Source organism: Methylobacterium symbioticum (genome assembly GCF_902141845.1).
Classification (GTDB): Bacteria; Pseudomonadota; Alphaproteobacteria; order Rhizobiales; family Beijerinckiaceae; genus Methylobacterium; species Methylobacterium symbioticum.
This window is the reverse complement of sequence record NZ_CABFPH010000006.1, coordinates 1-57,671: the sequence shown is the minus strand read 5'-3', so window position 1 is coordinate 57,671 and position 57,671 is coordinate 1. Positions and strand designations below refer to the sequence as shown.

Below are 57,671 nucleotides of genomic sequence, written 5' to 3'. Positions count from 1 at the left end.
CGGCAGGCAGCGCGGGCTCGCCACAGCCTGCATCTGCCATGGCACACTTTGTCATGATCGCGACGACCGGGAGACAAACAAGCCACCTATATCACTCATCGTGCGCCTGAACGAAATGAAGACGCATCGATGGGGAGCATGCCAAAGCCCGTCGGAGTGCATCGCGGCCGAGGCATGCCTATTAGACGCGGCTTAAATCATCCGGGCCATTTTGCAGATGTCGTCGACCTCCGATTTCTCGAAGACGGTTGACTGCGAACGCGGACGGATATTTCAGGAGCATCTGCAGCCAATGGAGAAGGATTCCGCGATGAGGAAGACTGTCAAGCAACTGACGGTCGTGATGGTCTTCGGCTCGGCGGCCTTGGTCGCGACGGGCGCCTCCGCCTTCGAGCGTGGCGGCCATGCCGGCGGCCCAGGGTGGGCGCGCGGTGGTCACGGCTTGGGTCCAGGCGGCCATCGCGCGTTCCGGGGAGGCGGCCATGGAGGGGTCGCTCCCGGATTCTATCGGGGTCGCCGCCACGGCGGGGTGGGGGCGTTTGCGGGACGTGGCTACTATCGCCCGCAACGTCACTAGGACGACTTCGAAGCCGCCGCCTGCCAGACTTGCTCTCGGCTTGCTTCGGCGCTCTGAAGCTCGCGCTTCGGCCCTGCGCCCGGGGCCTGCGCGGGCGGTGCTGGAGGCAGTCGGACCGATTAGTCGGTAGGCTGCCGCTTCGGGTGGAGGCGTTGCCGCGACCAACTGCGGACGGCTGCCGATCGAGACGACCGCCACCTTGAACGCCAAGCCCCGGCGTCGGCGGCACACCTTCGCGCCCGCGAGATCGAAGGCATCTGCGTTCTTTAACGCGACCGACGAAAGCGAGGTTGCGCTTTCAAGCGGTTGCAGGTGCGTGGCGCTCCCGAGTGGTGCCGTATTCCAATTGTTTCGAGATTCGGAGAACCGATGCAGCGGACGGATGCTGTCCTGATCGAGGCAACGCGGTTGATGCATTGGTTTCCGGGCTGGGCACAGAGTATCGCCCTGGTTCTCGGCTGCTTTGCCGTCGTGCTGCCCCTTCATCAGATCGCGTATCGTTTTCTGACACGGGCGTTTCAGGGTCGCAGCCTGTTCTGGCGCTCCCTCGTCGGACGGACGCAAGGTCCCACACGGCTCGGCCTCATCATCGTCGCGGTCGGTGCCGCGTCGGCGATCGCGCCGGTGTCGCGGGAAGTCCGGGTTCTGGTGAACCACACCCTGCTCGTAGGTCTCGTCGCACTCGCCGGTTGGTGCTGCTCGATCGCGATCCATATCTCGACGGTGATCTACCTGCGCCGATTCAAACTCGACGCGGAAGACAATCTGCTCGCGCGGAAGCACTTCACTCAGATGCGCATTCTGGAACGCGCAGCCGTGACGCTCGTGGCTCTGGTGACGCTGGCGATATGTCTGATGACGTTCGAGCCTGTACGGCAATACGGCGTCAGTCTCCTCGCCTCGGCCGGAGCCGCCGGGTTGATCCTCGGCCTCGCGATGCAGCCAGTCCTCTCGAACCTCGTCGCCGGCATCCAGATCGCGATCACGCAGCCGATCAAGATAGAGGATGCGGTCATCGTGGAGAACGAATGGGGCTGGGTCGAGGAGATCAACTCGACATATGTCGTCGTACGACTCTGGGACTGGCGGCGGCTCGTTGTTCCGTTGACCTATTTCATTCAGAAGCCGTTTCAAAATTGGACGCGCGAAGGCTCGTCGCTCATCGGCAGCGTCTTCCTCTATGTTGATCATACGACGCCGATCGCGGCCATGCGGACGAAGCTTGCGGAGATCGCCGCGCAGTCGAGTCTGTGGGACCGCAAAGTCGTCAATCTTCAGGTTTCGGACATGCGGGAGAACGTGATCGAGGTCCGAATGCTGGTGAGCGCCCGCAATGCTTCGCAGGCTTGGGATCTGCGATGCGAAGTCCGCGAGAAGATGGTCGGCTTCCTGCAAACCGAGCTTCCCGGCGCACTGCCGCGACTTCGGACGGAATGGCTCCGGACCGAACGTGACCCCGCGCCGCGGTCCGACGTGCGCGCCCTTGCATCGTGACGGCACGCCGGAAATGCATGTCGGCTTCAGCACAGCAATTGGCCGAACCCGCCGCCGTTACTCGTTCCAAGAGGGTGAAGATCGGAAGCAGGACTATCCGGATCACCCACCGTGACTCGGGCTGTCCGAATTTCGGTGTGGGATCTCGCTGCTGGGTGCCGCGGCTAGGGCGGGATTTGACAGGTGGACGGAGCGCAGACGCGCTCGCAACGTGTAGACGATATCCGTCCACTACAATTGTCTGGATGAGGAGTTCTTTGCGATCGACGAGCCTCATCTTGTCCAATCAGCGGTGCGCACTGCCAACGCCAATGCACCGCGGACCGACGGAAAGGACCTATGGCAGGCTGAGCTGCATGATGCCGTCGAGTGGCGCTTCGCACATCCTCGGAGACCCGACGCCTGCTCCCGCCTGCCGTGACCTAGCCGGCCTCGCCGCTTCATCAACGACGCGGCCCGAACGGTTGCTGTTCCAGGTGCGTTGCGTGCCTGCAGCCACGCCTCTGCAGGTGCCGCTCGCGAGGAGGTTGCGCTGATCGACTGGATCGTGACCGCGATCGAGCGGACCGGCTATCTCGGCGTCTTCCTGCTGATGCTGATCGACAACGTCTTTCCGCCGATCCCATCCGAGGTGATCATGCCGCTGGCAGGCTTTGCCGCGGCGCGCGGCCAACTCTGCCTCGTCGGCGTGTTCCTCGCCGGCACGGCCGGATCGCTCTCCGGCGCGCTGGTCTGGTACGGCGTGGGGCGCTGGCTCGGACACGAGCGCTTGCGACACTTCGCGGCCCGGCACGGGCGCTGGCTCACCCTGAGCCCGGCGGAGGTCGATCGGGCCGGCGCTTGGTTCGCCCGGCGCGGCGGCGTCACCGTCCTGCTCGGGCGCGTCGTACCGGGCGTGCGCAGCCTGATCTCGGTGCCGGCTGGGGTGGCCGGTATGCCACTCACGCCCTTTCTGGCCTACTCGGCTCTCGGCACGATCGTCTGGACCGGGCTGCTGACGGCGGCCGGCTACGGGCTTGGCGAGAATTACCGCAGCGTGAGTCGCCTCATCGAGCCGTTCGGCAACGGCGTGCTGGTCCTGGCGCTCGTGCTCTACCTCTACCGTGTCGCCACCTACGGACGCCGGAGCGGCGTTCGGGGCTGAGACGCGGCAGAAACAGTCCTTTGCCGGCGTCATCGCGCGACGCTCCCTTCAGCGGAACGCGAACAGGCTGGCCGTGACATGCCGTAGAGGAGTTCGCGTGAAACGCTTTCTGATCCTGGTTGCCGTCGCGGTCATGGCAACCCTCCCGGCCCTCCTGCTGCGCACGACGGGCTGGCGGCCCAGCCCGCTCCTCGATGCCGCCGCCTTCGGCAGCGCCATCCTGGCGGCGGGCTTCCTGCTGTCTTGGGGAGCGGAGACGGCCGAGCAGCATATCGCGCAAGGCCTGATCCTGGCCGTGGTCGCCTTGGTGACCGTGCTGCCGGAATACGCGGTCGATCTCTACTACGCCTACAAGGCCGGGATCGAGGGTCCGGGGTCGCAATACGTTCATTATGCCGCCGCCAACATGACCGGCGCCAACCGATTGCTCGTCGGCCTAGCCTGGCCCCTGATGGTTTTCCTGCATTGGACGAAGGACCGGCACCGCGCGGTCGATCTCGCCCCTGTCAATGCGGTCGAGATCGGCTTCCTGCTGCTTGCCAGCCTCTACGCCTTCGTCATCCTGTTCAAGCGCAGCATCTCCGTCGTGGATTTCGTCGTGCTCGCCGGCATCTTTGCGGCCTACGTCTGGCGCGTGCGCAACCTGCCAAAAAGCGACAACCCGGACGAGACGGAGGAGCCGGGGCCGGCTGCTGCTCTGAACACCTTGTCTCCCGGCCGGCAATGGGCCGCGATCGGAACTCTCGTGGCTGTGGCTTGCGGCGTCATCCTCGCCTCGGCCGAACCCTTCGCTGAGGCCATGGTGGGCGCCGGCCGGGCGATCGGACTCAACGAATTCCTGCTGATCCAGTGGCTGGCGCCCCTGGCCAGCGAGGCGCCAGCGATTTCGGTGGCGGTGCTGTTCGTGCTGGCCAACCGTGCCGGCGACGGGCTGATCGCCATGATCAGCGACAAGATCAATCAGTGGACGCTGCTCGTCGGCATGCTGCCGCTGGGCCTGAGCGTCGGCGCGGGCGCGATGAGCCCCCTGCCGCTCGACGCGCGCCAGGGCGAGGAGTTCTTCCTGACGGCAGCCCAGTCTCTGCTCGGCATCGCGCTCCTGCTGCGCCTGCGCCTCGGCCTCTGGTCCGCGCTGGCGCTGGCGGGGCTGTTTGCCGTGCAGGTCGGGCTGGCCTTCGTCTACCGCAACGACGAGGCGCGCACGATCGCGACGCTGACTTGGCTCGCCTGGGTCTATCTCGGCCTTGCCGGCGTACTGTTCCTGATCAACGGACGCCGCCTTGTGGCCTTGGCGCGCACCGTTCTCACCGGTCAGCCGTCCGAGGATCTCTCGGATGGAACACGAACCGACCCGGAGCCACCGGCAGACGAGAGCAGAGTCCCGTCTACGGCTCGCTGATCGGCACGGTTTGGACAGAGCCGAGAACTCCGCCCAGTGCCGCCGACCTACTTGCTCGGCATGATCTTTCCGTCCGCCCCGACCCTAATCTCCTGCGACTGGCTGCCGGTCATGACCGTAATCTTGTACTGCACGCTGCTGGTCTCACGCTCGATCTCCGCTTCGGCCGCCTTGCCGCCCACCTTCTGCTCGGCGGTCGCGACCGCCTGCTTCAGGCTCGTGGGGGCGTTCTGCACGTCGGAGGGCTTCAAGCGGATGAAGTAGCTCTCGATCGGATGGTTGTCGCTCTTGGTCACCTGCCCCGTGGTCGCGTCGATGTGGTAGTCGGTGAGCTTACCATCGCTGCCGAGCACCTTGATTTCAAAGTACGGCTTGCCGTTCCTGCTCTCGAAGTCGGCCTCGATCGCGCGACCAAGTCCCTTGCTCTCGGCCGTGTCGAGAGCCTGTGCGAGCGAGACCTTGGCGGTCTGCAGACCTTCGTGCTCACGCTCCTTGTGACCGGTCGTGCCGTGGGAGGGTTGCGCAGCACCCGAAGGAGCGGCCGCAAGGGCTGGCGCCTGTGTGGACGGGCTCGTCTGGGCAACAGCAAAGCTGGTCAGGAGGAAGGGTGCGAGGGGAGGGGCGATCCGGGACATGGCGTCTCCTGCAAGATGATGGACAGCCGCGAAGCTGTGCGGCCTCAACGCTGGAGACGCCTTGCGTGAAGCGCCCGCCAGCCGCTCGGCGCGGTGCTCGCGCCGGAATAGCCGATGTCCTGGGTCTGAATCGGTACCGCAGAGCCGAGCCCCGTGCGGTCAAGCGTGGCATCGTGGCCGCCGCAGGTCGGATCGGGAACGCACAAAGCGGAGGAGGGTTCATACGCGGACACCATAAAGCGCAGCCCGCGCTCCGTTGCAGCGCCACGATGCAACGGGCTGCCATCCGAGGACCAAACGCGCCGATGCATCATCCGTCCCATACGGCATCGGTCGCGCTCACGGGCGGGGCGAAGCTGCTGCAGCCAAGCCTGACCTGCTGGCGCGTCGAGCGCGCAGCCCGCTTTGCCCCGATCGTCGATGCCGCCGCCTACTTCGCGCATCTGCGCTGCGCCCTTCTGCGCGCCCGCCACGCAGTTTTGTTCATCGGCTGGGAGTTCGACACCCGCATCAAGCTTGACCCCGACCACCCGTTGCCGGGTCTGCCAGAGGAACTCGGCCCATTCCTGTCGGAACTCGGCCGGCGCAGGCCGGAGCTGAGTATCCGCGTGCTGCAGTGGAATTTAGGAGTCCTCGGCACGCTGGCGCGCGGCACGACGCCGCTCTACCTCCTGAACTGGATGCGGGCCCGCGGCTTCAAGTTCAGGCTCGACAATGCTCACCCGCCCGGAGCCTCGCATCACCAGAAGATCGTGGTAATCGACGACGCGCTAGCTTTCTGCGGCGGCATCGACATGACAGACGACCGCTGGGACACTCGCGACCATGCCGACCAGGACATGCGCCGGGTGCGCCCGTCAGGACGCGCATACGCGCCGTTCCACGACGCCGCGGTCGCGGTCGACGGCGCTGCCGCCGCCGCTCTCGGTGTCCTGGCCCGTGAGCGCTGGCATCGCGCCACTGGCGAACGCGTCGCGCCGCCGAGGCCCCCTACACATGATCCCTGGCCCGACGGGCTGAGGCCACTTCTGCGCGACATGCAGGTGGGGATCGCCCGGACCGCGCCGTCCTTTCGCGGTCGCCCCAACGTGCAAGAGATCGAGCAACTCTACCTCGCCGCCATCGCGGCCGCGCGACACACGATCTATATTGAGAGCCAGTACTTCGCCGCACGCTGCATTGCCGAGGCCATGGCATCCCGTCTCAGGGAGCCGGACGGGCCGGAGATCGTCGTGATCAATCCCGAGCGTGCCATGGGCTGGCTCGAGGAAGCGGCCATGGGACGGGGACGCGGCCGTGTTCTAGCGCATATCCGCGGCGCGGATCGCTTCGGACGATTTCGCATCTATCGTCCGGTGACCGCAGCCGGGCAGCCGATCTATGTACATGCCAAGGTGCTGATCGTCGACGACTGCCTGCTGAAGATCGGCTCATCCAACCTGAACAACCGCTCGATGGGCCTCGACACCGAGTGCGATCTGGCCGTCGAAGCCATGCCTGGCCATGCGACCGATCGATCCGTAGCGGCAGAGATTCTCGGCTTGCGCGACGCGCTTCTCGGCGAGCACCTCGGCATTCCACCGGACGATATCGCCCGCACCCTGGCACGCACGGGTTCGCTGATTGCGGCGATCGAGTCTCTCCGCAGCGACACTGGGCGTACATTGATTCCCCTGGACGCATCAGCCGCAGGAGTCGTGCTGCCGTTGAGCGAGAGCGAACTTCTCGACCCCGAGCAGCCCGAGCCGGTATGGAGAGCCGTGCTGCACGCGCTCGCCGATCGGCGTCGCCGTCGCGCGCATCCGCTGCGCCGCGGAGCCGAACGAACGGGCGTCTCAAGCGAATGACTCTCCTCGGATCTTCAGCAGGTCGACTGTGCGCCTGTTGAGGTCGTCGAGCGCCGCGATCACCTTCAGGTTGGATTGGTAGGCACCCATCGCCACGCGCGACCCGGCCAATTCCGTCACAGGATTGACGCTGGGCGGCTTGAGATTGCCCTGCTCGATGTGCCTGCTTCCCGGGAGCTGGATTTCCGTTGACGATCTGCTGAACGGTCTGCCGATCGTCTCCGCCAACGATGCAGCCGTGCCCCTCGCGGTCGCACTCGCCGGTACCGAGGAGGCCTTCGTCGCTCGCTTGAATGCCGCGGCGTGGCGGCTCGGAATGAGTATGACGCATGACGAGAACGTATGGGACGATCCAGGGCCGTCCCACCATGCGACAGCGAGCGACCTCCTGTGACTGGCCCCCGCTTTGAAGCGGGGATGGGACCGAGACCGGAAAAGGCTCTGCCACGGCTCGGTCACGAAGCAGTGATATGGCCCTTCCGACGATCTGCGGATGGAGCAAGGAAGGGCGGCGTGGTGTGGGTCAGACGACTGGCCGCCATGGGGATCGGTCTTCTTCCGGCTTGGCAGGATGCGACTGCACAGGATTTCGCCGAGGCCTCGTCCGAGTCTCTCCGCATTGCGACCGAAGTACCTTTCGTCCGCAACCTGCGTGGTGCTGGCGGGGACCCTCAGACGTCCGTGGCTCAGCCCGATACGTCCGCCAAGCCGTCAGCGAACCTGACGACCTCGGTCCAGGAACTGCTCGGTCCCTATGGGGACCCCGGCGGATACCGAAGCTTCCTTCAGCGGAACGGCATCAGCTACAGCCTGACCTACATCGGCGAGAGCTTCGCCAACGTCGCCGGCGGCTCTCGCCGGGGCGGCGTCGCCGAGGGACGCCTCGACCTGCAGTTCGACGCCGATCTCGAAGAGCTGCTGGATTGGCAGGGTGCACGCATCCATGCCAATCTCTACCAGATCCATGGTACCGGCCTGTCGCGCTACTTCGTCAACAACTTCATCACGGTCAGCGCCATCGAGGCGCTGCCTTCGTCGCGTCTCTACGAACTCTGGTTCGAGCAGCGTTGGTTCGACGACCGGTTCAGCCTCCGAATCGGTCAACTCGCCAGCGATACGGAGTTCGCCGTCAGCCAGACCGGCACGCTCTTCGTCAACTCGACATTCGGATGGCCCAACATCATGGCCGTCGTCCTGCCGAGCGGTGGCCCCATCTATCCGCTCGCCACACCGGCCGTGCGGGCCAAGTACGTGCCCGACAAGAGCTTCTCGCTGCAGATCGGCGTGTTCGACGGCGATCCGGCCGGTGGCGCTCGGGTTGGGAACGACCTCGATCCCCAGCGGCGCAACCGGACGGGCACGAGCTTCCGCACGAACGATCCGGCCCTGGTCGTCGCGGAGGCGGCCTACGCCTACGGTCTCGAAGCGCACGACGACATCGAGCCCGGCACGTTCACGCTGGGTGGCTGGTACCACTTCGGCCGTTTCAACGACCTTCGATCCGACGAGCAGCGCCGCCCGCTCGTCGATCCATCCGGCACTGGGGTCGGCCGCTTCTATCGTGGGGACAGCGGCATCTATGCAATGATCGACCAGACCGTGTACCGCGAACCGGACGATCCGAATGATGGCGCGTCCGTGTTCGTGCGGGTGTCGTCCTCGCCGACCGACCGCAATCTGCTCGACTTCTACGTCGATGCTGGTATCGGCTACAAGGGCCTGCTGCCGGGCCGGTCAGACGACACGATGGGCGTGGCATTCGCGCTTTCGCAGGTCTCGCGCAGCACGCGTGGCTTCGATACGGACTCGATCCTCCTGGCAGGCTTGCCGGGTCCGCGCCGCAGCAGCGAGGCGGTGCTGGAGTTGACGTATCAAGCGGTGCTCGCCCCAGGCGTCACGCTGCAGCCCGACTTCCAATACGTCTTCCGACCGGGTGGCGGCATCGCCGACCCCCGCGACACAGACGGCGACAGAATCCACAACGCGGCCGTGTTCGGACTGCGCGCAACGATCCGCTACTAGAGCGCTCTCCGCCGAAGTGGATACCGGTTCGGCGAAAAGAGCGCGTCAAAACAAGGGCCTGGAGCCGTTGCCGATCGCAACGTGATCGGCAACGGCTCTAAACGTGCGCACGCGGCCTCCTGATGCCGGAAACGCGGATCGTTTCAGCTACGCTCGGAGCGGTCGGGAGGTCGTCGCAGACGGAATGGTATCGAAACGCTCAATCGGGTGAGGTCTTCGCCCGGCCCGATGACTGGCATGCGCCGCCGACGTACCGCCACCGGTGTGATCGCACTGTCGGTCGCCGATCCAGCCTCGACCCTGTCTCCGGACGAGAATGGTCAAACATCTAGGGCGCGGATCCGGGCTTCCACCAAATCATATTGGTGCCTCGACCCTTTCCGGCCCGAACAAGGTGCGTGTGATTGGCTTGCACTCCTGAGTCGCTATCAAGCTCAAGTATTAAGTCTCATTTCCATAAATGATATATTCCTTATGATGGCCGTGCTCTGCACGTGGAGCATAGATGCTGGTGCGATCTCGATGGAGATATATTTTGAGCCGCCGCCGGGCATGATGCCGAATTTTGATGTTAGCTCAGGCCGAGTCCGCGGATGAGCAGGACGCTGATGGCGAGCAGGACGAGGAGCGATCCGGTCACCGCGAGCGTGACGCGGGCGCCGACCCGGGCGAGCACGCGCACGTCGACGCCGAGGCCGAGCGCGGCCATCGACACCACGGTGAGGAAGCCCGCCAGCTTCGAGATCGGCGCCACCGACGCGTCCGGCACCAGGGCACCAAGATTATGGATTAGGAGCCTCTCAGAGAGGCGATTGCGCGAATCGCATACAACGTTGACCCAATTGTCTGATTTTAGACCAAGGCGATCCAGAGAATCGGTCGGGGACAAAGGAAGTTAGGATGAAGCGTTGTTAGAAGGCGAGTACGAAGCAAGTAGTTCTGAAGTTGTCGCGCATCGAGGCGCCGACGTCATCGTCCGACTGTTGGTATCGATGCAGCGGTCATCGCGCAATCCGCTTGCGGCGTGCCCGGTTGACGTCACCGGACGGCCCCAGATCGTCCTGGGTCCCGGGGGGGCGCTTGGGCGCACCGCACCGCTACGTCAAACCTCAGAGATTCTCGCTATCAAGGTCGACCAGACCGCACGTTGACCTGAACAAGGCCGCGCTTCGCGCGATTGTCGAGATACAGGTCTGGCCCGGCGGCATCCTCAGTGGTCATGGGTGCGACCGCAGCGCACGAGATCCACGACCGCATATAGGCTGCGCTGCGTCGGAACCTGCACGGTGTCGTGCAGCATCCCGTCGATGCGGCGCACAAGGTCAAGAACCCCAGGGTCCGTATGATTTGGGGTGCCCGTTGCCCTTGCTGATCGGTCGTTCGGAGCAAGGGTCGTGAATAGCGTGACGGTGGACAGGACCGGTATGGCACCGCACTTGGAGTGCAGCCGATCGGAAACGTGGAATCAATCATGTATTTCGAGTGTCAGGACGGTCCAGAGCGCCTTCCGGATGGTTCTACCAACACTATTGGTCGGTAAGATTTCGACGCTGCGAATCTCGGCAGGCTAATTGGCTCAGAGCGAATGTGTGGGAAGGCAGCCTCTGCAAGGGTTTCAGAGTCAGTGGGTGGCTGCGTTGAGAGGATTGGACTGCGGACATCGATCCTGCAACTGCCGGACCGATGCGGCCCCGCGGAATCTTGCGGCCGAAGCCACGCCTGACAACGGATCCGAAGAAGCCTGGGAGCGGTAACCCGTCTTCTCTCGATCTCGGTCGACCGTGTCCATCGACGTCGCGCCTCGGTTCCGCTCGAAACAGGCCGTGGATGCGACCGACTCGGCACCATCGATCTATGTCGTCAAGTGAAGTGTTCGAACTTTGACACGATCGAGCCACGCGCGAGGCAAGACACGACGCTAGCTAGATTTCGGCGCACGGCTCGCCATGCATCTGCAGGAAGTCTGGGATCGTGCAAGTCGCTTGAAGATGAAGATCCGAGCGGGACTGTGCGAGCGAGGGTCGGGCGCGACATTAATAGACAAACGCATATGGCAAAGATTTGCTTGGAGGCCTGTGAGGTTGGATAAGTCCTTTCCTGAAAATTCGGCAAGCCGGGTATCACTTGCCGTGGCGCTTTCTGCATTGGCCGGAGCGTCGGACTCGATCGGATTTCTGGAGCATTCCCAGCTTTTTATGTCGTTCATGAGCGGCAACACGACGCGTTTCGGCGTGTCGGCTAGTTTGTTCGACTGGGTAGGCGTGACAAGGTTTGGCAGCACCATTGCCTTGTTTTGTTTCGGGGCGTTCTCCGGCACATTGCTGGCGGCATGGTCGGGACAATGGCGCCTCTCGGTGCTTCTGAGCGTACAGGCCTTCCTCTTCGCGATCGGCAACCTGCTTCCGGAGGGGCCCGAGGCGTTCCCGCTGCATGCCTACCCGGTGGTCTTCGCTCTGGGCATACTGAATGCGACGCTTCAGGACGAGGGTGGACGAAGCATCGCTCTCACCTACGTCACGGGCACCGTGGTGCGGTTTGGAACCGGCCTCGCAAACATGGTCTTGCACAAGCCCGCCCCGTCGTTCTGGATCCAGGCGCCTCTCTGGGTCGGTCTGACCTCCGGTGCGGTCGCCGGAGGCTTCCTCCAGTCTTCCCTAGGCCCCCAGGCGTTTCTCGTTCCCGCCGCCTTTTCCGGAGCGCTGGCGGTGATCGCCTTCGGCCTGACGGTCGCACTTCCGGGAAGCTCCTACGTTTCGAGCGAATGGTCGGCTCAGCCCGATGCCCATCCGGACGCGCCGGCTACGGTCAGACCTTGAAGGTGCGCGGCGGTCGTTCCGTGGTTGCGGCGCCGTGCGCGCGGATCGAGGGCATGTCCGCTGGGAATCGCTACCAGCCGCGACCGCGCCGATCAGGCGGATCTCGCAATTCGGCGAACGTCCAGCACGTCGACGATCCTAGGGTCGACGCTGACGGCCCGATGACCGCTCAGGCACCACGCGGTCGTATCGATATCGGGGCGATCGTCCGTCGTCGTTTCGTGTGCGCTATTGCCGGCCGACCGCGGCACCCACCACGCGCGGCGACGGGCAGGTGGTCTCCACGGGGCCGTCGGGCGCGGTTGCCGCGCCTGTTCTTCAGCCATTCGCGTTTCGGCGTCGAGCTGCGCGGCGTTTCCGCAACTTGCACCGGACCGCCTCGGCTCCTTCCGGAGCCGCGCGATCGGTAGCGCTGAAAGCCTTGGCCGGCGGCGCGGACCTCGACGACGCAACGCGCCGCCGGCAGCCCTCGCCGTCTGTCGAGAGTCGGAATCCGGTGCGGGCTTCGGATGCGGGCGGCGGACGCCGAGGCCGCCTCGTCCCTCGCGCGATGGATTTCCGGCCCTCCGTCCGCGCCCCGCGGCAGCGCCGCCCCGGGCCGGCTCCGGTGCTTCCATGGGCGGGAGACAAATCCCATGCGCGAGGAGCGGCGGAACTTCCTTGTTGCCGCGACCGGAGAACAAGCCGCGGCGGGCGAGCTCGGTGGCCGACGCGCAGGCGTCGGCCACCGGATGCGCCGTGCTTCCGGCGGATCGACGGAGCGGACGACCACGTCCGAGAGCGGTCGGATGCAGAGGCTCACAGGTGTGATTGCGTTTCGTCGGGCCGGCAACCGAATACGGCTGCGGCTGCGGCTGCGACCATGCGCGCGCCGTCGACCGAAAGATGGTGCGAGTCGAAATAGAGCGGTCGGTTCCCGCTGACGATGGCGCAGGTCTTGTCCGTGCAGAGGGTCTCGCTGGGGCGCACGATCTCCACGCCCGCTTCGACGAGCATCTGCCGGGCCAGCTCGAGATACGCGGTGGCATGATCGACGGCCTTTGGACAGATGCCGGCGACCGGTGACAGCGGCTTGGTCCGGGAAAGATTGGCGAGGCGGTGAGGCACGTCGAAGTCGTTCGCCGGCACCGCATCGATCAGGATGACGCGCCGCCCGTCCTCTCGCAGCGATCTGACGGCGTTGAGGAGGCCGTCGTCCAAATCGTCCAGCTCCGCGTAGGTTCGGTTTGCCCAGAAACCGACGATGAAGACGGTACGGACCTGCGGCTGGTTGCCGAGCCATCCCAGGACAGCTCGATTGTGCTCCGCGCATCCAGGGAGTTCCGGCAGATCGACCAGCAGGAAAGGCGGACATTTCGATGCGGTCAGCTGCGCGAGGGACGTCCCGTTGTGGGCAGCATGCTCTGCCAGCGCGTATGAGAGTTCCACCCCGTGACTGTCGCCCCACACAGCATAGGTCGGAACGGTGTTCGGCGTACCGAGCGCGCAGGGTTCCACCTGTCCCACGATCCGTCCGACGGCGCCGTGGCAGGCTTCCCGGAGCGGGCTGAAACCGCCGGCGGCCGCATCGAAGGCCACGACTTCCGGAGCGAAGCGTCCCGGCCAGCCGTCCAGGAGGCGCAACGCGGCCGATCCAACGAACAGGACCGAGGATGCCACGGCGACATGGCCGAGAAGTCGGCCGCGTCGGATCGTACGGGGCGAACGGAACGGGCGTTCGACGAAGCGCCACGACAGGAAGGCCGCCACGACCATCGCGCAGAGCGCGCCGACCTGAGCCGCCCCTTGCAGCGGGCGGTCGAGGACGTAGCGGGCGAATACGATGATCGGCCAGTGCCAGAGATAGAGGGAATACGAAAGCAGCCCTACGAAGACCGCCGGCCGCCACCCGAGCGCTCGGCCGACGGGCGTGCCGGGTGCCGCGTGGATGACGAGCGCCGTGCCCAGCACCGGATAGAGCGCATTGAGGCCCGGGAACGGCGTGTCCTGCGTGAACCCGAATGCGGCGTAGAGGATCAGGCCCAGCCCCGCCGCCGCTGCTGCGAGCCGCACGCTCGGGCGGCTGATCCTCGGCACGGCGCCGATCGCCAGCAGCGAGCCGGTCAGCAGTTCCCAAGCACGGGTCGGCAACATGTAGAAGGTGAAGTTCGGATGGTCGGCGAGAAGCGCGATGCCGAGGACGAGCGAAGCGAGCGCGAGTGTCCATACGACCGCGGCACGCCGGTTCGATCCGAAGGCGTGCAGCGCCGCGAGCAGCAGCGGGAAGGCAAGGTAGAACTGCTCCTCCACGGCAAGCGACCATGTGTGCAGCAAGGGCAAGGTATGGACGTCGCTGGCGAAATAGCCGGCCTCCTGGGCGAACAGCACGTTGGAGCCGAAGAGGAGCGTGGCCCAGATGGTGCGCGGCACGGGTCGAAGGTGCGACGGCAGAAGCACGAAGGCGGACAACACCAGCACGACGGCGAGAACCGCGATCAGAGCGGGCAGGATGCGACGTGCCCTTCTTTCGTAGAAGGTTAGAAGGGAGAACCGGCCCTCGTCGATCTGGCGCGCGACGATCGACGTGATGAGGAAACCGGAGATGACGAAGAAGATGTCCACGCCGACATAGCCTCCCGCCAACCAGGGAACGCCGAGATGGAAGAGGACGACCAGGCTGACCGCGAGTGCGCGCAACCCATCCAGGTCGGACCGGTACTCGATATCCATTCCTGTCACCTGGCCTTCGTCTGCCGCCGATGTCGGACTTCGGATCCTCGAATTCTCCGTCAGGCCGCCTCGGTTGTTCGCCGCCGTTCTCGCGCCGCGATGGTATCGAGCGGTTTTTCTCGATCGACGGGCGTGAACTTCATGCTGAATTCTTCATCTGTCCGGCATGCGAGCATGTCGATGGCCCTTCGCGCGAGAAACTGCGTGATATCGGACTCTTCCGATCTCGGCCGGCACGATCCATCCCGAGCGCGATCAAGGTGGCGATCGAGGCGCAGGCGCCCCGAATCCGATGTTGCGTGACGTCGCGGCAATGAAGTTTGATCGTGGTCAAATCGAGCGCACGAGTTCCTCCCTGCTCGGCATGGCGAACGTTGCGGCCGTCGACGGATCGTCCGACGATGGCGGCGCGCGGGGAGCGTCACATCATGAGGCACGGGCAGATCCGCCGGGGCCTGTACGTCGAGGTGCCGGTCGGATTGCCGGAACGTCGCTGATCCGGACGTGCTCGACGTCGCCACGTGACCGAACCGCCGAGATCCGCCTCGATGCGGCCTCCGCCGACCTGCCGCTCCCGCCTCCGACCGCCAGTCGCCATGCCTCGAGGTCGGACCGGTCGGCGCCGCGGCCGTCTCGAGGGCCGTTCGTCCGGACCGAAGACGCGGCGATCCGACGCCGTTCGTCACGGAAGCGCCGACACGCAGGCGCCGAGATGCGAAGCGCCGGACGTGCCCCGAGCATGCCCGGCTCGAAGCCGGTACGCCGTCCACCCCACCGTCACAGGAAGGCGCTGGCTCGCACCGCGGCCGCGCGAGGCATCGGGAAGGCCTCGCGCGGAACTTCATTCCGATGGTCTCGCCGTCCTGCGGTGGTTTGAATGCGAGGTCGGCACGCGAACCGATCAGGGCGAGGCTGCTCGGCAACAGAAAGCGGATGGCCGGACGGCCAAGATGTGATATGGACGCCGCGTCATGTCGGCGACCCGGTCCCTTTGGCGCGAACTCCTCACGATCGTCCAGGTCGTGATGTTTGCCGCCTTCTCGATGGCGGGCGCGGGTCATGCGCATGCAGGCGCCAGCCACGCCGGCTATCCGAAGGTGGCTGTGGTCGACCATTCCGACAAATCGGATGCCGAGCTGTCGCGCGGCCTGTCAGACGACGTGGAACAACGGGACAACGGCGACGCATCGGCCGCACAATGCGGGATGAGCTGCTGCTGCTGCCAAGCCTCGCTCGCGCGCTGGTATTGTGCGGCCGTGCCCGTCTCCTGGCGTCTGGAGCGGACCTTGGCCGGGATCCGCGTCGTCGCGTTTGACAGCGTAAGTCCCGAGACGCTACCCGAGCCCCCTCGAACCTTCGCCTGAGGTCCGCGCTTCGACGCGCGTTCCGAGCGGTCGCCTGCGGAAGGTCGCCGCCGGCCTCCCATATCGCGAAGGCTTGATTCTCCATGCGTTCACTCTCCGCCTCCGCCCTGCGGATGGCCGTCCTGACGCTCGCCCTTTGGGCTTGCGCGCCGACGACTTCCTTCTCCCACGAAGGTCACGACCACGGCAGCGAAGCACAGGGTCCGCCGACGTCGACCGCGCCGCGCGGTACATCCAGCACGGATGCCCTCGAACTGGTGGCGATCGCCCGCGGCGGGCGGCTGGCGGTCTTCCTCGACCGCGCGGGCACGAACGAGCCGGTGACGGACGCCGCCGTGCAGGCGGAGACGCCCGAAGGACCGGCCGCCGGCACGCCGATGCCGGACGGCAGCTACGCGTTCGACGCTCCCTGGAGCGCCCATCCCGGCGAGCACGAGGTGCTGTTCACCGTGACGGCCGCCGGTGCCGCCGACATGTTTCCGGTCACGCTGGTCGTTCCGGAGCCGCAACCGGCGCCCCAGGCGGCGGGCGCTTCCGCCTGGACGATCGGCCTCGCGGCGGCCCACGACTTCCGGCGCCACCTCAAGGAGGCTGATCCGCTCCCGCTGGCGATCGGGGGAATCGGCTTTCTCCTGGGCATCGCCGTCACGCTTCTGATGCGTGGACGGCGCTACCTGCCCGCCACCGCCCTGGTCGCGCTCGTCGTTGCCCTCGCATTCGCGCCCCGTGCCTTCGCGGACGAAGGCCATGGCGGGACCGGCGCACCTGCGCCCCAGATTCTTCAGATGGCGGCGCCGAGCTCCCAGGACCTGGCGCGACGCCAGCCGGACGGATCGATCTTCGTGCCGAAGCCGACGCAGCGTGTCCTCGCGGTCAGGACCGTGGTGATCGCCTCCGATACCCTCCGTCGGACGATCGAACTCCCGGGCCGCATCGTTCCCGATCCGAGCGCCAGCGGCGTGGTCCAGTCCTCGGTCGGCGGCCGCCTTTCCCCTCCGGAGTCCGGAATCTTCCCACGGCTCGGCACGAAGGTGCGGAAGGGAGAGGTGCTGGCCTACGTGACGCCGCCGGTCCAGGCCGTCGACGTCTCCGACATGCGCCAGCGCCAGGGCGAGCTCGACCAGCAGATCGTGATCGTCGAGCGGCGGGTCGAGCGCTACCGCAAGCTCGCGCCAGGTGGTGCCGTCTCGCAGGTTCAGCTCGAGGACGCCCAGGCCGAGCTGAAAGGCCTGCTCGACCGCCGCTCGGCCCTCGACAACATCCGCCAGCAGCCCGAGGCGCTCAAGGCACCGGTCGACGGAGTCATCGCGGAGGCGAACGCGGTCGCCGGCCAGATGGCGAGCCCCGGCGTGCAGGTCTTCCAGATCGTCGATCCGACGCGCCTCTGGGTCGAGGCTCTGAGCTTCGACGCGCTGGCCGGCGGGCAGGACGCCACCGCACGCATGGCGAGCGGCCGGATGCTCCGTCTTGCCTACATGGGCGCGGGACTGGCCGACCGCAGCCAGGCCGTTCCCTTGCATTTCGCGGTGCAGGGCGCGCCGCCGGAACTGCGCACCGGGCAGTTCGTCACGGTGCTGGCCGCGACCGACGCGCAGCAGGCGGGATTGTCGCTGCCGCGCATGAGCGTGGTCCGCGGCGGAAACGGACAGAACATCGTCTACGAGCACACCGCCCCCGAGCGCTTCCAACCGCGCGAGGTGCGCGTCGAGCCCCTCGACGCAGGCCACGTTCTGGTCGTGTCCGGACTGGTGCCGGGCAAGCGGATCGTGACCCAGGGTGCCGAACTCCTCAACCAGGTCCGCTGAGGAGAGGCGCCCGATGTTCACGCTCCTCGTCACGCAGTCCCTGCGCAACCGCCTGCTCGTGCTGGCGCTCGCGGCCGTGCTCGTCCTCTACGGATCCTTCGTCGTGACGAAGCTGCCGGTGGACGTCTTCCCCGACCTCAACCGGCCGACCGTCACCATCATGACCGAGGCGGAGGGCCTCGCGCCCCAGGAGGTCGAGCAGCTCGTCACCTTCCCCCTCGAGACGCAGATGAACGGCCTGCCCGGCGTCACCCGCGTCCGCTCGGTCTCGGGCGTCGGCCTCTCGGTGATCTACGTCGAGTTCGACTGGGGCACCGACATCTACCGCAACCGCCAGCAGGTCTCAGAGAGGCTTGCGATGGTGCGGCCGCAACTGCCCCCGACCGTGAATCCGATGATGGGCCCGGTCTCCTCGATCATGGGCCAGATCGTAATGGTGGCGTTGAGCGGCGGCTCGGTCTCGCCGATGCAGCTGCGGGAACTGGCCGACTTCACCATCCGGCCGCGCCTGCTCGCGATCCCCGGCGTGGCGCAGGTGATCCCGATGGGCGGCGAGGTGCGTCAGTTCCGGGTGGCGCCCCAGCCCACGGCGCTCCGTGCGCTCGGCATCACGCACATCCAACTGGAGACGGCGCTCGCCCAGTTCGGCACCAATACCGGCGGCGGCTTCACCGACCAGTATGCCCGCGAGTACCTGATCCGGAACCTCGGCCGGACCATGAACCTCGACGACCTGCGCAACATGGTCGTGGCCACGGTCAACAACCGACCGGTCTACCTTCGGCAGGTGGCCGAGGTCTCCTTCGCCGCCCGGGTGAAGCGGGGCGATGCGGGCTACATGGGCGCGCCGGCCGTCGTCGTCTCGGTGGAGAAGCAGCCGGGCGTCGATACGGTCCGCCTCACCCGCGAGGTCGAAGCGGCGCTCAAGGACATCACCGCCAGCCTGAACGCCTGCGGCGCCGGTGCGGGAAAGACCGGGGCCTCGTCCCTGACGGAGCCGGCCGGCGAGGCCTGCGCGTTCAAGGGCGTACGCGCGGACCAACTGATCTTCCGGCAGGCCAATTTCATCGAAACCTCGATCCGCAACGTCGAGACCGTGCTGATGGAGGCGGTCGTCGTCGTCGCGGTCGTGCTGTTCGCCTTCCTGCTCAACGTGCGCACCACCGCGATCTCGCTGACCGCGATCCCGGTCTCGATCCTCGCCACCGCCATCGTGTTCCACCTCGCGGGGCTCTCCATCAACACGATGACGCTCGGCGGGCTCGCCATCGCCATCGGCGAGCTCGTCGACGACGCCGTGGTCGACGTGGAGAACATCTTCCGGCGCCTCGGCGAGAACCGGAAGGCCGGCAATCCACGCTCCGTCTTCGAGGTGGTGGTCTCCGCCTCGAACGAGGTGCGCTCCGGCATCGTCTACGCGACGATGGTGATCGTGCTGGTCTTCGTGCCGCTCTTCGCCCTGTCGGGCATCGAGGGCCGGCTCTTCGCGCCTCTGGGACAAGCCTACATCGTCTCGATCCTGGCGAGCCTCCTCGTCTCGATCACCCTGACGCCGGTGCTGGCCTACTACCTGCTGCCGGGCCTGAAGCGGCTGGAGGAGCACGAGAGCGGGCTCGTGCGCGTGCTCAAGCGCGCCAATGCCGCGTTGCTGCGCGGCCTGCTCGGGCACGCCCGGCTGGTGATGGCGGTCGCGGGCCTGGGGGTGGCGGTGGCGGGGATCGCGGCATCCTTCCTGCCTCGGACGTTCCTGCCGCCCTTCAACGAGGGCTCGTTCACGGTCAACATGACCTTCAATCCCGGCATCTCGCTGGCCGAGAGCAACCGCATCGGACTCGTCGCCGAGCGCCTGCTCCTGGAGATGCCGGACGTGAAATCCATCGGGCGTCGCACCGGCCGGGCCGAGCTCGACGAGCATGCCGAGGGCGTGCATTCCTCCGACTTGGAGGTCGACCTGAAGCCGGGCGCCCGGCCCAAACCCGAGCTCGTCGCCGACATCCGCGGGCGGCTCGCGGTGCTCCCCGTCAACGTGAATGTCGGCCAGCCGATCTCGCACCGGCTCGACCACATGCTGTCCGGCGTGCGCGCCGAGATTGCGCTGAAGATCTTCGGCGAGGACCTCGACACCCTACGCGCCCTCGCCGAGGACCTGCGGCAGCGCATGGCCGAGATCCCCGGCCTCGCCGACCTCCAGGTCGAGAAGCAGGTGCTGATCCCGCAACTCGAGATCCGCGTCGACTACGCCCGGGCCGCCCTCTACGGCGTGCAGCCCGCCGCCCTGGTCGAGCAGTTGAGCCGCCTGTCCAACGGGCAGGTGGTCTCGCGGGTGGTGGACGGCTATCGCCGCTTCGACGTGGTGATGCGCCTCTCCGACACCATGCGCACCACTCAGCGCCTCGGCGACCTCCTCGTCGAGACGCCGTCCGGCTGGGTGCCGGCGCGGCAGATCGCCGACATCCGCGAGACGGACGGGCCGAACCAGATCCTGCGCGAGAATGCCCGTCGCCGCATCGTCGTGCAGGCCAATACCCAGGCCGGCTCCGACATGGGCAGGATCGTCCAAGCCATCCAGGAGAAGGTCGCCACGACGAACCTACCCAACGGCTACACCACCAGCCTCGAGGGCTCCTTCCAGGCGCAGGCGGAGGCGAGCCGGACCATCGGCCTGCTCTCGCTCCTCTCGCTCGCGCTGGTCTTCGCCCTGCTCTACAGCCGCTACCGCTCGGTGGTGTTCACGCTGATCATCCTCGGCAGCATCCCGCTGGCGCTTATCGGCTCGGTGGCAGCCCTCTGGCTCGCCGGGCAGCCGCTCTCGGTGGCCTCGATGATCGGCTTCATCACGCTGACCGGCATCGCCACCCGCAACGGCATCCTGAAGATCAGCCACTACCTGAACCTCGCGATCCATGACGGGCTCCCCTTCGGTCGGGAACTCGTGATCCGCGGCAGCCTGGAGCGGCTGGCGCCGGTGCTGATGACCGCGCTTTCTGCGGGCGTCGCGCTTGTGCCGCTGCTGATCGGGGCCGACGCGCCGGGCAAGGAGATCCTCCACCCGGTGGCGGTGACGATCTTCGGCGGGCTGATCAGCGCAACGCTCCTCGACACGGTCCTGACGCCGGTCCTGTTCCTGACCTTCGGTCGCAAGCCGCTCGAACGGCTGCGAACCGATGCTCTACGCCATTCGGAGGTCTCTCCCGACACTCCGGGTAGCACGCCGGTCGAGGCGTTCTGAGGCCAACTCAACCAACCGAGAAAGGACATCACCATGCGCTCTGCATTTCGCATCGCGGCCGTCGCCATGGCCCTGGCCACCGCGTCGCCGTCGCTCGCCGCAGGCCCGAACGGCGGTCAGACCACGGTCTCCGACGGCCATCCCATCGAGTTCGTCGCCTCCGAGAGCGGCGTCACGTTCTTCCTGACCGGCGAGGACGGGAAGCCGGTCGACACGGCTGGCCTCACGGCGAAGGCCTTCGTACAGGCCGGAAGCAAGACCGAGACGCTGACTCTGAAGCCCGCCGCCCCGAACAAGCTCGTCGGCGACCTGAAGGCTCCGCTGGCCGCGGGCGCGAAGGTCGTGCTCTCCGCCAAGGTGCATGGACACACCATCCAGGCGCGCTTCGAGAAGCAGTAGGCCGGTCCGCCGACCCGAGCCGCGCCGGATCACCTGCGCGGCTCGTCATATGAACCGTCGAAGCCGACGAATTGGGCAAGAGTTCATGGTTTTGCGTCGATCTTTCCGGGAGTGCGAGAAATCGCTCTGCGCACGATCCGCGGCGTTCGGGCTCGCGTCGGTCGTAGCCGCGTCCCTCGCGCCGGCCTCGGCCGAGACGCTGGAAAGCGCGATGGCCAAGGCCTACGGCGGCAACCCCCAGTTGAACGCCAGCCGGGCGCTCACCCGCGTGCGCGACGAGGACGTCGCCATCGCCCAGTCGGGCTATCGCCCGACCGCGTCGATCAACGTGCAGGCCGGCGTCACCCAGCAGGAGGGCAGCCTCGAAGGGGGCACTCGGCAGCAGCTCCTGAAGCCGGCCTCGGCGGGCCTCGTCGTCAACCAGACCCTGTTCAACGGCTTCCAGACCGACAACAACACCCGCCGTGCCGAATCGGGCGTGTACGGCCAGCGCGAGACGCTGCGCTTCACCGAGATGTCGGTCCTGTTCAGCGCCGCGCAGTCGTACATGAACGTCCTCGCCGACACGGCGACCCTGGAGCTGCGGCGCAACAACGTCGAGGTGCTCGAGGAGCAGCTCCGCCAGACCCGCGACCGCTTCAACGTCGGCGAGGTGACCCGCACCGACGTCGCCCAGGCCGAGGCGCGCCTCGCGGGCGCCCGCGCCGACGTGAGCGCCGCCGAATCGGCTCTGCGCACCTCGATCGGCATCTACCGCCAGAACATCGGCGTCGAGCCGCGCCAGCTCGCCCCCGGCCGCCCGCTCGACCGCTACGTGCCGGCGAGCCTCGACCAGGCGGTCGCCGTCGGCCTCAAGGAGCACCCGCAGATCCTCTCGGCCTTCCACGCGGTCGACGCGGCCGAGGCCCAGGTGAAGGTGTTCGAGGGCACGCTCTACCCGACGCTCAGCGTGCAGGGCCAAGTGCAGCAGGCCTACGACCAGCAGCTCGCCAACACGAGCGGTTACGCGGCCTCGATCCTCGGCCGCCTGACCATCCCGCTCTACCAGGGCGGCCAGGAATACGCGCAGATCCGCCAGGCCAAGGAGACGGCCGGGCAGCGCCGCATCGAGGCGGAGCAGGTGCGCGATCAGGTCCGGGCCCAGATCGTCGATTTCTGGGGACGGCTCGAGGCGGCCAAGGCCCGCGTGATCGCCTCCCAGGCGCAGGTCCAGGCCAACGAGGTGGCGCTGAACGGCGTGCGCGAAGAAGCGCGCGTCGGCCAGCGCACCACCCTCGACGTGCTGAACGCGCAGCAGGAACTGCTCAACGCCCGCGTGAACCTGATCACGGCGCAGCGCGACCGCGTGATCTTCTCCTACGGCGTCGTGCAGGCGATCGGCCGGCTGACGGTGCGCTTCACCGCCGTGCCGGTGGCGGCCTACAGCCCGAAGACGCATTTCGACCAGGTCAAGGATCTCTGGTTCGGCGTGCGCACCGCTGACGGTCGCTGACGGGTTGCACGCCGCATCGGCACCCCGGCGCTCCGCCTAGGCGAAGCGTCCCAGAAGCATCAGCAATCCCACCAGGGCGGCGACGATGATCCCCGCCTTGAGAAGATCGCGGCCCGCCGCCTTCCGGATGTGCGGCCGGGCTCGTCTCCTGCCGCGAGGACTCGAGCCCCATTCCAGCTGCTCGCGAGCGAGCTTCTTTCCCGCCATGGCCGGAGGATCTCAGACGGGAAGCTTGGCTGCTTCCGCTGCCAAAGACTCGTCCTCGATCTGGACGGTGACGTGCTCGATGCCGTGCCGCTCCTTCATCAGGGAGCGGACCGCCCTGATGACGCCGGGGGCATCGGCGGTATCGTCCACGACCACATGGCCGCTCATCGCATCGAACCCGGAAGTCAGCGTCCAGGCATGCAGGTCGTAGACGCGCCGCACGCCCGGCATCGCCTCGATCTCGGCCTTCAGGTCCGCGAGGTCGACACCCGGCGGCGTGCCTTCCAGCAGGATGTGCAGCGCCTCGTTGAGGAGCCGCCAGGTGCGCGGCACGATGAACAGGCCGATGCCGGCGCCGACGAGCGGATCGATCCAGCGCCAGCCCGTCGCCATCACCAGAAGGGCCGCGACGATGACGCCGACCGAGCCCAGCATGTCGGAGAACACCTCGAAGTAGGCGCCCTTGACGTTGAGGCTCTCGGACGAGCCGCCGGAAAGCAGCTTCATGCTGGCGAGGTTCACGCCGAGGCCGACGAGCGCCACCAGCATCATCGGCCAGCCGAGGATCTCGTTGGGCTCGACGAAGCGCCTGTAGGCCTCGTAGAGGATGTAGGCCGTCACCCCGAGCAGCACGACGGCGTTGGCGAGCGCCGCGAGGATCTCGAAGCGCATGTAGCCGAAGCTCTTTCCCGGCGTGGGCGCCTTGGCGGCGTAGTGGATGGCGAGCAGGGCCAGGGCGAGGCCGCCCGCGTCCGTGACCATGTGCGCGGCGTCGGCCAGCAGCGCGAGGCTGCCCGTCAACAGGCCGCCCACGACCTCGGCCAGCATGTAGGTCAGCGTCAGCCCCAGCGCCCAGGCAAGCCGACCCTTGTTCCTCGCCGCGGCCGAACTCGATGGGATGCCCCCTCCATGGGAATGTCCGCGGGCGGCTCCGTGCGAGTGTCCCTGACCCATGATCCGATTTCCGTCCGTTGTGATGTCCATGCAGCCCTCGGCCTCAAGGATCGGCCGAGCCGAACAGGTCGGCCACGTGCGCGCCCGCGACGTGACCCGTCTGCCCCCTATGGCTTTCCGAGCAGGCCGCGTAGCCGGGGCCGTAGGCGGCCATGACGAGCTCGCGTCGTCCGTCCGGGGTCGCGCGGCTGGCCAGGAGCGCCTGCCCGCCGGGCCAGACCTCGGCATCGGCCGACGGTCCCCGTTCGGGTTCGCCGTAGCGGCGCACGCCCTCCTCGCGGATGGCCCGGCGCGCCTGCGCCAGTTCCTCCCCGTCCAGCGGCATGCCTACCCAGATCACCTGCTGCAACCCTTCGTCCCTGCAGACCACCAGGACCACCAGCGCCGTTCCGGCCCCGACCGCGGGACCCCAGCCCTGCGGGTAGTACAGGGCGGTCAAATTTGCCTCGCGGTCGGCCTTCAGCGGACGCGGCACCCGGTCGATCGGACCCCAGGCGAGACCGAACGGCGCCGTGAGGCCGGACGGCGCCTCCCCGGCCAAGGCAGCCGTCGCCCAGGCCTGTCCGACGGCGAACGCCGCCCAGGCCGTGCCCGCCCACGTCGCGACGCGGCGCACCTGCCTACTCCGCCGCCTTGAGGCGCCGCGGCGACGTTTCCACCGTCCGTCCCACCGCCTTCGGCGCGGATCCCTTGCCGAAACGGGCGTAGAGTGCGGGCAGAACGAGCAAGGTCAGCACGGTGGCGCTGATCAGGCCGCCGATGACCACGGTGGCGAGCGGCCGCTGGATCTCGGCCCCCGTCTCGGTCGCGATCGCCATCGGGACGAAGCCGAGCGAGGCGACGAGCGCCGTCATGGCCACCGGCCGCAGCCGGGTCATGGCGCCCTCCAGGATGGCCTCCCGCTTCGGCCGGCCCTCCGCGATCAACTGCTTGATGAAGGTCAGCATCACCAAGCCGTTCAGCACCGCCACGCCCGAGAGCGCGATGAAGCCGACCGCCGCCGGCACAGAGATGGGCATGTCCCGCAACCAGAGCGCCGCGATCCCGCCCGTGAGCGCCAGCGGCACCGCGCTGAACACCAGGAGCGCGTCGCGCGGAGTGCCGAGCGCCGAGTAGAGCAGCAGGAAGATCAGGAAGAAGCAGACCGGAACGACGACCATGAGACGCTGCTTGGCCGAGGCGAGGTTCTCGAACTGCCCGCCCCAGGTCACGTAGTAGCCGGCGGGCAGTTGCACCTGGCTCGCGACCTTCCCTTGCGCCTCGGCGACGAGCGAGCCGATGTCGCGGCCCCGGACGTTGGCCGTCACGACGACGCGCCGCTTGCCGTTCTCGCGGCTGATCTGGTTCGGCCCCTCGGTCACCGAGAAGCTCGCCACCTGCTTCAGCAGAACCGAGGATGCCCGACCGTTCGTTCCGGGCGGCAGCGGCACCGGAATGTTCTCCAGGGCCTCGCGGTCCTCGCGAACCTTGTCCGTGAGGCGCACGACGATGGGGAAGCGCCGATCGCCCTCGAAGACGACGCCGGCGTCGCGTCCGCCGATGGCCGCACCGATGACTTCCTGGATGGCGCCGGTGCTGAGCCCGTACCGGGCCGCCTCCGCCTTGTTGATCTTGATTTCCAGGAAGGGCAGACCGGCGGTCTGCTCGACCTTCACGTCCTCGGCGCCGGCGATGCTCTTCAACGCCGCCGCGACCTGGTTGGCCGCCTTCAGCATCGGCTCGAACTCCTCGCCGAACACCTTCACGGCAAGGTCGCCGCGGGTGCCGGCCAGCAGCTCGTTGAAGCGCAGCTGGATCGGCTGCGAGAACTCGTAGACGTTGCCGGCGAGCTCGCCGACCGCCTTCTCGATCTGCTCCTGGAGCTCGGCCTTGGACAGCTGCGGGTCGGGCCACTCCTCCTGCGGCTTGAGGATGATGAAGGTGTCGGAGGAGTTCGGCGGCATGGGGTCGGAGGCGACCTCCGCCGTGCCGGTCTTCGAGAAGACGTAGGCGACCTGCGGGAACCTGGAGACAGCCTGCTCGACCTTGAGCTGCATCGCCTGAGACTGGGTCAGCGAGGTCGAGGGGATGCGCATCGCGTTCAGCGCGATGCTCTTCTCGTCGAGCTGCGGGATGAACTCCGTGCCGAGCCGCGTGGACAGTACGCCGGCGCCGACGAGCAGCAGCAGCGAGCCTCCGACGAAGGCAAGCGGCGCCCGGACCGCCGCGGTCAGGGCCGGGCGGTAGACAGCCTTGAAAGTCCGGATGATGAGGTTGTCCTTCTCGGTGACCTTGCCGGTGATGACGATGGCGATCAGCGCCGGCACGAAGGTGAGCGACAGGACGAAGGCCGCTGCGAGGGCGATGATGACCGTCGCCGCCATCGGCTCGAACATCTTGCCCTCAACGCCCGTGAAGGTGAGGAGCGGCACGTAGACGAGGATGATGATGGCTTGGCCGTAGAGGGACGGCTTGATCATCTCCTCGGCCGAGGCGCGCACGGTCTGGAGCCGCTCCTCGGTGTCGAGGGTGCGCCCGAGCTCGTGCTGCTTCTCCGCGAGATGGCGCAGCGCGTTCTCGGTGATGATCACCGCCCCGTCGACGATCAGACCGAAGTCGAGCGCGCCCAGGCTCATCAGGTTGGCCGAGATCTTCGCCTCGACCATGCCGGTCATGGTCATCAGCATGGCGACCGGGATGACCAGCGCCGTGATGACGGCCGCGCGGATGTTGCCGAGCAGCAGGAACAGGATGACGATGACGAGGCCCGCGCCCTCGGACAGGTTCTTGACCACTGTCTTGACCGTCGCCTCGACGAGGCGGGTGCGGTCGAGGACGGTCTGGACCTCGACTCCAGGCGGCAGCGACTTGCGGATCTGGTCCATCTTGGCGTCGACCGCGGCCGCGACCGTGCGGCTGTTCTCGCCGATCAGCATGAGGGCGGTGCCGACGACCACCTCCTGCCCGTTCTCGGAGCCCGAGCCCGTGCGCAGGTCGCGCCCGATGCGGACCTCGGCGATGTCCCTGATCCGGACCGGGATGCCGTTCCGGGTCGCGACCACGACGGTGCCGATGTCGTCCATGCTCTCCAGGCGGCCGGCGGCGCGCACGACGTAGCCCTCGCCGTTGTCCTCCAGGTAGCGGGCGCCCTGGTTGGCGTTGTTCGCCTCCAGCGCTCGCGCGATGTCGCCGAAGGACAGGTCGAGGGAGGCGAGCTTCGTCGGGTCGGGCTGGACGTGGTATTGCTTCTCGAAGCCGCCGATGCCGTCGACGCCGGCCACGCCGGGCACGGTCTTGATCTGGGGCCGGATGATCCAATCCTGGACGGTGCGCAGGTAGGCGGTCTGCTCCAGCTCGGTCCTCAGGCGCTGGCCTTCGGGCGTCAGGTAGCTGCCGTCCGGCTGCCAGCCGGGCTTCCCCTCGGCCGAGACCTTGCGCTCCCCGGCCTTCGCGTAGTGGATCGACCACATGTAGATTTCGCCGAGACCGGTCGAGATCGGGCCCATGCTGGGCTCGGCGCCGGGCGGCAGGTCCTGCTTCACCTGTGCGAGACGCTCGGCGACCTGCTGGCGGGCGAAGTAGATGTCGAGCTTCTCCGCGAAGACGGCCGTGACCTGGGAGAAGCCGTTGCGCGAGAGCGAGCGGGTGTATTCCAGGCCCTTGATGCCGGCGAGCGCGGTCTCGACCGGGTAGGTGACCTGCTTCTCGATGTCGACCGGCGAGAGCGAGGGCGCTGTCGTGTTGATCTGCACCTGGTTGTTGGTGATGTCCGGAACCGCGTCGACCGGAAGCTTCGTCACCGCGTAGCCGCCAAACGCGGCGGCGAGCAGCGACAGCAGCAGCACGAGCCAGCGCTGGTGGACGGAGAAGTCGAGGATGCGGCTGATCATCTCGGGCCTCCTCAGTGGCCGTGCTCGGCTTCGCTCTTCCCGAGCTCGGCCTTGAGGAGGAAGGTGTTGGCGACGGCGATGTCCTCGCCGGGCTTGAGCCCGGAGACGACCTCGAAGGCGTCGTCGTCCGAGCGCCCGAGCTCGACCGGGCGCTTCTCGAAGCCCTCGTCCGTTCGCACGAAGACGACCCGCTTGCCCTCCATGGTCTGCAGCGCGGCCTTCGGCACGCGAACCGGGACCGTGTCCTGCGCGATCTCGATCTCGGCAGTGACGTAGGTGCCGGGCCGCCACGCCATGTCCTTGTTGGGCAGCGAGACGACGACCCGGGCCGACCGGGTGTCGGCGTTCAGCAACGGGCTGACGAAGATGACCTTGCCCAGCTCTCGGCGCTCGGCGCCGTCTTCGGTCAGCTTGACCGCCACAGCCGCGCCTTCGCGGACCTTGGGAAGGTCGGCGGTGGAGACCGAGAGTTCGATCCAGACGGTCGAGAGGTCGGCCACGGTGTAGAGGTCGGCCGGATCGCCCTCCTTGCCGACCGAGGTGCCGACGTCGACCTTCCGCTCGACGATGCGGCCGGTGAGCGGCGAGCGCAGTTCGTACTGGCGCAGGGTCGAGGTGTTGGGCGTCGTCTCGTCCTGCTTGGCGAGCTTGGCCACCTCCGCGGCGTTCAGCCCGAGCGCCGAAAGCTTCTGGCGGGCGAGGTCCTGGCGCAGGGCCGCCTCTGAATAGACGGCCTTGGCGTTCAGGAAGGCGGACTCGGCCGAAATGCGCTTGTCCCAGAGGGCCTGCTGCCGATCGAAGTTGGTCTTCTCCAACTCGGCCTTGACCGAGGCGGTCAGGTACTCGCTCTTGGCGTCGGCGACTTCGCGGCTGTCGAGAACGGCGACGACCTCTCCTTTCTTCACGGCATCGCCCAGACGCTTGCGCATCTCGGCCACCGTGCCGACCACCCGGGCCGGCACACGCGCGATGCGGTCCGCGTCGGGCGTGATCGTGCCGGGCACCAGGATGTGCCGGGACAGGGTTCCACCGCCGGCTTTGGCGACCTCGATGTCCTGGTTCGCGATCTGCTCGGCGGTCATCTTGAGATGACCTTCCTCGCCCTCGGCTTCCGAATGCTCGTGCCCGCCCCCGATGCCGCCTCCGACGGCCGCGGCGTTCCTTCCGGAGCCGCTGCCGTCCGGGCGGCCTGCGTCGCCGGCGGAAGGACTCCCGCCGGAATCCGGGCCGGGGGAGGCCGCCTGGACGAAGAAGGATGGAAGAAGACCGTCGGCGGTCGACGGACCGCGGACGAAGCTCGATGCGGCGGGAACGGCGGCGGCCACGAGGGCGCCTGCGGCCAGAGGGGCCGCGGTCAGGAGGATGCGCATGATGTCGGCCCTGCCAAGGTCCGAAGCCCGTCGGGGCGTCGAAGTCGGACCCGATTCGTGACGTGAAGGGGTGGTCCGGATCAGGATCCGGATACGGGACGCGCGCCTTCGCGGCGTCGGCTCACGCGCGAGGCGGTCTGGGCAGACGGTTGGGAAAGACCGATGAGGCGGTCTCGGACATCCGCGCGTAGCTCGGACGCGAAGCCTCCGGCAGTGTCGTCAGGTCCATCGCGTCCAGCTTTGCGACGACATGGCAGCCGCAATGGGCGTGGCAGGCAAGGCCGGGGTCGAACGCCGAAGCTCCGCCGGCGGCCGGATCCGACGTCATCGCGAGCTCGATGCCGTTGTTCGAGCCGCCTCCATGGAACGCGGCATCCTCGGCGAAGCCGGCAACGGGCGCGGCGACGGCCAGCGCAAGGACGAGCGCGAGCGCGCGGGCGGCTGCCGCCCACCAGCCCGTCACTGCCCCGAAGGCACTCTGGCGTCGTGCCGAAGTCATCGCGTCCCTTATGTACGATTCCCCGCGGCGACCACAAGCCGACATCGCCGGACGTCGTACGTTTTGCGCAAGGAGAACTTGACGGGAATGCCGTGGAACGTCCCGCGGCGGCAGGCCGATCGCCGATCCGGGAACCTGGATGTGCCGAGTGCCGGGCCGGACGGCCCGAGGAGCGTCGTTCGTCGCCGGTCGACGGAGCAGGTGCCCGTCCTGACCCGAGCCAGGACGGGCTTATCACGGTGCGGTTGAGGGGCTGGATTGCACCGTGAACGATGTCGGGCGCCTGCGGGGGCGGGCGCCCGGGAACGTGGCCGCGCAGGCCGTGGACATGCGGATCACGCCGGGCAGGGTCCGCCTCCGGCTCCGCCGTCCCGGGCTGTTGGACCTATCGTCCGGACGTCACTTCCTGCCCACGTCGTGTCCGTGTGCGTGGCCGTCCTTCTCGGAGTGCACCGGCGTGCCGTCGGGGCGCCTCTCCTGAGCTTCGCGGACGCGCGGATCGTCGCTGTGCGTCGGTCCTCCCGATACGCCGCCCGTATTCGGGACCGCGCGCTCCGGATTCGAAGCGTTGCCATGCCCGTCGACGGCGAGGACCGGGGTCGCCGCTCCCGTCAGCATTCCGAACGTGATCAAGGCGGCGAACAGGCGCTTCATAGGCTGAGCTCCGGATTCCAGACGGCGGCTGCCGCACGGATACCCAGATAGCGAAGCCGTTTGTCTGCAGGTTGCCCCGTCCGTGGCAAAGTGTGTCGGCGCCTTACGCGCTATGGTTGAGTTTGGCTAACCTGCGGCTGCCGGATCTCGACGCCGGCATCGCGGAGGCCGACGGCAATGGCAAGGGAAGTGTCCGGAGGAGACCTGGCGGCGGCGGCGCTCCGGATCCATCAGGGAAGGATACGCGTCTCGGTCGAGAATCTCGCGAACGCACAATCCTCGGCGTCCACGCCCGGCGGCGAACCCTATCGGCGCAAGATTGCGGTCTTCGAGCCGATCACAGGCGAGACCGACGAGCCGCCGGCAGTTCGGATCGTGCGGGACCGGACCGCCTTTCCGACGATCCAGAGTCCCGGCCATCCCGCCGCCGATGCGCAGGGCAACCTCAAGCTTCCCAACGTCCGACCTGCCACGGAAATGGGCGAGCTGCGCTCCGCCATGCGTGCCTACGAGGCGAACCTGCGCACCATAGCGACGCTGGACGATGTGAAGGGAAGGACGATCGACCTGCTGAAGAGTTGACCGACGTCGCCGACCCGCATCCTCGACCGTCCGCGTTCCTCCCGCAGCCGGACCGACAGAACGACGAACCCGCTCGGCGCTGCGATGTCCCGGGCCTCGGGAGCATCTGCGGTCCCTTCGATGGCCGCAGCCGTGGTCGGACCCTCGCCTCGGGCGGATCCGCGGCTTCGCGTCGGAGAGGTCGGATCACGGCCGCGTCTTCCGAAGATGTTGCATTGCAACCCAGCTATCGTCCGGGTCGTTGTCCGGTCCGCCCCAACCGGAAATAGGAGCACATCTTGTCGAAGCCCATCGCGATGCGTCTCGCCGCGACTCTCGGCCTGTTCGCCTTCATGGCTGGCCCCGCCTCCGCACAGAATCCGGATCTGACGACCAACCCCGAGAACACAGGCCGCGCTGCGACCGCGACACGGGCTGCCGAGACCGACAGCGACCTGCGGGAGTATCAGGTCGCCAAATCCGCGAGGGTCAGCCTCGCCCAGGCGGTCTCGACCGCGGAGTCCGGCGGCGGTCGGAAGGGCGGACGCGCCATCGATGCCGACTTCGGGAAGGCCGGCGGCGGGAACCCCTCGAACTATGCGATCAAGGTCGTCTATCCGGATGGCAGGCTGATCGAATACGCCATCGACGCCGACTCGGGCGAACCGTACAGAGCCGAAGATCAACCCGTCGAGCGCTACTTCACGCGTTTGAAGGCCAGCGACTTCCGGAACTCCAAGACGTCGCTCAAGGATGCCATCGAACTCGCCGAGCGGACGGCGAAAGGTGGCAAGGCCTACGAAGCCGAAGTCGGGCGCGAGGGCGACGCGGTCGAGTACAGGATCAAGGTCGCGCTTCTGGATCGGGAGGTGGTGATCGAGATCGGTGCGGACGGAACGGCGAAGGGCGGCTGATCCGCCGCACCTTCGCCTACGCGGAAGGGGCGGCATCCGCGTCCATCCTCTTCCGCGGACGGCATCCGATGTCGTCGACTTCGCGAGGGACGACGGTGTTCGCCGTCCGCCATGCCGGCCCGGCCCACGAGGCCGGGCCGACCCCGTCGCGCGGCACTCCGCCACCTTCACGTCGCCGATGGAGGAGGCGCTGCGACCGGGCTCTGGGGAATAGATCGGGAGGTCGCCGCCGAAGGTCGGGCGCCCCCGACTCCTGCTCCGCCGAGCCGAAGCTCCCCCGGGCGGCCGGGCTCGAGGGGAAGGCGGCGACTACCAGGGAAGGTTCAGTCGTCGTGCGTATGCGCTCGGCGCGGCCACATGCAGGCAGTCGCACATCCGGTGGATCTGTTGCCTTGCGGCTAGATGCGACCTGCAGCCCGCAGGCGTCCCGCGGTCCCGCTCGAAGCGCTCGGAAGCCTCGATTGCGAGCTCGACGGCTTGACGCGCGTCCGGACCGAGGTCCGTCCATAGATTGATCGTTCCGCCGACGCACCGCGCGGTGACCGCGAGGTCACGGTGCGCCGAGCTTGGCGAAGCACCCAATCCCTGGCACCACAGGTCGACCAGACCCACCAGAGAGGTAGGCACCGATTTTCCGAAGCGAAACGGTCTGCGGCGCATGTTGCTGCCCGGCCGTCGGTCGACCGGTTTCGATCCAGATCGAAAGATCATCCTCGATATTCGTTCCGCCGAATTCGGACGTACGGGAAATGGCGACGTGCCGTGGCGCGATGTCCCCGCTCCGTCGTCGCGGCGGTCGACCGGTTCGACGCCTCGGCGCGATCCGTCGCGCCGTCCGCATCCGCAGTCGCGGCAGGTTTCTCCCGGACGCGGCTGCGACGGTCGCGGCGTCCGCTCCGCGACGCGTCCGGAACCGGGAGAGACATGACGCGGGCCGGCTCGACGTACGTCGAGCCGGCCAAGGGGCACGGAGGAAGGCCGAGGCCGGATGTTCGGATCCCTCCGAAGTCCGACGCGGAAGCTGCTTCCCTCAGTGGCTGTGCCCGTGCGCGTGCCCGTCGCCGGGATAGTGCAGCGGCCTGCCATCGGCAGTCCTCTCCCTGGCTTCGCGGAACCGCGGATCGTCGCGGTGGGTCGTGCCGCCCGAAATGCTCCCGGTATTCGGAACGATCAGTTCGGGTCTTTCGGCGTTGCCGTGCCCGTCGACGGCCCGGGCCGGGATGGCGGCTCCGGATACCATACAGGCAGCGATCGCTGCAGCGAGTGTGCGGTTCATCGTTCGTCTCCAACTTGCGGGCGGCACCGGCCGCAGCGACGATCAAGATAGCCAGGCGAGTTGGCGTGCGATTGCCGCGCACGTTACGAAGTGTGTCGGGCGGACTGCGCCATGGGCAGGCGGACCTCGGCCCGCAGGCCGCCCTCCGGCCTGTTCGCCAAAACGAGCGAGCCGTTCTCGGCGTCGACCGCTCGCTTGGCGATGGTCAGGCCGAGGCCGGTCCCGCCGGTGTTCCGGTTTCGCGAGCCTTCCAGCCGGCTGAACGGTTCGAGCGCTCGCGGCACGTCCTCGGGCTGGATGCCCGGCCCTTGGTCGTCGATCCGCACCACGAGCGAATTCCCATCGGCGATCAGCCCGATCCCGACCCGCGTCCCGTAGCGGACCCCGTTGTCGACGAGGTTCTCCAGCGCTCGCCGGAACGTCACCGGGCGTACATCGGCGAGCGCACGGCCGGGCCCCCGGTATTCTACGTCCCGGCCGGCGTCCTGATGGGCGTCGGCGATGCCCATCAGGACGCTGGCCACGTTGACGATCTGCCTCGCCTCCGGATCGGCGTCGCCGCGCAGATAGGCGAGCGTCGCGTCGATCATCGTCTGCATCTCGTCGAGGTCGGCCGCCATCGCGCGGCGTTCACCCTCGTCCACCACGCGGTCGAGGCGCAGTCGGAGCCGGGCGATGGGCGTCCGCAGGTCGTGCGACACGGCTGCGAGCGCCTGCGTCCGTTCTCCGACCAGACGATGGATGCGTTCCTGCATGGCATTGAGCGCCCGGCCGATCCCGCGCGTCTCGTCCGGACCGATCTCCGGGACCCGCACGGTCGAGCCGTGTCCGATCCGTCCGGTCGCACGGGTCAGCTCGCGCAGGGGACCCGCGATCCGGTGCATCAGGACGACGGCCGCCACGCCCACCAGAACGGCCATCGCGGTGGCCAACGATGCCCATGGGGTTCCGAGCACCGAGCTGGGCGCATGCGCCGAACGGAAGGTAAGGGAGCTCGCATCGGGCAAAGGAACGGTTCCCCGGAGGTCCTGCTGGTGGAAGGACTCGTCCGGCGCATCGAGGTTCAGGACGAGTCCCGGACCGAGAACCGGTTCCAGGGCGAGGATCTGGTCGCGCAGGTCCCGAAGGGCCGGGTGTGTGCCGATGCCGGTCGGAGTGCTGCGGTCCCAGCCGACCTCGAAATGGCTTGAGGACAAGGCCTTCGCTTCGGTGTCGCGCGCTTCTTCCGGGCGCCGCAGGACGGCCTCCCGTACGAGGACGAGCTGTCGTGCGACCTCGCTGGCGAGGGCTTCATCGGCGGCGGCCGCCGCCGATTGCCGATAGAGCATGAGGGCCCCGCCGTGGACGGCAAGGACGGCCAGCAGCAGGACGGCGACGGTGCGCCCTTCCAGACTGCGGGCGAGCCTGAGCAGGTCCTTCACGCCTGGTCGACCTTGGCGGCCAGCACGTAGCCGGAGCCGCGCACCGTCTTGATGACTGGAGAAGCGCCCTCGGGTGGTTCGAGCTTGCGTCTTAGGCGGCTGACCAGGGTGTCGACGCTGCGATCGGAGGGCGCGGCGAGGCGGCCACGGCTCATTTCGAGGATCTGGTCGCGGCCGAGCACGCGGCCGGGATGCTCCAGGAACACGACGAGCAGATCGAACTCCCCGCCCGACAGGTCGACGGCCGCACCCACCGGGTCCGTGAGTGTGCGGCTGCGCAGGTCGAGGCGCCAGCCGTCGAAGCTCATCACCTCCGGCCGGGCGGCGGCGGCGGTCGGCGTCATGGCGGACCGGCGCAGCACCGCCCGGATGCGGGCCAGCAGTTCCGGCCGCCCGAACGGCTTCGAGACGTAGTCGTCCGCTCCCAATTCGAGGCCGAGCACACGGTCGGCCTCCTCGCTGCGCGCGCTCAACATGATGACCGGAATGCCCCCTTTCGCGCGAAGCGCCCTGAGCAGATCGAAACCCGATGCGCCCGGCAGCATGACGTCGAGCAGAACGATGTCGGCCGAGGTCTCGGGAAGCAATCGCCACATCTCGGTACCGGTTCGGCAGCCCGTCACCCGGTAGCCGCTCTCGCGTAGGAGGCGCGTCACGAGCACGCGCATCCCGTCGTCGTCCTCGACGAGAAGCACATGGGCCGCCTCGATTGCCTTCATGGTAGCGCGTTTCTCCTGATCGGGCCTCTTCCGGCAACGGCATGCCGATCGCCCGGCGCTGCGGGCCTACATCCTCTAGTGGCTGGAGGAGCAAGGCCGAGCGAAAGGAACAGGACGATCGGAGCGGCGGATGGGGCGGACGCATGCATCCGGACGGCCCCGCGTCGACCGATCCGGTCTTCGCGATGCCTGCGGGTGTCGTCGGGCGACGGCGTCGACCATGCCTCGGAGATGGGGCGGTCGAGCGGCCACGCGGAAGGCGGTTCGGACCCCGGCCGCATCGATGCCGTGTCGCCTTGACGTCTGGGTGCGGATGCGGTCCGCAAGACATCCGGCCATGGCTTGGTCCGCTGCCGCTCGTCACGGTCTGACGCGTCGTGCCCCCGGCATCCGCGGCGGCGCCGTGGTTTCCCGACCTCGGCTCGGCGGCCGAACCGCGGCTGTATGGTACATTCTCGTCGCATTGTCGGGCCGGTCCGTGCTCACGCGTCCTTCGGCGTAACCGACGGCGTCGCGGTGGATTGCCGTCGATCCGGATCCGTCGTCCGGGAGGGACGGCGCGGCAAGGCCGGGCGCGTGGAAGCATGTACGGCATGGCCGCGGTCCTCGGACGACTGCGGCCGCAGCGGCCATCCTCCGTGCCGGAGACGGGCGGGCCATCGGAGGTCGTCGCCGGCGCGGGCAGGGACACGGGGACCGTGCAGCCCGTAGGCTGCACGGAGTGCGGTTCGACGTCGGCGGCTTAGAAGTCGCGCTGGACGCGGGCGCGGACCTGGAACACGTCGGCGTTGGTCACGGTGCGCAGCGCGCCGAGATTGGCCGGGTTGTTCACGTACGCGGCACTGGTCTGCAGAGGGTTCCTGTTCAGATCGAGCACGCGGCCGGTCTGGACGCCATAGTTCTGGTAGGTGCCCTCCAGGCCGATGTCGAGGTCCCTCACCGGCGACCAGATCAGGCTCGCGCCGACATTGAAGGCGTAGGTGTCGCGGAGCTGCTGGTTCAGGTTGTAGAATTGGCTGCCGAAGGGGCCGGGGCCCGTGGAGGTATAGCCGAAGAAGGCGGACTGGGCTGCGCGGGATCCGGGTGCGAAGCTGAGTTCGCCGTAGGAGCCGAACAGGGCCGAACGTAGGGTCGGATTCCAGTAGTGAAGCAGCGAGGCTACAGCCGTGAAGCTGGTCGAAAGTTCCAGCCGGTTGGTGAAGGGATTCAGTACGGCGTCGCTGAAGAATTGCTGGAACGGCGCGCCCTGGAGAACCGTCGTGGTCTGGGCGTAGCCTCCGGCCCAGGACGAATAGCCGGTGTAGAGCTGGGCACCCTCGCCGTAGGCGCCCTGCAGGTACAGGGTGTCGCCCGGAGCGATGAAGGGTAGGTTGACCTTCATGCCGCCCTGGACCGCCCAACCGTATTCGGACTGAGTGCGGGCGACGTTCGCGAGGTTGGTGTTCGACAGCGGGGTACCGGCGTTGTTGCCGACGAAGTTCCCGAACGCAGCGTTGCCGGTGTTGATCTCGTGGACGGCGCCCGAGATCTGGACCGAGCCCCAGGGCTGATCGTAGCGCAGCACGCCGACGAAGTCGGGCATGCGGTTGCGTTGGACCACGTCGACGAAACCGACGCCCGACGGCAGACCGGTCGGGCCGAAGCCAGCAAAGACCGGTGTCAAAGAGTTGGTCTGGGCGAAGATCACGGCACTCGAGTTGCCCGCGACGGCGGTCGCCTGGGCGACGGACTGGGCCGAGTAGATGGGCGTGCGACGGAAGCTCGGATCTTCCATCGAGATGGTGGCCGAGAAGCCGTTGCCGAGGGTGGCGGTGTAGGCCGCGACGTTGGTCGAGAAGACGTCCGAGCCGAGCGTGCCGGCCTGGATCTCGAAGTCGTGGGCGTAGAAGTCGAAGAACGAGGACGCGCGACCGGCGGTGAAGCCGGCGAACTGCACGAAGGCCTTGTCCGTGTTGACGTACTGCTGCACGCGGCCGTAGCCGTCGACGCCGAGCGCCGGGAAGGCGTTGCCGATGCGGGTCTGCGTGCCCGAATGCAGACCCGGCAGACCGGTGCGGCTGGCCGCCTCGAGGCGGACGAAGGCGCGCAGGGAACCGTAGGCGGTCTGCGTGCGCGCATCGATGTTGATGCGGGCGAGGCCGCGGTAGCCGCTGTAGTCGCCCACGCTCGTTCCACGCGAAAGGGGCGCCTGCATGGCGTATTCGAAGCGGGCGCGGCCGCCGACGCGCAGGCAGGTGTCCGTCCCCGGGATATAGAAGAAGCCTGCGCCGTAGGCGGAGCAGACGCGGACGTACTCGATCGGCGCAGCCTTCTTGACTGGAAGGTCGGCGGCCTGCGCCGCGCCCCCTGCAGTAACCAGCGACGCGGCGCCGGTTAACAGTAGGTGCTTAATATTCACTTTCATTCTCCAGCTTTTAGAGACCCATTTATTCGCCTCTTTTTTGGGCGAATTCGCTAGATAAAAAGGCCGGACTCACTCATGGCAGTTTTAATTTCTCGGTCTCGAAGCATCCATGAGTTGCTCGAATGCACTGGTTCGGTCGAGCGCCGGCAAGAGTTAATTCCGTTTCTTCGGGCTGCCTCCTTGGCGGTCGAATGTCCTGCCGACGGGCCGTTCGAAAACGGAACCGTGGCGCTTCCGACACCTCGTGCGCGAATCCCTGCCCCCACCCGGCCGAAGCGGGCATCGTCTCGATACAACGATCCCGACGCTCGTCGATTCGACCAGATTCGGTTGATCATTCTCCATTTTTTCAGATCCGTGCGCTTCTGGAGAACGGAACATCTTAGATGTCGTTCGACATAAGCGCGAGATCAGTGAGAACATCGCTTCCGCTCGGATCGTCATTGATCTTTGCGATCGCCGCGTCTTGCGAAATCCACTAGCTGAGCAATATCGATTGTCGGGTGTCTGCGGTGCGCCGTCTTCGTGTCAAAGTGTGGCGCTTGGGAACCCAGGCGCCGCCGATGCTCCGGCGTATCGGGAGGGCACCGCGTCGACGAGGTTCGATGGTGCCGTGACGAAGCGATACACCCGGCAGCGTCTCGCGCGGCACGGCGTGATGGCTGCATCGACTTCGCGGAGGCCTCCTCCCCGCCTATCGGCGCCCATCCGCAGCTACGCGCACAGATCGAGGCCGGACCGCTGCTGTCCGGAACCCTCGATGTCGCCGGCGGCGCGGCCCGGCATGGTGGCGCAGGCCGCTCGGGAGGTACGTTACCGACGGCCCTCCCGCGAGACGGTCCGGAGTCAGCGTTCGATGGGACGGACCGGACCCACCGGGCAGCCAGAACTCGCCCGGAGTAGTCGCCACTGAGCCGATGGCTGGTCCGGCAAAGCGGTACAGGTCGACGCGGGGGCCTGTAGCCGTGCAATTACCCGACGCGATCGGACGCGGAATCGGCCGGTGGGCAGAGTCAATGTTCCGCGTGCAGGCATTCGCCGTGGTCGGCCAGAACCTCGATGATGCGGCACTCCCTGACATGGCCGCCGGCACATTGGTCGACCATTGCCTGCATTTCCTTTCTCAGGCCGGTGAGGCGCGCGATCCTGTCGTCGATGGCGCCGAGGTGCTTGCGCGCGATGGCATCCGCTTCGTTGCAGGGACGATCCGGCTGTCCGGCCAGGAAGAGCAGGGCTTTGATATCCTCGATCTCGAAGCCGAGTTCGCGTGCATGTCGGATGAAGCGCAGCCGTCGGACGTCGGACATGTCGTAGGTCCGCCGGTTTCCATCGGTGCGCTCCGGCTTCGGCAGCAGGCCACGCTCCTCGTAGAACCGGATGGTCGGGACCTTCACGCCCGCCTGCCGCGACAGATCTCCTATGGCAATCGGCTTCATCGCGCTTGCTCCTCTGGCGACTAGAGGAATTAGGGCTGTGCCGGACGTCAGGAAAGGCAGCCGCGATGAGCGACGAAGCGACTTTGGATTCGACCGGCACGGCTGTCACGCGCCTGCGGGTGACGGGCATGGATTGCGCATCGTGCGCCGCGAAGGTCGAGACCGCGATCCGTCGCCTGCCGGGCATCGAGCAGGTCGAGGTCTCCGTCGCGACCGAAACGCTCACGGTGAGGCATGCCGCCGATGCGGAAGCCCGGGCGATCACCGCCGCGGTGCGCGGACTGGGCTATGGCGTGGAGAACCCGGACGCGGCTCCGACGTACGATGCGACCGCGCCGGACGCGCCCTGGTGGCGGACGCGCAAGGCCATGCTGGCATCCGCCTGCGGCGCGTCGCTCGCGCTGGCCTACGCCCTGGGACACGCGGCGCCGGCGACGGAACGTTGGGCGTTCCTCGCCGCCATGTCGGTCGGCCTGGTGCCGATCGCAGGGCGGGCGTTGTCCGCAGCCCGACACGGCACGCCTTTCTCGATGGAGACGTTGATGACGGTGGCCGCCATCGGCGCCACCGTCATAGGGGCCACCGAGGAGGCGGCGACGGTCGTCCTGCTCTTTCTGGTCGGCGAACTGCTGGAAGGCGTCGCGGCCGGACGCGCCCGGGCCAGCATCCGCGCGCTCAAGGAATTGGTGCCGGACACGGCGCTGCTGGAAGCCGGCGGAACGACCGAACAGGTTAACGCCGCGCTCGTGCAGGTCGGCGACATCGTGCTCGTGCGCCCAGGCGACCGCATCCCGGTGGACGGTACCGTCGTCGGCGGCGAGGGCGCGGTGGACGAGGCGCCTGTCACCGGCGAGAGCGTGCCGAAGCGCAAGGTGGCGGGCGACGCGGTATTCGCCGGAACCCTGAACGGGGACGGCGTGCTGCGGATCCGGGTGACGGCTGCCGCGCGGGACAACACCATCGCACGGGTCGTACGACTGGTAGAGGAGGCGCAGGAAGCGAAGGCCCCGACCGAGCGCCTGATCAACCGTTTCTCGAAGATCTACACCCCGGCCGTGGTAGGGATGGCGGCCGCGGTCGCCGTGCTGCCGCCGCTGCTGCTCGGCGCATCCTGGGACGAGTGGGTCTACAAGGGCCTGGCCATCCTCCTGATCGGGTGTCCCTGCGCCTTGGTCATCTCGACGCCGGCGGCCATCGCGGCGGCTCTCGCGGCAGGGGCGCGCCAGGGACTGCTGATCAAGGGGGGCGCCGTCCTGGAGCGCCTGTCCGCCGTGACGACGGTCGCCTTCGACAAGACCGGAACCTTGACCGCAGGCCAGCCCATGGTCACCGACGTGCTCGCGTACGGCCGAACGGAGCGCGACGTGCTGTCCCTTGCGGGGGCATTGGAGAGTGGCTCCTCGCATCCGCTGGCCAGAGCCATCCTGGGGAAGGCCGCCGAAGACGGAGCGCCCATCCCGCCCGCCGCCGGGGCAAAGGCGCTCGGCGGCAAGGGCCTAGAGGGAACGGTCGGTGGTCTGGACCTCTTCCTCGGCGCTCCGCGCGAGGCCGCCCGGCGCGGTGCGCTGACGCCCGATCAGGAAGCGAAGGTCGCCGAACTGACGGAAGAGGGCAAGACAGTTGCCGCTCTCGTCGTGAACGGCGCCTTGGCCGGCTTGCTCGCCATGCGCGACGAACCCAGGCCCGACGCGAAGGACGGCATAGACCGTCTGGCTGCGGAGGGGATCGGAATGGTCATGCTGACCGGCGACAACGCCCGCACGGCACAGGCCGTCGCCGCAACTCTCGGTATTGGAGCTTGGGCGGAGCTTCTGCCCGAGGACAAGCAGCGGGCCGTTCTCGACCTGAAGGCTCTCGGGAGGGTCGTGGCGAAGGTCGGAGACGGCATCAACGACGCGCCGGCCTTGGCCGCCGCCGACGTCGGCATCGCCATGGGCGGCGGCACCGACGTCGCGCTGGACACGGCCGATGCGGCCATACTGCGCGGACGGGTCGTCGACGTGAGCCGCATGATCGAGCTGTCGCGGCGGACCCTCGCCAACATCCGCGCGAACATCGCCATCGCGCTCGGCATGAAGGTGGTATTTCTGGTCACGACCATCGCCGGTGTCACCGGTCTGTGGCCGGCCATCCTTGCCGACACCGGGGCGACGGTGCTGGTTACGGCGAACGCCCTGCGCCTGCTGCAGACGAGATACCGAGAGAATGGTCCAGCCGCTCGGTCGGAGGCCCGCATCGCGCCGGCGGGCCCGTCCCGGAGACCATGAGCGGGCGCACGGCGTCGGCGAAAAACCGCGCCCCACGGCCACGGATATTGCCAGAAATTGGCCATCCTAAGCGCAGAAATGTGCAGACATCACACCATGCATGGAGCTTTCCGGTCGTTGTCCGATGTAGCTGCCTTCTCTGGCGTCGGCAAAACAAGAGCCTTGACCTGGCGGCACAATTGATAGACCGACGATCCGAGGGGTGCATCTTGGAAACACGGCAATGGCAGAAGAAGCAGCGAGCCTTCCGTACGAACTCGTCGACCTCACAGGCAAGATCGTCGCCGCCTACGTAGCCAACAATTCGGTTCCCGCGACCGAGCTCGGCGCCCTGATCAGGATCGTCCATACGGCATTGATCGGCATCACGGCCGACTCGGCAGCCGGTGCCGGATCGGCGGAGGAGATGGTCAAGCCGACGGCGGCTCAGATTCGCAAGTCGGTCACGCCGGATGGACTGATCAGCTTCCTGGATGGCAGGAGCTACAAGACCCTGAAGCGACACCTCACCACGCACGGCCTCGATCCGCGTTCCTATCGTGAGCGCTTCGGTCTGCCGTCCGACTACCCGATGGTTTCGCCCGACTACGCTGCAAAGCGCTCGGCGTTGGCCAAGCAGATCGGTCTTGGCCGTCCCGGCACTTCCGCGGAGAGCCAGCCTGCAGCGAGGGATCGGCGCCGCAAGGCCGCCTGAACATCCTCTTCCCGCCATTCGTTATCGGATGACGAGTTCCGGCCGTCGGAGCGGCCGGACTCAAACCTCGCGGGACCGTTTAATTCGGCCCGACCTTTCGCGTTCCCCCTTGCCCCTGGCGGCGTAGCAGCCTTCACCGCGACGCCACCCTCGCCAGACCAGACCGTTTCCAAGCGGAGGTCCGCATCGCATCCCCGAAGTCGCTGCAGATTTCCGGGAGCGGAAGGTCGGCGACACGGGACCGCATGGTCCTCGTCCTTCAATGGACGCGCCCTTCCCAGCGCCCGCCGTCATACGGCCGCCGCATCGCAGCCATGGCCCGCGCCATGCGCTCTCCGCGGCAGCCGCTAGGACGTCTGCCGGAGCCGTGCATGCGCCGGGAAGCGCCTTGCGTGCCGGAAGCTACCTTCCTTGTCCTGGAGTGCGATCCGTCACGTCGGTCTGGGCATCGAAGACGATGGACGCGGATGGTCCGGGATGCCGACCGCCCGTCCCGGGTAGACCTGCAACGGCCGCAGCCGGCTTCGAGTATCCCTGGGTCAACCGAGAGAGGTCGGCATTGCAGCCACGCGCTGCGGGAAGGACGCCAACGGTTTCGCAGACATCCATCGTCTCGCCGCTACTTTCGGATGGCTAGATTCGTAACGGATCCCAATCCCCTGCGAGCTCGACTGGCTGCGGTGGCAGGTGGCCGCCATTTGTCGGCTTCGTGACAAAGCATTGCGGGCATCCAATCCGACCTGATCCAGTCGAATTTCTGCCGTATCATCCAGTTCCTTGCTCCGTGAAACATGGACTGGATTGATATGGTTTTCGAGGCAGATGGATTGTCCATAGAGGAACAATTGGGTCGACGTAATCGTGAGACTGACTTCTATATGATTTCGTGTTACTGCCAATTTCTACAATAATTCTTCGTAGCTATCTCACTTGGCGAGACGGGCTTGTCGATGTTGAGAATCTTTATTGCCTTATACGAGGGTGAGGTTGGCCAATGGAGCTTGTTCCGATGGCGCTGTCTGTCGGCGGATGGAAACAATCTCCACAAGTTGCTCGGCTGGCAGTCGAGACTGATCCATCGTGTTCATTCGCGAAAGCCCTGAACGACGGATGTGGTGCCGATCGCCGACAACCTTAACAAACGTCCTTCTTCATCGGACTCAGCCGGACGATCTGTTCGGCAATCCGGCAGATTTCGACGTCGGCCTCGACGGCCCAGCATTACTCCTCCCGGCGATCGTCCTTGGATTTTGGATCCACATGACAGCCGCCTTCCGCGGGAGTTCGGCGTTGCTGGTGGTCTTCCGCATGCGGCTCTTGGTCCGCCGCGACCCGTTCCGACGCGCGGCCTGAATGTGTCCTTGTTCGCGCGGTCGGATCGCAGCGACGGCTATGGACGGCTATAGAAAGAGATGAAGGAACGACCAATGGACACACTCGTGATCGGAGGGGGACCGGCTGGGCTGACGGCCGCGATCTATCTGGCCCGCTATCACCGTGCCGTCACGGTCGTCGACGACGGCAACAGCCGCGCCAAGTGAATCCCGCGTTCTTACAACCATGCCGGCTTTCCCGACGGCATCGGCGGCGAAGAACTTCTTGCGCGGATGTCGGCGCAGGCTCGACGCTACGGCTCGCAGTTCGTGAAGGGTCGCATCGATACGATCGACGGAGATTTCGGCCGTTTCCACGCCCGTGGGGACGGTATCGCCCTGGAGGCGAGCACGATCATCATCGCGACCGGGACGGTAAACCGGCGCCCGGACGTCGATCCGGCAACGCATCGATCGGCCCTCGACTACGGCCGGCTTCGGTATTGCCCCGTATGTGATGGGTTCGAGGCGACGGACCAGACGATCGGCGTCATCGGTGGAGACGCGCGCGGCGTCGCGGAGGCCCTCTTCCTGCGCACCTATTCGAACGACGTCACGCTGCTCGCGGTCGATTCGATGGACGTCTCGGCCGGCGACCGGCTGATGCTCGAGCACTCGGGCATCAGGATCGAGGAGCGTCCGCTGGCGCGGCTCGTCTTCACCGAAGACCATGTCTCCGCTCTACTGAAGGAAGGCGGCGAATGCCGCTTTGACACCGTCTACCCGGCACTGGGATCGGATTCGAACGACGGGCTTGCCCACGCCCTCGGCTTGGACATGGCCGACGGTTGCTGCATTGCGGTCGATCGGAAGCAGCGTACGAGTAGAGAGGGCATCTACGCGGCGGGCGACATCGTCTATGCGCTCGATCAAATCAGCGTCGCCATGGGACACGCCGCAATCGCGGCAACGACCTTGCATAATGATCTCCGCGCGCGCGAGGGCCGCAAGCACGGGCGCCGAAATTTGAGTCGAGGATAGAACCTGATCGCCCATGCCCGACGGTCAAGAGCGCAGATGGGGGCGACGGAGGCGAGATGCAGGTCGGGTCGTGGCGGATGGAGGGCGGCGTGCTGCTCACGTACGCGACGAGGTCGCGCCTCGTGCCCGGCTTGCACCCGTCCGTCGGGTTCGGCCCTGTCGTCGACTCCCTTCGCCGGTAGGCTGAGCCCTGTCGAGGACGGCGCATCGCCGATCCACCGCGTCTGCATGCTGCAGCCCCATTCGATCCGCAGCGGCTCCTTGCCTAGAGCCGTTCCCGACCGCGTTGCAATCGGGAACCGCCCCAAGCTCTTGTTTTGACGCGCGCTCTTGCGCCGAACCGGTATCCACTTCGGTGGAGTGCGCTCAAGTTGAGGGGCTACGGCCGCCTCCGTCGAGGCCGGCATCAGGAGAGGTGTGCCCGCCCTATTGCCACCCGGACTGCGCCCCGCTTCTCAGCCAGCTTCGACGCTCCCGTCGGGCGACTTGTCTTCGCTGCGAGCCACCTGCTTCAGCGGCAGGAGGTAACGCAACGTCAGATAGGTGACGAGGCTCAGGATGGTTGCGATGTCGTAGAGGCCGTACCCCACGGCTGCTCCCAGTGCCCCCGTAGCCCACAGGCTCGCCGCGGTCGCGGTGCCGGAGGCACGGCCGGCATGTTTCAGGATCGCGCCGCCGCCGATGAAGCCCACGCCCGTGATCAAGCCTTCCAGGATGCGGGCCTGTCCCGTCGACTCCGCCCCGAGGACGCGGATCGCGACCAGCACGAAGCCGCAGGCGGCGACCGCGACGAGGGGAAAGGTCCGGATGCCGGCCGAGCGCTCCTCCTGTTCACGTTCCCATCCGATCGGCACCGCGAGTGTATAGGCGACCGCGAGATCGAAGACGTGAGATGCCACTTCCCAGAGGCTGAAGGTCATGAACTTCATCGGCGTGACGGTTCTTTCGCGATGGCAGCGCTGTGCGCGCTACGTGGGAAGCCAGCCTCAACCTGCCCGCTTATACGCAATGCGGATCGCTTAAGGTAACTATCTGCGACTGCCCAAGTATCGAGGAGACCCACGAGGATCATCGCGGCCGTCCGGTACACTTCGGGCACGATCGGTCTGCGCCACATCGATGAGGTGAACCCGGTACGCAAGCTCTGGTCGACAATACTGACCGCCATCGACCAGGCCGAGGTATTCCTGGCGATCCAGAACGGGTGGGCCGCGGCTTCCGTGATGGAAACCGTGCTGCTGGCTTCACCGGTCGCCGGCGCGAAGGATCCGAGCACCTACGAGATTTCGAGCGAGGCGGTCTTGAAGCCCGAGGCTCACCCCTTAATGCTCCGTGGGGAAGATGGCCCGTTGCAACGGGGGTGACCGAGGCTGCCGCGGCCAAGCTCTACACGAGCCCCGAGGGCCAAGGCACTCTACGATCGTTGGTCCACTCCGCCGATCCCGCTACACAGCATCGACCTGTACCAGCCGATGGATGAAGCACTGCAGCGCGCCGTCCGACAGCTTAGCGACAGGCCTAATCCTGCAAGCTATCAACGACCAAAAGCCGGGGCGCTGGTGCGCTCGCCTTGATCCTTCGTAAGGCGGCCCATCGTCAAATGCCGGCTGTCGGGGCCAATGAAGCAATGGATGGCAGAGGCGCGGCGAGCATCTTTCGTCGTTCAATATAGGTAAATGATCCTATTGATCCGAGCGGATCCGTGCCAATCTCATTCCTTCGATTGTGGTCTGCGCCTTGATTGCAGCTTGGATCCACTGGCGCTGTCGAGGATGAGAGACGGCTCGCCCGCCCTGGAGATAATTTGAGCCAAGTGTCTGGAGTAAATCTGGAATCTCTGCTTGAAGCAAACTTATCAACATGGGGGTTTTAGTCGTACTTTGAGAGCACAAAGCACGCCTAAACCCTCCCACCCGCTCGGGTAAACGCAGCGCTTTTCGGAAGAAGGCATAGGGTCTTTCATGGCTTTCCAATAGGCTCTAAATCCTCGCCTCCGAAGCCGTGCCACATGCGCCCGATCGAAGGCTCCGCACGAGGATCCGTCGAGGCCAGCCATGAAGATCCGATCCGAAGCCGAACTGCCCAATGCTCTGCCGCGAGCCTTCCAATTCGGGAGCCCCCTTCCTGATGCACCCGTCGAGGTTAAGGCGGACGATCCAGAAAACTGGGAGCGCTATCCGATCGGTCTGCCGCACATCGTTGCCATGCGCGACGAGGACGACAGGACTCTCTATTCATTGCGGATCCGCGACCTTACCGGACGCTTGATCCCGATCAGGGGGGAAACGACCGATCTCGAGTTAGTCAGACGCGAGAGTGTGCAGGTCCTGGGTCAGCTGATCGGAGCTCGCCGGTTCGAGCCGGACGCCGAGGAAGCGGAGGAGATTGCAGAGGCACAATTTCTCCTTCGGGCGTCGTGGGAGCTTCCGTTTCGCGAGGGTCGAGCGGGACACGGGCGTTCGCCGTGGGAACCGATCCCGATCGAAGCCTTCGATTATGGAGACTATGCCAGGTTCCCGCTATGTTTTCCTTTCGTACTCCAGATTCGAGGCAGATTCGGTCAGGCGAATTATTGTATTGCGTGGCGCGCATCGGCGTCCAGTATCGCGCACGTCCATACGTACGATGAAGACTATGAAGTAGCTTTGCGAGCCGTTCAGATGCGGCTTGTTCGGTGGCTGTGCATCTGTCAAAACCGGGGAAGTGTCGTTTTGTATGGCGATCACGAAAGACCGGAGCTCGGACCAAAACCTGGGATCCGGCCTTTTTGATTGTGGACCGGCGATCGGCAGGATCGCGGTGATTGGGGGCTCGCAATCAGCGCGTTTCTGCCACGGCCAAATTTTACCTCCGGAGTACTATACGAGCCACGCCGTTGGACGGCTCGAACGTGGCGAGCTTCCCTCGTCAAACTGAACATTAAACTCATTTGAAATTCCACAGGAAAATTGCTGCGTAACATAGAGTCTTCAAAGTGCGGATACCATGTCTCGCACCTCTGCTCGAAGCCTAATTTCAAAAAAACATTTGCGTCGCAAGCGCGCAATTCTGCCGCCTCAAACGCCAGAAAGGCAGGCCCTGAGCGCATGATCCGGTCGATATTGTTCTTGATTGTTTTGTGACCTTCCGCGCCTATTTTCTGGCTGAGGTCTTGACAGAGACTCAGAAATGCTTCCGACAGAACATCCGTTCTCTTCTCGCGATCGTACGTCAGACCGATAAGCTCTCCGACGCGCGGGCCTTCGAAGCCGTATTTCTTGGCCGATATGGTTATTTGAGCCGCTACCAGAGCCCTTTGCAACACTATCCAGCTAGATGACCAGCCTCCACTCTCTCCAAACAGAGTCTTATCTTCGCTCCAACTATCCTTCATTACCTCTATTGCGTCCGAGTGTAGAAGATAGAGACTTTCCTTCTCGAAGCAATTGAGGAATAATACTCCTGGATGGGTGGCAAAGGCGTCCGAAGAAATGACGGTGTAGATCACTTGCGGTTCTTCCGGCATGGTAAATTGGACTTCATCTCTGAAGTCGGGCCCCAATCCGAACCTGACACGCTCTTCCCCATCCAGCAGACAGAACGTTCGTGGAAGGCGGTCCGTAGGCACCTGGTTCGCTTCGCGTGCGCGTGCTGCCTCGCAGTCCTCGTGTGCTGCCAAATAGCCGCCGCGCTGTGCGCCCGCCGGATTGTTGGCTGGCGAGATGAACTCCAGCCACCGACCGAGACTCGGACCTGCGAGCCGGTTGTAGAGAGCTGCATCCAGGTCCGACTCGACGACGATGTGCACCGGCAGTCGGGAGGCAGGCGTCCGGGATCTCCATCGCCAGGGATATACCTCGATCATCGTTCGTGAAATCCACCGACGGCTACGACTGCGACGCCGAGGCCGGGCTCCCGGTCCCAGAGATCGAAGGCCTGGGCGCTCTTCAAATCGTGCACGGCGGCGACGAACGTGACGCCCGGCATCGCTCGAGCGAGGCGAGCCAGGGAGCGGGAGAAGGCCGGCATCTCCGAGCTCGGGAACGTCAGGTCCAGGTCGTCGACCAGCACCAAGGTCGCCTGCGTCGCGCGTGCGAGCACGTTCGCATGCAGCGATAGCAGTGCGCGCTCTCCTCGCGACAGCCCACCCAGATGCCGCAAGCGAGCTCCATGATCGGGGGCGGCGGGGACCGCGTCACGGGGGGATGAGAGTTCCAGCTTCTGAGATCGACCGCGCGCGGCGGTCACGACCGCCGTGAGATGATCGACGATCGCATCGACGCGAGCATCGTCCAGGCCGTCGAAGAGATCGCCGACGCCTGAATCCGCGAGCGGCGGACAGTCCCTGGCTACTCGGTAGGTCGCGCCACTCATGGCGGCTTCCCTAGTCGAGTTCCGCGACGCGTCGAACCCACCGCCGTCGAACCCAACCGACAGCGAGACCGGCAATCGGCGGAGACCGGCGGCAAGTGCGTTGCCGGACGCGCGTACCTGTTTCCGATCGGTCTCCCGTCTCTCCTCGGCTCGCCGAATCGCATCGAGAATGGCGAGTCCGATCCCGTCGCTCGCTTCCGACGGGTTGCGCGAACCCGGCCGGAATCCGATGCGTGCCCATTCGCGAGCGCCCCAGGCGTCGCCATGCGACAGAACCGCCGACCAATCCACGGGCGGGCGGTCGCCGCCTGTCCAGACTGACAGAATTAGTTCTCGCGGTTCTCCGTCCACGTTGCAGGTGACTCTCAGGTCCAGCTGGGATTGGACCCGCGTCGATGCCTCGCCGAACTGACGCTCCCCGGGCTGAGATCCGGTCGACAAGGATTCGCCCGCCGGACTTGCGAGTAGTCCGAAGGATCCATGGATGCCCCTGAGGAGGGTGCTCTTGCCTACTCCGCTCCTGCCGACGACGAGGAGCAGTCGCGCGAGCTCGCGACCGCGGTCGTACGTGTCGGGCGGCGTCCAAGCTGGAAACGCCGGGATGCCCGCGTCCGCCATGGCGTAGGTCGGACGCGCCATGCTTTCCTCGTTGTGGAGCCTGCAGAAGCGGAGCAGTGCCGGATAGCGCCTCCGAAAGAGGCCAATACCGTTCACGGCGAACTGGATTGGCTTGAGGGAGAGAATCGAAACCGCACTCATCGCCCACCGCCTGCCAAAGGACCCGATGGCATCCACGCACCTCCGACGAAGACGACTCCGTGCCGCGGGCGATCCAGGCATGGCACCGGCTGCACCCCGCTCCTTCGGATCGCGATCTTCCCGAGTTCTGAATGCGCTTCCGGCGTAAGTTTTCGGTGTACGCGTCCGCGGGAAGGCGGCCCGCGCCACCTTCCCGCGGTGTACCGGCGCCTTGTTTTCGACAGTTGGATCGGACCACGGCCGGATCCGGCCCCTTTCCGGGAGTACGCGCGGGATCCGAAGAGAGTTGCCGGTCCTGCGGATCCGCAGCCCGCAGAGAAACCTCGCCGCCGCGGATCGTGCCTTTCGGCTCGACCGCGCGTGCCCTCTCGGAGGCATCTGCCGCTATGTCGGACGCGGAGAAGCATCACGAGGGATTGGATCGTATCGAAGACGATCGTCGTCGCCCCCGTCCAATTCGACGGCCTGCCGGATTCCATCCGAGATCAGGATCCGATGTTCGTCGGGAAGCCTGGTCCACCCGGATTTCAGATTGCGGAACCACTTCAGTCCTCTTGCGGCGGCGTTCAGCCATGCGAAGCCGACATCGTCGAGGCACCTGCGCATCGCCATGGCCTCAAGGATCAGCCCGATCTGCATCAGGTCCTTCTCGGCCTTTGCCACCCCCTGTGCCCGCCTGAGGTCCGAGATGAGCAGCTTGTGGACCGCGTAGCGCTGCGGAGACGGCACACGTACTCCGATGCCGGCCTTATGCACGATGAGGCCGTCCCGCGTGTCCTGAAGCAGGAACTCAAGAAACTTGAGCGTCTGCACTGCGGCAGCCCCCAGACCCACGAGAGGCCGGACTGTCTCGTCGGCCCTGCGGACCGTGGTCAGGAACTCAACCCGGAAACCTTGATCGTTCGCGTAGCCCACGGGCATCTGCGCGTATCCCGGGTGGAATACGGGCGAGAAGCTGGGATCGACGTCGTTCAGGAGCGCGCCCAGGTCAGGGAGGTCGTCCTGGTCGACCGCGATCTGGGCTCCCTGGGCGAGGTCGATGTCCGCCGTCCTGTAGCCCTCCTCGGGAAGATGGACCGAAAGCATTCCGGCGTAGCATTGGAAGGCGATCGTACCCACGAGTACGGCCTTGCCCCGAAAGAGGCCGGCTCTGGAGAAGGCGCCCAGCACCTCTCCTTCGGTCGAAGTGGGGACAGGACACCCATGAGAGCGCAGCGTCGACGCAAGCTCGCGGCGTATCTTGTATTGGGATTTAAGACGCCCGAACTGCTCCACACGTCTCAGGATATCGACGTCATCGACCGGCCCGACATAGGTCAGCGTGTGCTTTGCGCGAACGCCGCCGACTGCAGACCTGTATCCCTTGTAGTAGAAGTACTCGCGCCTGCCGCGCTTCTGCCTGACGAAACTCCCGTTCTCTGGGAAGCTCTCGGCGAAGGTCGCATCCTGGACCTGAGACGCCAGTTCGGAGAATGCGACCTGATCCAGATGGCTGAACGGCCGCATCGGAACCACGTTGTTACCAATCGAGCAGGATTGGTAGCAACGGTACCCTGCTACGGCAAGCCCTTGTTACCAGAAATATGCCGGATGGTAACAACGATCCTCGGCTCGCCGGGGGCGCGCCGCGTACACCTCGGGGCTTCGGTCAGGCAGCCACACCGGCGGTTGAGATCGAGATCTTTCAACATCAAAATCCAAATAGCCTGCGGGGCTGGGGTTGCCGAAGCCGCTCCCGCCGCCGGCGTCGGGATAGACCATCCTACGGCGCCGCGCCTCTCGAATGCCGCAAGCCGGCCCGTCGTCCGGCTGCCTTTTCCAAACGGAGGAAGGGACGCAGATCGAGGTCCGCGACGGCGTCCGACTGATCCGTCTCGAGCGTATCGTGGATCAGCTTCCACCATCCCTTCCAGACCATCCTCCTGACGGGTTCGGTCATGCCGGCGAAGGGGTGCGGGAGCCGGGCGAGAGCACATCCCGAGCGCAGGTAGAAGAGCGCCGCATCGACGAGCTTGCGGGCGTCGCGGAGGGGTGCTTCGCGAAGGAGCGGCTCGAGCACCAGCCAGTCCTTCTCCGACAATCCATATCGGTTCTTCGCAGCGAGGTCGGCGTAGCGCCGATCCTGCTCGATCCGCATCGGATTGCGGGTCCTCGGACCTTCGCATTCGCGTATCGTGACGCGCGACGGCGCTTCGGCTTCCCTGCCGTCCTGCGCCGGGACGCCGAGCGCAGCCAGTTGCGACGTGATCCGCAACGTGTAGTCGCGGCTTCCGGGCGACCGTACGATCTCGACGGACGTCACGAGTTTTCGCAACGTCACGACGAGAAGGTGGTCACGCTCGGTCGTAGGACGCAACGGCATCCGGAGTATCAGATCGTCGATCTGCTCCCGGAGGGAGGCGACCTCCGAAGGATCAACGTCGCGGACGAAGCTCGGCAGCGGCAGCCCTGCAAGCTTCTCCGCACACGTCTTCTTCTCGGCCGTCCATCTCTCACGCATCGCGATCAGGTCGTCGCTCGCGATTCCCCTGTTGACCGCATCGACGATGCTGTCCTCGAGAAGCTTCTCGAGCGCGTGGATCCTTCCGTTCAGGGTCCCGGCCTTGCGCGCGAGCCGGTCCTGAATCCGCCTGTTCTCGGCGACGTAGTTTTCCAGGAAGTGGCGGTGGGCTTCCTCCGACAGGATGTTGTCTCTGACTTCCCTGAGCAACTCCAATTCGAGCCACAAGGCGCTCAGGCGGCCCTTGTTGGGACATCCATCGACCTCGGCATCCCTGCAGACGAGCGACCGGACGGAGGAGGTGCCGTAGAATCCGTGCGACATCGGCTTGCCGCAGGTGCAGACGTACGCTCCGTGGAAGACCAGCACAGCTTTGTTGCTGTGCTTCTCCCGGGGCGGACGGGGTGCGTCGGAGCTCTCCTTGCTCCGCAGAAGACGGCGGACGACACGGATCCAGAGGTCGACGTCCTCGACGATCCTCCAGGCGGGAACGAAACGTCTGACGCGCGGCCCCGCCGACCTGCCCCTCTGGATCGTCTTCGTGCCGTCCGGCGACCGGAGCATCTCGGTGCGGCCGAAGATGTAGATCCCGACGTATCTCGTGATGCGCAAGACCCCGTTGTGGCCGATCAGGCGCTCGGGCCTCCAAAGACCGCCGTCCGGTGCCGGCACGTCGTCGGCATTCAGGATGCGGCATATTCGGCCAGCACTGATTCCTTGATCGTAGAGAACGAAGATCCTGCGGATCACCGCCGCCTCCGGCTCGTGGACGACGAGCGTTCCAGGCTCCGCGCCTCTGCGGTAGCCGTAGGGCACCCGTCCCATGTTGCGGCCGTCATCCGCGGCGAGGATCTTCGCCTCGCTTGTCGTCTGAAGCAGCCTAACACGCTCCTCTTGGGCGAAGAGACCATGGATCGTCGCCGTGACATCGTTGACGCGGCCCGTTCCCAGCGGGCCGGCGACATGGATCTCGACGCCGAGATTCCGCATCTCATCGTGTATTTCCAGGAGTTTCAGAAGATTACGTGATAATCGACTGAGATCGTAAACGAGCAGATACTTGAAAGCGCCGGTCCTGGCGAGTTCGCGGAGCTCGCGCAGGCCTTTTCGCTTCAGGACATACGCACCGGATTGCTCCTTGTCGCAGAACCGATGTCTCTCGGGGTGCGGCAGCAATCCCAGACGGCCGGCATACGTCGCCGTGGACTGGTCCTGCTGCTTGATGCTGGTCTCCTTCTGTTTTCTGGTGGAGTAGCGGCTGTACGAGACCCAGAACTCGTTCTCGACGTTCACTTGCGGGAAGCCAACGTCTCGCGATCTTGCGTCCAGTTCGGTGGCCAGGCGGATCAGGTCCGCATCGCTCGCAGGGGGCTTCGATCGAGTCATCGCTTCGTTCCGTCCGCGTTCCCGCAGGACCTCCGTCGGTTGAGGGATCGACGTCGCGCAGCCCGCCCGCGCCGCACCAAGGTCGGCGGCGTGGGCGGCTGGCAGGTCGAGTCGTTCGAAATGGAGACGGCAGGTCCCTACCGATGCGGATCGAACCGCCGCCGGTCCAGGGCGCGCATGAGCCCGGAGCCTTGCGCTTCCAGAGCGTCGACCAGATCAGGCCAGAATTCGAGCCTCCGGATCTGCCGGTCGGTCGCCGGAAACCCCGCATACCGCTCGGGCAGTTGCGCGACGAGGAGTCCGGTCGAAGCCATGAAGACGAGTGCCTCTCCGTAGAGTCGGGCGTCCATTTCGCCCAGGGCGGCGGAGCCGAGTAGAGGTTCCAGCACCGTCCACTCGCAATCGGAGAACTCGTAGGCGCCCCGATCGGCGGCGGCGTGGTGCTCGAGGATTGCTTCCGGGAACGCCAGCGCGCCTCGCATCGGATCCGGGTACACCCGCTCGATCCACCTCGGACTTCCGGGACCGGCTTCGCAGATGCAGTCATCCAGCGAAGACGGCAGACCGACGAGGAAGCGCATGGTGGTCGACCCCGCCGCGGCATTCCTGGACACGACGATGCGTGGGACGACCCGACTCAGTCGAGTCGCGAGTTCGCCGTCCTGTCGCCACTCCGCGGAGGCAGGCAGACGGCGAAGAAGGCATGCAGCCGCGTCACGGAGAGCTTCCGCGTCGTCGTCCGCGATCGGATCGGGCGAAGGGCGCGGTTCGAGCTTCGCGGCGGCGCGGGCGAGTTCGTGGTGTTCGAGTTCGAGCCGGCCACCTCTGGCCCGCAGCAAAAATGTGTCGCACTCCGCTGCGTCCTCTTCATCCAAGGCGGCGAGAGCAGCGTCGATCTCCTCCATCCTCGCGGTTAGCTGCGCGCGCTCGGCGGCTCGGGTGGCGTCGAATCGGCGCCGTTCGCGTCGGCCCACCGCGTCCCAATCCGCGCGGCGCTCCGGATGCAGAATCTCGTCCTTGAGCACGAGCAGGGCACGACGTTGCACCTCGCCGACCCGAACGGATGCCGTCCATTTGCAGGGACCGGCTCTGACGACTCTGGAGCACCGGTAGAGGCCGCCGGGTTCACTGGCCCACATCTGTCGCATCGTCGCGCCGCATTCGCAGAAGACGCGGCTGAACGGACGGATCGTGGGCCGTCGCTCTTCGGCACCGGCTTCGGACTTGGGCCGGGGCGTCTGCGTGGGCATGGCATTGACCCGGTCGAAGAGGTCCGCATCGACGATTGCCAGACGTGGCACGGCGATCTCGACGCAATCCGTCCTGCCGCGTCCCCATTGGAAGACGCCCTTGAGCAGCTTGCGCTGGAGGATGCCCGCTCCGTTGGGCTGCCAGAGCGTGCTCTCACCCCACAGCTTGCCGCGCGGCGCGGGCACATGGTCCGTGTTCAGCCTGCGCACGATCTCCATGAACGACAGACCGGCTTCGCGTTCGAGGAAGCATCGGACGATGACCGCGGCCTGCGCTTCGTCGATCGTCCAGCCACGCTCGTCCCCGGTGCGGCGATAGCCGTAGCTGCTCCAAGTGCCGAACAGCAGGCCGTCCCTGGCGGCCTCTCGCCGTCCCTCGCTCAGACGGATCCTGATCGCCGTCCGTTCCATCTGCGCATGCAGTCCGAGGACTGCCGTCAGTGCCGTGGACAGAACGCCGTGACCGGCGATGTGTATCGCAGTGCTGTGGAAGGCGAATTCCTCGCAGATCCGAAGAAGGTCGACGAGGTTGCGCGCCAACCTGCAGACGCTCGAAACGACCACGAAATGCGGCGATCTCTCGCGAACCGCCGCGCGAAGCGCAGCGAGGCCTTCGCGGCCTTCGAGGAGCGCGCCCGACCGGTGCCGGTCGACGAAGACGTCCGTACCGACGTCGACCATCGCGCCTTGCCGATCGCAATGGGAGAGACCGTCCGCCACCTGACGTCCGACGCTTAGCGAAAGCGGATCCTGGATCGAGCGGCGGACGTAGATGAACGCCCGAAGTTCCTGCGGATTGGTCAGGTCGGGCGGAGCCGGCAAAGCGCCGGAACCGTCCAGAAGATAGTTCAATGCGGAGTCGAGCGGGTCGAAGGGGGTGTCGTGCATGTCGAGCGGGTCCCGGAGATGCGGTCGCCACTCCACGGTGCGCGGTCGGTGCGCTCCGGGAAGGCGGACTGGACGGAAGAGGAGGTATCGAGAGACGGGATCCGGCACGACACTCGCTCCGCGAACATGGCGGCCCTGAACAATTCGAGCATCATCGCTTCTTTCTCCGATAATGGGATCCTTATGCGGTTCCCGGCCCTGGGATTGATCCCGAAGATCCAGGATTGCAACAGTTCCGAGGAAGATTTCAGATCTTGACTTCACCGAATCGGCTATTTTTCGACACTTCGATCATTCCGAGGGTCGAGGGTTCGACTTCCGGTCCGTTTCCGCGGATGCTGGGCGTGTTCTGGTCGTGTCGGCAGGACCGTGGTCGAAGTACTCGTCGGATCCGAGGTCGAAGGTTCGAGTCCTCCGACCTTGGCGTGTCGATTGATACGCGGTGCGATCGGCGCAGAGGCGCCAGCGCTCCTCGAGATCGACCCATGCCTTCCAGCGGGCCAGCGCGGCGACGAATTCCCGCTCGGCACGGTTGAGCGGGGGGCGGTCTTCCGGCGGCGTTCCGGTACCGGACCGCGTCGATCCGACCATTCCGGTCTCCGGAGGAGGCTTGCGGCACGCGACGCTCGGCGCAGTCCGGCGACGCCGCGTCACGGCAATCGGTTCCTTGCGGAGATTGAACCGGGCGGACCTGCCGGGGAGGCCGATGGACGGGATCGAACGATGACGTCCCGCAGGAAGGCTATCGGGCGGTGGAAGGTCCTCCGGCGATTGCACGTTCTCCGAGATCCGGGCATCTCCGGATCCGCCGCTCCGGCAGGGACCGGAGCTCGTGGCCGCTCCCCGGCCGGCCGGCAGCCCGGCTTCGGCAGCCGTCTCCGCGGATCCGCCCCGCCGTCCGCCGGGCACGGCTCTCCTAGTACCGGTCCCGCTCTGGCCTACGGGGCCCGAGTCGGTAGAACCTCGAGAACGTCCGGGCGTAGCCCGAGACTGGGTCGAAGGTGACGAGTTCGCTGGTCCTGCAGATTCGTCCATCACCGATCTCCGGATGTCCAACGACGATTCCCAGCATGTGTGGGATCGGAAAGAGGACGACGCTCCAGTCGGACAATTCCGGAGCGTCCCGCAGAATGTGCCCCATGGGGTGCTCGCCGCGGGCGATCCGTCCGAGGTCTTCGGCAAGGGCGCTGTGCCTGCGTGCGATGTACGCGAGATGGGGAAATGGGCCGGGACCGCGGTTCAGGATCGGCATCGCGACGCTCCGCCGTCCGTACTCGATCGGGGGGAGGGACAGCCGCCGCGCTCGAGCCTCGAGCCCTTCGGTCCCTGTGCACGGCCGCCGGAGCCCACCTCGTCGCCGGCGATCGAGCTCGGGACGGGAGATGCGACGAGCGGCCGTAGGATCGCATCGATCTCGGTGCCGTCGAGGCAGCGTCGCCGCGTCAGCGTCGACGCGAGCGTATCGAGACAGATTCGGCGCTCGGCCAGAAAGCACGTCGCGGCATCGGAGGCTCGGCGGAGATCCCGTTCGACCGCGGCCGAAACCTCCTTCGGCATCGATGCGGGAGGGAGCGCCGCGAGTCGGCTTCCCAAGCCCCAGCTGCAGTGCATGTGGATGCAGATCGCTGTGGCCTCGGCGAGATCGGCCGCAGCCCCCGTGCTGGGCGCACCGAACACGAGGATCTCGGCGGCGCGTCCGGCGAGATAGACAGCGAGCAACTGCCTGAGGTTCTCACGCGTCGCGTACCTATCCGGGGAGCGCAGTCCGGTCGTGCCTCCGCCTTCGACCGCGCGTGCGAGCACCACGTTCCGCAACTGAAATCCAAGCGCGTGGGCGACAACCGCATGCCCGCTCTCGTGAACGGCGGCACGGAGGTCGTCGGTCGCGTCCGGCGATGCATTCGACGGATCGATCTCGCATAGGAGATCTTCGATCGCGAGCGCGCGGTTCGCGCGTCGGGCCCGGCTGCGGGCGCGGCGCACCCAGGCGGCGCAGTCGGCCCC

At 66.4% G+C, this 57,671-nt stretch carries 42 protein-coding genes and 3 pseudogenes (1 of these 45 running past the window's edge); 21 read left to right on the top strand and 24 right to left on the bottom strand.

The window, feature by feature from the left end:
• Positions 1–110, top strand: partial view of a hypothetical protein gene (locus MET9862_RS03860; protein ID WP_142581790.1) — the end only. 340 nt of this gene lie to the left of the window's left edge; 110 of the gene's 450 nt are visible here — the last part of the coding sequence; its start codon lies beyond the left edge, outside the window; it ends in the stop codon at positions 108–110.
• A gap of 71 nt (positions 111–181) precedes the next feature.
• Here MET9862_RS03860 and MET9862_RS03855 read toward each other — a convergent pair whose 3' ends face one another.
• Positions 182–484 (bottom strand): hypothetical protein, encoded by a 303-nt coding sequence (locus MET9862_RS03855; RefSeq protein ID WP_142581789.1) that lies wholly within the window; start codon positions 482–484, stop codon positions 182–184.
• Between the two features lie 462 nt (positions 485–946).
• On the opposite strand from MET9862_RS03855, the gene MET9862_RS03850 reads away from it, so the two are divergent.
• The 3 genes from MET9862_RS03850 (at position 947) to MET9862_RS03840 (ending at position 4,614) form a co-directional block, all read left to right on the top strand.
• Positions 947–2,071 carry a mechanosensitive ion channel family protein gene (locus MET9862_RS03850; RefSeq protein WP_142581788.1) on the top strand — a complete coding sequence of 375 codons (1,125 nt, stop codon included), beginning with the start codon at positions 947–949 and terminating at the stop codon, positions 2,069–2,071.
• A gap of 547 nt (positions 2,072–2,618) precedes the next feature.
• Positions 2,619–3,215 (top strand): DedA family protein, encoded by a 597-nt coding sequence (locus MET9862_RS03845; RefSeq protein ID WP_244612549.1) that lies wholly within the window; start codon positions 2,619–2,621, stop codon positions 3,213–3,215.
• 97 nt (positions 3,216–3,312) lie between these two features.
• On the top strand, positions 3,313–4,614 hold the full coding sequence (locus MET9862_RS03840) for a calcium:cation antiporter family protein (RefSeq protein WP_142581787.1): 1,302 nt from the start codon (positions 3,313–3,315) through the stop codon (positions 4,612–4,614).
• A 47-nt stretch (positions 4,615–4,661) separates the two neighbouring features.
• Here the strand turns inward: MET9862_RS03840 and MET9862_RS03835 are convergent, their stop codons facing one another.
• Positions 4,662–5,249, bottom strand: coding sequence for a PepSY domain-containing protein (locus tag MET9862_RS03835; protein ID WP_142581786.1), 588 nt, complete (start codon positions 5,247–5,249; stop codon positions 4,662–4,664).
• Between the two features lie 305 nt (positions 5,250–5,554).
• Between MET9862_RS03835 and MET9862_RS03830 the strand changes: the two genes are divergently transcribed.
• The gene (locus tag MET9862_RS03830) at positions 5,555–7,096 is read left to right on the top strand and encodes a phospholipase D-like domain-containing protein (protein WP_142581785.1); all 1,542 of its coding nucleotides are present in this window, start codon (positions 5,555–5,557) and stop codon (positions 7,094–7,096) included.
• On the opposite strand, the gene MET9862_RS03825 is transcribed toward MET9862_RS03830, so the two are convergent.
• A complete protein-coding gene (locus MET9862_RS03825; RefSeq protein WP_142581784.1) occupies positions 7,085–7,324 on the bottom strand; it encodes a flagellar basal body rod C-terminal domain-containing protein in 240 nt (79 codons plus the stop codon). The two genes, MET9862_RS03830 and MET9862_RS03825, sit on opposite strands and share 12 nt — an antisense overlap.
• Here MET9862_RS03825 and MET9862_RS03820 point away from each other — a divergent pair.
• Together MET9862_RS03820 and MET9862_RS03815 are read left to right on the top strand one after the other, a co-directional pair.
• Positions 7,254–7,490: a D-alanyl-D-alanine carboxypeptidase family protein gene (locus MET9862_RS03820; protein ID WP_142581783.1), complete on the top strand. Its 237-nt coding sequence runs from the start codon at positions 7,254–7,256 to the stop codon at positions 7,488–7,490. The two genes, MET9862_RS03825 and MET9862_RS03820, sit on opposite strands and share 71 nt — an antisense overlap.
• Before the next feature lie 146 nt (positions 7,491–7,636).
• A complete protein-coding gene (locus MET9862_RS03815; RefSeq protein ID WP_142581827.1) occupies positions 7,637–9,118 on the top strand; it encodes a carbohydrate porin in 1,482 nt (493 codons plus the stop codon).
• A 571-nt stretch (positions 9,119–9,689) separates the two neighbouring features.
• On the opposite strand, the pseudogene MET9862_RS03810 reads toward MET9862_RS03815, so the two are convergent.
• Positions 9,690–9,908: pseudogene (locus MET9862_RS03810) on the bottom strand (putative sulfate exporter family transporter); the annotation flags it as partial.
• A gap of 1,291 nt (positions 9,909–11,199) precedes the next feature.
• On the opposite strand from MET9862_RS03810, the gene MET9862_RS03805 reads away from it, so the two are divergent.
• Positions 11,200–11,934, top strand: a complete 735-nt coding sequence (locus tag MET9862_RS03805; protein WP_244612548.1) for a YoaK family protein — start codon at positions 11,200–11,202, stop codon at positions 11,932–11,934.
• A gap of 798 nt (positions 11,935–12,732) precedes the next feature.
• Here the strand turns inward: MET9862_RS03805 and MET9862_RS03800 are convergent.
• Complete coding sequence (locus MET9862_RS03800) at positions 12,733–14,643, bottom strand: acyltransferase family protein (RefSeq protein WP_142581782.1); 1,911 nt, start codon at positions 14,641–14,643, stop codon at positions 12,733–12,735.
• Positions 14,644–15,614: 971 nt separating this feature from the next.
• Here MET9862_RS03800 and MET9862_RS03795 point away from each other — a divergent pair.
• The 5 genes from MET9862_RS03795 to MET9862_RS03775 all read left to right on the top strand — a co-directional run bounded on the left by MET9862_RS03795 (position 15,615) and on the right by MET9862_RS03775 (position 22,932).
• On the top strand, positions 15,615–16,007 hold the full coding sequence (locus tag MET9862_RS03795) for a hypothetical protein (protein WP_142581781.1): 393 nt from the start codon (positions 15,615–15,617) through the stop codon (positions 16,005–16,007).
• Positions 16,008–16,090: 83 nt separating this feature from the next.
• Complete coding sequence (locus MET9862_RS03790; protein ID WP_142581780.1) at positions 16,091–17,812, top strand: efflux RND transporter periplasmic adaptor subunit; 1,722 nt, start codon at positions 16,091–16,093, stop codon at positions 17,810–17,812.
• Positions 17,813–17,825: 13 nt separating this feature from the next.
• A complete protein-coding gene (locus MET9862_RS03785; protein WP_142581779.1) occupies positions 17,826–21,041 on the top strand; it encodes an efflux RND transporter permease subunit in 3,216 nt (1,071 codons plus the stop codon).
• A 33-nt stretch (positions 21,042–21,074) separates the two neighbouring features.
• Positions 21,075–21,440, top strand: coding sequence for a hypothetical protein (locus MET9862_RS03780; protein ID WP_142581778.1), 366 nt, complete (start codon positions 21,075–21,077; stop codon positions 21,438–21,440).
• A gap of 85 nt (positions 21,441–21,525) precedes the next feature.
• The gene (locus MET9862_RS03775; protein WP_142581777.1) at positions 21,526–22,932 is read left to right on the top strand and encodes a TolC family outer membrane protein; all 1,407 of its coding nucleotides are present in this window, start codon (positions 21,526–21,528) and stop codon (positions 22,930–22,932) included.
• Between the two features lie 219 nt (positions 22,933–23,151).
• Here MET9862_RS03775 and MET9862_RS03770 read toward each other — a convergent pair whose 3' ends face one another.
• The 6 genes from MET9862_RS03770 to MET9862_RS03745 form a co-directional block, all read right to left on the bottom strand.
• The gene (locus MET9862_RS03770) at positions 23,152–24,093 is read right to left on the bottom strand and encodes a cation diffusion facilitator family transporter (protein ID WP_142581776.1); all 942 of its coding nucleotides are present in this window, start codon (positions 24,091–24,093) and stop codon (positions 23,152–23,154) included.
• A 43-nt stretch (positions 24,094–24,136) separates the two neighbouring features.
• Positions 24,137–24,709 (bottom strand): threonyl-trna synthetase, encoded by a 573-nt coding sequence (locus MET9862_RS03765; protein WP_142581775.1) that lies wholly within the window; start codon positions 24,707–24,709, stop codon positions 24,137–24,139.
• Positions 24,710–24,713: 4 nt separating this feature from the next.
• Entirely contained in the window at positions 24,714–27,962 is a 3,249-nt protein-coding gene (locus tag MET9862_RS03760; RefSeq protein WP_142581774.1) for an efflux RND transporter permease subunit, read from the bottom strand.
• 11 nt (positions 27,963–27,973) lie between these two features.
• On the bottom strand, positions 27,974–29,332 hold the full coding sequence (locus MET9862_RS03755) for an efflux RND transporter periplasmic adaptor subunit (RefSeq protein ID WP_142581773.1): 1,359 nt from the start codon (positions 29,330–29,332) through the stop codon (positions 27,974–27,976).
• Between the two features lie 121 nt (positions 29,333–29,453).
• Positions 29,454–29,795, bottom strand: coding sequence for a hypothetical protein (locus MET9862_RS03750; RefSeq protein ID WP_306438891.1), 342 nt, complete (start codon positions 29,793–29,795; stop codon positions 29,454–29,456).
• Positions 29,796–30,230: 435 nt separating this feature from the next.
• Entirely contained in the window at positions 30,231–30,485 is a 255-nt protein-coding gene (locus tag MET9862_RS03745; protein ID WP_142581772.1) for a hypothetical protein, read from the bottom strand.
• 177 nt (positions 30,486–30,662) lie between these two features.
• Between MET9862_RS03745 and MET9862_RS03740 the strand changes: the two genes are divergently transcribed.
• Together MET9862_RS03740 and MET9862_RS03735 are read left to right on the top strand one after the other, a co-directional pair.
• Entirely contained in the window at positions 30,663–31,067 is a 405-nt protein-coding gene (locus MET9862_RS03740; RefSeq protein ID WP_142581771.1) for a flagellar basal body rod C-terminal domain-containing protein, read from the top strand.
• Between the two features lie 296 nt (positions 31,068–31,363).
• Positions 31,364–31,960 carry a PepSY domain-containing protein gene (locus MET9862_RS03735; RefSeq protein WP_142581770.1) on the top strand — a complete coding sequence of 199 codons (597 nt, stop codon included), beginning with the start codon at positions 31,364–31,366 and terminating at the stop codon, positions 31,958–31,960.
• Between the two features lie 1,030 nt (positions 31,961–32,990).
• Here MET9862_RS03735 and MET9862_RS03730 read toward each other — a convergent pair.
• From MET9862_RS03730 to MET9862_RS03710, 5 genes are all read right to left on the bottom strand, one after another.
• On the bottom strand, positions 32,991–33,236 hold the full coding sequence (locus tag MET9862_RS03730; RefSeq protein WP_142581769.1) for a hypothetical protein: 246 nt from the start codon (positions 33,234–33,236) through the stop codon (positions 32,991–32,993).
• An 83-nt stretch (positions 33,237–33,319) separates the two neighbouring features.
• The gene (locus MET9862_RS03725) at positions 33,320–34,657 is read right to left on the bottom strand and encodes an ATP-binding protein (protein WP_142581768.1); all 1,338 of its coding nucleotides are present in this window, start codon (positions 34,655–34,657) and stop codon (positions 33,320–33,322) included.
• The gene (locus MET9862_RS03720; RefSeq protein ID WP_142581767.1) at positions 34,654–35,376 is read right to left on the bottom strand and encodes a response regulator transcription factor; all 723 of its coding nucleotides are present in this window, start codon (positions 35,374–35,376) and stop codon (positions 34,654–34,656) included. The genes MET9862_RS03725 and MET9862_RS03720 overlap by 4 nt, the downstream gene beginning before the upstream one ends.
• A 742-nt stretch (positions 35,377–36,118) precedes the next feature.
• Positions 36,119–37,780, bottom strand: coding sequence for a porin (locus tag MET9862_RS03715; RefSeq protein ID WP_109950303.1), 1,662 nt, complete (start codon positions 37,778–37,780; stop codon positions 36,119–36,121).
• A gap of 1,013 nt (positions 37,781–38,793) precedes the next feature.
• Positions 38,794–39,216 carry a MerR family transcriptional regulator gene (locus MET9862_RS03710; protein ID WP_142581766.1) on the bottom strand — a complete coding sequence of 141 codons (423 nt, stop codon included), beginning with the start codon at positions 39,214–39,216 and terminating at the stop codon, positions 38,794–38,796.
• 65 nt (positions 39,217–39,281) lie between these two features.
• Here MET9862_RS03710 and MET9862_RS03705 point away from each other — a divergent pair, with 65 nt between their 5' ends.
• The 4 genes and pseudogenes from MET9862_RS03705 to MET9862_RS03690 all read left to right on the top strand — a co-directional run bounded on the left by MET9862_RS03705 (position 39,282) and on the right by MET9862_RS03690 (position 44,531).
• Positions 39,282–41,483, top strand: coding sequence for a heavy metal translocating P-type ATPase (locus MET9862_RS03705; RefSeq protein WP_142581765.1), 2,202 nt, complete (start codon positions 39,282–39,284; stop codon positions 41,481–41,483).
• 223 nt (positions 41,484–41,706) lie between these two features.
• Positions 41,707–42,177: a Ros/MucR family transcriptional regulator gene (locus MET9862_RS03700; RefSeq protein WP_109950306.1), complete on the top strand. Its 471-nt coding sequence runs from the start codon at positions 41,707–41,709 to the stop codon at positions 42,175–42,177.
• Positions 42,178–43,257: 1,080 nt separating this feature from the next.
• A complete protein-coding gene (locus MET9862_RS03695; protein ID WP_142581764.1) occupies positions 43,258–43,530 on the top strand; it encodes a hypothetical protein in 273 nt (90 codons plus the stop codon).
• A 59-nt stretch (positions 43,531–43,589) separates the two neighbouring features.
• Positions 43,590–44,531, top strand: a pseudogene (locus MET9862_RS03690) (NAD(P)/FAD-dependent oxidoreductase).
• Between the two features lie 455 nt (positions 44,532–44,986).
• Here MET9862_RS03690 and MET9862_RS03685 read toward each other — a convergent pair.
• Complete coding sequence (locus tag MET9862_RS03685; RefSeq protein WP_210248085.1) at positions 44,987–45,460, bottom strand: MgtC/SapB family protein; 474 nt, start codon at positions 45,458–45,460, stop codon at positions 44,987–44,989.
• 195 nt (positions 45,461–45,655) lie between these two features.
• Between MET9862_RS03685 and MET9862_RS03680 the strand changes: the two genes are divergently transcribed.
• Complete coding sequence (locus MET9862_RS03680) at positions 45,656–45,895, top strand: type 2 periplasmic-binding domain-containing protein (RefSeq protein ID WP_142581763.1); 240 nt, start codon at positions 45,656–45,658, stop codon at positions 45,893–45,895.
• Between the two features lie 690 nt (positions 45,896–46,585).
• On the top strand, positions 46,586–47,302 hold the full coding sequence (locus MET9862_RS03675) for a hypothetical protein (protein WP_142581762.1): 717 nt from the start codon (positions 46,586–46,588) through the stop codon (positions 47,300–47,302).
• Here the strand turns inward: MET9862_RS03675 and MET9862_RS03670 are convergent.
• From MET9862_RS03670 to MET9862_RS03640, 7 genes and pseudogenes are all read right to left on the bottom strand, one after another.
• Complete coding sequence (locus MET9862_RS03670; RefSeq protein ID WP_142581761.1) at positions 47,254–48,318, bottom strand: hypothetical protein; 1,065 nt, start codon at positions 48,316–48,318, stop codon at positions 47,254–47,256. The two genes, MET9862_RS03675 and MET9862_RS03670, sit on opposite strands and share 49 nt — an antisense overlap.
• Positions 48,319–48,371: 53 nt before the next feature.
• Positions 48,372–49,679 carry an ATP-binding protein gene (locus MET9862_RS03665; protein WP_142581760.1) on the bottom strand — a complete coding sequence of 436 codons (1,308 nt, stop codon included), beginning with the start codon at positions 49,677–49,679 and terminating at the stop codon, positions 48,372–48,374.
• Between the two features lie 348 nt (positions 49,680–50,027).
• Entirely contained in the window at positions 50,028–51,149 is a 1,122-nt protein-coding gene (locus MET9862_RS03660) for a GSU2403 family nucleotidyltransferase fold protein (protein WP_142581759.1), read from the bottom strand.
• A gap of 256 nt (positions 51,150–51,405) precedes the next feature.
• Complete coding sequence (locus tag MET9862_RS03655) at positions 51,406–53,529, bottom strand: recombinase family protein (RefSeq protein ID WP_142581758.1); 2,124 nt, start codon at positions 53,527–53,529, stop codon at positions 51,406–51,408.
• Between the two features lie 137 nt (positions 53,530–53,666).
• Complete coding sequence (locus tag MET9862_RS03650; protein WP_142581757.1) at positions 53,667–55,667, bottom strand: recombinase family protein; 2,001 nt, start codon at positions 55,665–55,667, stop codon at positions 53,667–53,669.
• Positions 55,668–56,583: 916 nt separating this feature from the next.
• Complete coding sequence (locus MET9862_RS03645; RefSeq protein ID WP_142581756.1) at positions 56,584–56,919, bottom strand: DUF6634 family protein; 336 nt, start codon at positions 56,917–56,919, stop codon at positions 56,584–56,586.
• A pseudogene (locus MET9862_RS03640) lies at positions 56,907–57,671 on the bottom strand (AAA family ATPase); the annotation flags it as partial. The pseudogene MET9862_RS03640 and the gene MET9862_RS03645, both read right to left, overlap by 13 nt.

Coding starts and splice junctions, on each gene's coding strand:
- MET9862_RS03855 (WP_142581789.1), bottom strand. CDS start 484: ATGGCCGCCTCCCCGGAACGCGCGATGGCCGCCTGGACCCAAGCCGTG.
- MET9862_RS03850 (WP_142581788.1), top strand. CDS start 947: ATGCAGCGGACGGATGCTGTCCTGATCGAGGCAACGCGGTTGATGCAT.
- MET9862_RS03835 (WP_142581786.1), bottom strand. CDS start 5,249: ATGTCCCGGATCGCCCCTCCCCTCGCACCCTTCCTCCTGACCAGCTTT.
- MET9862_RS03830 (WP_142581785.1), top strand. CDS start 5,555: ATGCATCATCCGTCCCATACGGCATCGGTCGCGCTCACGGGCGGGGCG.
- MET9862_RS03820 (WP_142581783.1), top strand. CDS start 7,254: ATGTGCCTGCTTCCCGGGAGCTGGATTTCCGTTGACGATCTGCTGAAC.
- MET9862_RS03815 (WP_142581827.1), top strand. CDS start 7,637: ATGGGGATCGGTCTTCTTCCGGCTTGGCAGGATGCGACTGCACAGGAT.
- MET9862_RS03800 (WP_142581782.1), bottom strand. CDS start 14,643: ATGGATATCGAGTACCGGTCCGACCTGGATGGGTTGCGCGCACTCGCG.
- MET9862_RS03795 (WP_142581781.1), top strand. CDS start 15,615: ATGTCGGCGACCCGGTCCCTTTGGCGCGAACTCCTCACGATCGTCCAG.
- MET9862_RS03790 (WP_142581780.1), top strand. CDS start 16,091: ATGCGTTCACTCTCCGCCTCCGCCCTGCGGATGGCCGTCCTGACGCTC.
- MET9862_RS03785 (WP_142581779.1), top strand. CDS start 17,826: ATGTTCACGCTCCTCGTCACGCAGTCCCTGCGCAACCGCCTGCTCGTG.
- MET9862_RS03780 (WP_142581778.1), top strand. CDS start 21,075: ATGCGCTCTGCATTTCGCATCGCGGCCGTCGCCATGGCCCTGGCCACC.
- MET9862_RS03775 (WP_142581777.1), top strand. CDS start 21,526: ATGGTTTTGCGTCGATCTTTCCGGGAGTGCGAGAAATCGCTCTGCGCA.
- MET9862_RS03770 (WP_142581776.1), bottom strand. CDS start 24,093: ATGGGTCAGGGACACTCGCACGGAGCCGCCCGCGGACATTCCCATGGA.
- MET9862_RS03760 (WP_142581774.1), bottom strand. CDS start 27,962: ATGATCAGCCGCATCCTCGACTTCTCCGTCCACCAGCGCTGGCTCGTG.
- MET9862_RS03755 (WP_142581773.1), bottom strand. CDS start 29,332: ATGCGCATCCTCCTGACCGCGGCCCCTCTGGCCGCAGGCGCCCTCGTG.
- MET9862_RS03745 (WP_142581772.1), bottom strand. CDS start 30,485: ATGAAGCGCCTGTTCGCCGCCTTGATCACGTTCGGAATGCTGACGGGA.
- MET9862_RS03740 (WP_142581771.1), top strand. CDS start 30,663: ATGGCAAGGGAAGTGTCCGGAGGAGACCTGGCGGCGGCGGCGCTCCGG.
- MET9862_RS03735 (WP_142581770.1), top strand. CDS start 31,364: ATGCGTCTCGCCGCGACTCTCGGCCTGTTCGCCTTCATGGCTGGCCCC.
- MET9862_RS03730 (WP_142581769.1), bottom strand. CDS start 33,236: ATGAACCGCACACTCGCTGCAGCGATCGCTGCCTGTATGGTATCCGGA.
- MET9862_RS03720 (WP_142581767.1), bottom strand. CDS start 35,376: ATGAAGGCAATCGAGGCGGCCCATGTGCTTCTCGTCGAGGACGACGAC.
- MET9862_RS03715 (WP_109950303.1), bottom strand. CDS start 37,780: ATGAAAGTGAATATTAAGCACCTACTGTTAACCGGCGCCGCGTCGCTG.
- MET9862_RS03710 (WP_142581766.1), bottom strand. CDS start 39,216: ATGAAGCCGATTGCCATAGGAGATCTGTCGCGGCAGGCGGGCGTGAAG.
- MET9862_RS03705 (WP_142581765.1), top strand. CDS start 39,282: ATGAGCGACGAAGCGACTTTGGATTCGACCGGCACGGCTGTCACGCGC.
- MET9862_RS03700 (WP_109950306.1), top strand. CDS start 41,707: ATGGCAGAAGAAGCAGCGAGCCTTCCGTACGAACTCGTCGACCTCACA.
- MET9862_RS03685 (WP_210248085.1), bottom strand. CDS start 45,460: ATGAAGTTCATGACCTTCAGCCTCTGGGAAGTGGCATCTCACGTCTTC.
- MET9862_RS03675 (WP_142581762.1), top strand. CDS start 46,586: ATGAAGATCCGATCCGAAGCCGAACTGCCCAATGCTCTGCCGCGAGCC.
- MET9862_RS03660 (WP_142581759.1), bottom strand. CDS start 51,149: ATGCGGCCGTTCAGCCATCTGGATCAGGTCGCATTCTCCGAACTGGCG.
- MET9862_RS03655 (WP_142581758.1), bottom strand. CDS start 53,529: ATGACTCGATCGAAGCCCCCTGCGAGCGATGCGGACCTGATCCGCCTG.
- MET9862_RS03650 (WP_142581757.1), bottom strand. CDS start 55,667: ATGCACGACACCCCCTTCGACCCGCTCGACTCCGCATTGAACTATCTT.
- MET9862_RS03645 (WP_142581756.1), bottom strand. CDS start 56,919: ATGCCGATCCTGAACCGCGGTCCCGGCCCATTTCCCCATCTCGCGTAC.